Raw genomic sequence first — 56,156 nt, forward strand, 5'->3', positions numbered from 1 at the left:
ACCGCCGTGACGATCGTCGCGACGACCGCCGCGACAATCGCCGCATCAGCCAGGCCGATTACAGCCGCTTCGACTATAATCGCCCCGATCCGCGCTACGGCGACTACCAGGCCAACCGCTATTACGTCGACAACAGCCGGTACCAGCCGCGCCGTCTCGGTCCCAACGATCGCATCTATCGCGGCCAGGACAATCGCTATTATTGCCGCCGCAACGACGGCACCACCGGCCTGATCATCGGCGGCCTGGGTGGCGGTGCGCTCGGCAACGTCATCGCGCCGAACGGTTCGAAGACGCTGGGCACGCTGCTCGGCGGTGGGCTCGGCGCGCTGCTCGGCAATTCGATCAGCCGCAACAACGTCACCTGCCGATAACGCGGGTTTCGGCGCGCCGGATCGGGGTCCACCATAGGGAATGGACCTCGACATCCGGCGCGCCGACCAGATCGATCCCGCCTGGTTGACGGCGGCGCTGCGCAATTCCGGCGCGCTGCCGACCGGGCGGGTCGGCGAATTCAGTATCGAACCTGTCGGCAACGGGCTGGTGGCGGACAGTTTCCGCTTCCGCCTGACGCATGACGGCCCCGCCACCGCGCCGGCGAGCATCGTCGGCAAATTCCCCTCACACGATCCGGTCAGTCGCAGATCGGGCAGCGATCACCTGCTCTATGTCCGCGAGGTCGCCTTTTATCGCGAGATGGCGGCGACGCTCGCCATCCACACGCCGCGTGCCCATGCCGCGCTCATCGACCCCGCCACCGACGATTTCGTGCTGCTGCTCGACGACCTCGCCCCGGCGCGGCAGGGCGACCAGCTCGCCGGCTGTTCGCTCGCGGACGCCCGGGTGGCAATGGCGGAGGCCGCAGCGCTGCACGCGCCGCGCTGGGGCGACCTGCTGCTGCCGACACTCGACTGGCTGGCAATGCGACCGGCCGCGCTCGGCGCCATGGTCGACGCGATGCTGCCGGCGATCATCGCGCTGTTCCGCGAACGCTTCGCCGGGCGCCTGGTGCCCGAGCACCTCGCCATGGTCGAAAAACTCCCCGCCGCGCTGATCGCAATGCGCGCCGGCATGGATGCGCCGATCACCGTCCAGCACGCCGATTTCCGCCTCGACAACATGATGTTCGATGTGGGCGGCGGCACCCGGCCGCTGGCGACGCTCGACTGGCAGACCGTCACCGCCGGGCCTGGCCTGACCGACGTCGCCTATTTCCTGTCCGCCGGCATCTCTTCCGCCGAACGCCGGCTGCACGAAGGCGAACTCGTCCGTTTCTACCACGCCGAGCTGCTGCGCCGCGGCGTGCGCGACTATGGCTGGGAGGCCTGCTGGCGCGATTACCGCCGCTTCACCCTGCACGGCATCCTGATGGGCGTCTTCTCCGCCCTGTCGGTCGAGCGCACCGAACGCGCCGACGCGCTGTTCCTGCGGATGACGGAGGGCGCCTGCGAACAGGCGGCGGACCACGACAGTTTCGGGTTCTGGGTCTAGCGTGCCCCGTCGAGGAACGACGTGAACCCCGCCGGCGCATAGGGCCCGAACACCACCTGCTCGAGCACGCCGACCCCGGTCCGCGTGCCGTCGCTCGCCCGCACCACCTGCTGGACATGGAGATTCTCCGGCGCCAGCGGATCGACCTGGCGCGGGTCGAAACTTTCGCCGCCGATCGCCAGCTCGCCCTTCCACATCCCCTGCCCCCAGACCGGATGGCCATAGCCCAGCCCCTTCATCTGGAACTTCAGGATCGGCTCCAGCGCGATCGTCCGCGTGTTGCCGTCATGGTCCACGAGGTCGATCTCGGCGCTCGCCGCCAGCCGCGTGCCGGGCACATAGCCGACCCGATGCCGCGCCGTCGCCATGCGCTGGTCGCGGCCGTCCTCGGTGCCGGGGATCAGCGCCTCGCCGGCGTAAAGCGGCGCGACGATCCCCTCGCGCACCAGCGCCTCGCCGCGCGGCCCGTCGAAAAAGATGGCGTGGGTGATATGGTCGTCCCACACCAGCGGCGCCCACAGGAACATGATGCCGCCCGGCAGCGCCGGCGCGCCGCCGCTCTCGGGCTCGCCGACCCGCCGCACGCCCCAGCTGCGGTCCTTGGTACCGCGGCAGACGGCATCATCCACGGTGAATTCGCCATCGGGGGTGCGGACGGTGCCGCTCCAGCGCCCGAACTGGTCGAACCGCGTCGCGTCCATGACCCGCCGGCCGTTCTGCCACAGCGTCTGCCGCGCCTCCTCGATGGCGGCGGTGCGCGCCGAGAAGGTCAGGTCGCAGGCGATGCCGGTCTCGTTGTCGTCGAGGATCACGCGGGTCCGCCGCATCGGCTCGACGACCTCGATGCGGAACGGGCCGACCGCCATCTCGGTGCGCTCGACCGGCGCCCGGCGCGAGCCGTAGAAGCAATGCTGGCGCTCGCCGGGCCGCACCGTCGAAAAGGCGCAATCGAGGATGCCGCGGTGCGGATAGACCGCCATGCCGATCCCGAAATAGTAACTGCCATCGGGCGCATAGCCGTTGAACCAGGTCCGGTCATAGGCATTGCGATCGCTGGTCGCGAGCACCGCCAGCGGCTCCGGCGTCTGGTGGACGGGGTAGTCGTCGAGGCGGTTGAGCATATATTCTCCTTCTGCCTCTCCCGCCTGCGGGAGAGGCGACACGCGCGGCGTCGCGAAGCCGACATCCGTCGCGCGCGGCGGGTGAGAGTGTCCCCCAGCTTAGGCGCGAAAGAACACCCTCAGGTCCGGCTTCGCCGTCTCTCGCCTCTCCCGCAAGCGGGAGAGGGTCAAATACTCAGCACGATCTTCCCGACATGCGTCCCCGCCTCCATCCGCCGGTGCGCATCCGCCGCGTCCGCCAGCGGAAACACCCGGTCGGTCAGCGGCGCGATGCGTCCGCTCTCGAATTCCGGCCAGATCACCCCCTCCAGCGTCTCGGCGATCGCGCTCTTGAAGGCGATCGACCGCGGCCGCAGCATCGATCCGGTCAGCGTCAGCCGCTTGCGCATCACCGCGACCAGGTCGAGATCGGCCCTGGGCCCGCGCTGGAAGGCGATCGAGACATGCCGGCCGTCATCGGCGAGGCACTGGAGGTTGCGCGGCACATAATCGCCGCCGACCATGTCGAGAACCAGGTCGACGCCCCGGCCTTCGGTGATCCGCGCCACTTCGGCGACAAAATCCTGCGCCTTGTAGTCGATGGCATGCGCCGCGCCGGCCGCCAGCGCCGCGCTGCATTTGTCGCCGCTGCCAGCCGTCACGATGACCGTCAGCCCCAGCGCCGTGCCCAGCTGGATCGCCGTCACGCCGATGCCGCTGGTACCGCCATGGACGAGCATGGTCTCGCCGGGCCGGGCATGGCCGCGGTCCATCACGTTCGACCAGACGGTGAACCAGGTTTCGCACAGTCCCGCCGCATCGGCCATCGCCATGCCGGCCGGCACCGGCAGGCACTGGCCAGCGGGCGCCGCGCAATATTCGGCATAGCCGCCGCCGGCGACCAGCGCGCAGACCGCATCGCCGACCCGCCAGCGCTCGACACCATCGCCCAGCGCCACGACGGTGCCGGCGATCTCCAGCCCCGGAATGGTCGGCGTGCCCGGCGGCATCGGGTACAGCCCCATGCGCTGCAGCACATCGGGGCGATTGACCCCGGCGGCGGCGACGCGCACCAGCACCTCCCCCGGCCCCGGCTGCGGCACCGGGCGGGTGACGGCCTGCAGGACTTCGGGGCCCCCCGGCGCGGCGGGATCGATGGCGGTCATCTCGGTCGGAATAGGCATCGCCGGATATTGACAGCGACCGGCGGCGGGTCAACGCTTTCCGCCATGTTCGAAGACGACGCCCTGCCGAAACGCAAGTCCGAGCCTTTGGCCGACCTGGCCCGCGAGGACCTCGACAAGCTGTCGGTGGCCGAGCTCGACGACCGCATTGCCGGCCTGAAAGCCGAACTGGCCCGCACCGAGACAAAACGTGGGGCGGCCGCGGCCTTCAAATCCGCCGCCGACGCCCTGTTCAAGAAATAGGCCCTCCGGGAGACCCGCATGACCAAATCCGCCATCATCATCGGCGCCTCGCGCGGCATCGGCCTCGGCCTCGCGCAGGAATTCGCCGGCCGCGGCTGGCAGGTCGTCGCGACAGCGCGCGGCCCGGCGCCGGAACTGGAGGCCGCCGCCGCCGCGTCGGACGGCAAGATCACCATCCAGACCGTCGACATCGACCACAAGGACAGCGTCGCCGCGCTCGACAGCGCCCTCGGCGACAGCAAGTTCGATCTCGTCTTCGTCAACGCCGGCACCTATGGCCCGCGCCACGGCTCCACCGAGGAGGTGACGCCCGACGAGATCGCCGCGCTGATGATGACCAACGCCGTTGCACCGATCCGCGTCGCCCGGACCCTGCTGCCGCGCGTCGCCGATGGCGGCACCATCGCGCTGATGACCTCGATCCTCGGCTCGGTGGCGCTCAACACCCATGGCACCATGGACCTGTATCGCGCGTCCAAGGCGTCGCTCAACACCATCAGCCGCGGTTTCTGGGCCAATGACATCAAGGGCCGCGACATCACCCTGCTCAACCTCCACCCCGGCTGGGTGAAGACGGCGATGGGCGGCGACGGCGCCGACATCGACGTGGCGACCAGCGTCGCCGGCCTCGCCGATGTCGTCGAGACCCGGCACGGCAAGGCGCACCGCTACCTCGACTATACCGGCAAAGAACTCCCCTGGTAATAACTGCGAGGTTGAACCCGGTTGACGTTCGCGTAAGGTGCCTCCCAACCACTGGGGAGTGACCGCGTGAATTTCGACTTTTCCGACGATGCCAAGGCCTTGGGCGAACAGGCGCGCAAGCTGTTCGCCGACAAGGCCGGCACCACCGCCGCCCGCGCCGCCATGGCCAAGGACGCGCCCGCTTTCGATGCCGGCCTCTGGGCCGAAATCGCCAATCTCGGCTGGACCGCGGCGCGCGTGCCCGAGGCCCATGGCGGCCTCGGCCTGTCGGCGGAAGAAAGCTGCCAGCTCGCCGAAGCAACCGGCGCTTCTCTCGCCACCGTGCCGCTGGTCAGCGTGCTGCTCGCCACCGAGGCGCTGCTGCTGGCCGGGACCGAGGCGCAGCAGGCCAAGTGGTTCCCCGGCATCGCGGACGGCAGCGTCATCGCCGTCGTCGCCACCAACGAACCCGGCGCGGTCAACCCGGTCGCCTTGTCGGTCAAGGCGGCCGACGGCAAGCTCCATGGCGTCAAGTCGCCGGTCGCGGACCTGCCCGGCGCCCATCTCGCCATCGTTGCCGCCGCCGGCGCCGATGGCCCGTCGCTGTACCTGGTCGACATGAAGGACGCGCAGGTAGAGCCGGTCGAAACGCTCGATCTCGTCCGCCGCCACGGCAAGCTGACGCTCAACGGCGTCGCCGCCGAACCGCTCGGCGATGCCGCCGCCTACCAGGCCTGGCTCGATCGTGCCGCGGTCATCCTTGCCTATGAAGCCATCGGCACCGCATCGTCGGCGATGACCATGACGGTCGAATATGCCAAGACCCGCGTCGCCTTCGGCCAGACCATCGGGCGTTACCAGGGCGTCAAGCACAAGTGCGCCGACATGTTCATCAAGATCGAACTGGCCCGCGCCCATGCCCTGCACGGCGTGGCGATGATCGGCTCGGACGGCGGCGAACTCCGCCAGGCCGCGGCAGCGGCGCGCGTCGCCAGCCTCGATGCGGTCAGCTATTGTGCCGAGGAAGCCGTGCAGCTTCACGGCGGCATCGGCTTCACCTGGGAAAGCGACTGCCAATTCTATTACCGCCGCGCCCGCGCGCTGGCCGCGACGATCGGCGCCCGCGGCTGGTGGGCGGACCGGCTGGTCCGCGCACTCGAGCTGCGTAATCGCGCCGCAGCGTAAGCGATCGCATTTCGAAGCAAGCTTGCGCACAGCATCAAGGGGATCGCACATGGATTTCAACGATACCGACGTCGAAGCCGCCTATCGCGAGCAGGTCCGCGCCTGGCTGGCCGACAATGCCGCGGAATATCGCGAGCCGCCCGCCACCCCGTGGAAACTCGACGAGTTCATCCGCCGCTCCAAGGCCTGGCAGGCGAAGAAGCATGCCGCCGGCTATACCGGCATCACCTGGCCCCGCGCGATGGGCGGCCAGGGCCTGACGCCGATGCACTCGATCATCTATGGCCAGGAGGAAGGCCGCTACCATGCGCCGTCCGGGCTGTATTCGATCGGCCTCGGCATGTGCATCCCGACCGTGTTCACCCATGGCAACCCCGAGGTCGTCCAGCGCTATGTGCCCAAGGCGCTGCTGGGCGAGGAAGTCTGGTGCCAGCTGTTCTCCGAACCCGCCGCCGGCTCCGATCTTGCCGGCATCCGCACCCGGGCGGTCAAGGACGGCGACGAATGGGTCATAGACGGGCAAAAGGTCTGGACCAGCTTTGCCCATGCGTCGGATTTCGGCATCGTCGTCTGCCGCACCGATCCCAATGTGCCCAAGCACAAGGGCCTGACCATGTTCATCGTCGACATGAAGGCGCCGGGCATGGAAGTCCGCGGCATCAAGCAGATGTCGGGCGGCAGCGATTTCAACGAGGTGTTCTTCACCGGCGTGCGCGTCAAGGATTCGCACCGTCTCGGCGACGTCGGCAATGGCTGGAAGGTCGCGCTGACGACGCTGATGCACGAGCGCCTCGCCGTCGGCGGCAAGCCGCGCCATGCGCCGGGCTATGAAACGCTGATGAAGCTGGCGCGCGGCGTCGAGGCGCCTGCCGGCGGCCCGGCAATCGAGGCCGGCGACGTCCGCCAGCGCATCGCCCAGAGCTATATCAACGACCAGGGCATCAAGCTGACCCAGATGCGGGCGCTGTCGGCGCTGTCCAAGGGCCAGATTCCCGGCCCCGAACAGTCGATCGCCAAGGTCGTCGTCGCCAAGACGATGCAGGACATGGCGAGCTTTGCGCTCGACCTGGCGGGTGGCGACGGCTTGGTCACCGGCGCCGATGGCGACCCGGAACTCGCCAAGCTGCAGGGCAGCTATCTCGGTGCGGCGGGCCTCCGCATCGCCGGCGGCACCGACGAGATCCTGCGCAACATCATCGCCGAACGCGTCCTCGGCCTGCCGGGCGATCTGCGGCCGGACAAAGACAAGCCGTTCAACGCCAGCGCGGCGGCCTGATCCGTACGGGAACGCACTTCAAGGCACACCAAAAGGGGCGGCAGGACATCCTGCCGCCCCTTTTTTGCATCAGTGCCTAGCGCGTGCCGCGCACCAGCTTCGCCAGCAAACCGGGCAGCCCCGGATAGCTCGCCTCCCCATAGACCGAAGCCGGCGGCATGGCGGCGCTGATCCGGCGGTGCGCTTCGCCCAGCGCGTGATAGGGCAGGCCCGGCAGCAGATGGTGGAGCGCGTGATAGCGCAGGCCGACCGGCGCCCACAGCACCGGCAGCAGCGCCGGCGGCGGCACGTTGACACTGTCGAGATACTGGCCGGTCACCGTCAGCACTTCGCCGTCGTTTTCCCAGAGATGCGCCACCAGCGTGCGGACCTGGTTGAGCACGGTTACCGCCGAGGCAATGCCGATGGTGATGGCGAACGCCGGCAGCGGGAACCAGCCGAGCGCAACGCTGGCCAGCAGCGCGATCGCCCAGAGGCTCGCCGCGGTTTCCCAGATCGCCCAATGGCGGGCAAAGGCGCCTTCGGGCGCGCGCCGGCGAAAGTCGGGGTTGATCGACAGCGCCGAATAACGCGCCACCAGCATCCGCCGCAGCGACGGGATGACCAGCGACAGTGGCGCCAAAATGCCGAAGCGCAGCAGCAGCGCGATCGGCGCCAGCGCCGCAACTGCCACGAACAGCGGCAGCGTCCACGGCTTCATCAGCGCCAGCGGCAGATATTCGGGGTCCTCGGCGGTGCCATAGCGGGTGCGGGCATGATGCAGGCTGTGGACATTCTCGTACATGAACGACGGCACCAGCAGCGGCACGCCGACGAGCAGGTTCCAGCCCGTGCGGAAACCCGGCACGGCATCGGGCCGCAGATGGGTGATTTCATGGATGAAGCTGCCGGCGCGATACAGCGCCAGGATGGCGACGACGACGCCCACGGCCTGCAGCCAGCCGCCGGCGGTGATCGCCAGCGCCAGCCCGGCATAGACGATGATCGCCGAGCCAAGGAGATCCGCCCAGTAAACCGCCGGCCGCGCCGCCGCGAGGTCGCGGGTCAACTGCGCCGCAGTGCGGATCATCGCGCTATCGTCTGGCCGGCGGACCCGGGGTCCACCTTGGGCAGCGATGGGAGTGGGGGAAACTGCGTTCATACTATTCTGGGCTTACTGGCAAATTGCGACCCCGATGTGGCGACGATATCCGGAATTGCGAGCCCTGCGACAACGAACGCCGGTGTCGGCCAGCTTTACAGCGGCTGCCGGTGCAAAAATCTTAACAAATTGGAATCGTTAATTTCGATTAATCTGGCATGAAATATGCAGGGTTCATGACAGTATCGCTTCTGGAGCCAAATCGCATGACCGTCATCAAGTCGCTGATCGCTGCTGTTGCCCTCACGGTCGGGGCCGCCGTCCAGGCCGCTACCATCGTCCCCGTCAGCGCCGTCGGCTCGTCGAGCTTCCCCGGCTACGACGACTTTTACGCCATCGACCAGGGCGCCGGTGCCGACACCAGTGACTGGGCCTCGTTCGGCCAAGGCGCCGGCTCCAGCCTCAATCTCGATCTCGGCGCCGTCTATGCCCTGTCGTCGGTATCGGTCACCGATCGCGTCACCTCGGGCGGCGGCAATCTCAGCTATTCGGGCGGCACCACCGATTTCACCACCAGTTTCTCGCTGACGGTGTTCAGCGACGGCAGCTTCGCGACCGCGGTCGGCGCGCCGGTGGTGTTCACCAAGCCGGTTCCGGTCGGCCCGACCGGCGTCGCCAGCTTCCTCGACACCTTCGCCCTCGGCCTGACCGGTCGCTACATCCAGTACACCGTGCTCGCCGCCGGCGTCAGCAACAACCCCGGCCTGTCGAACATCAGCTTCGAAGGCACGGCCGTGCCGGAGCCGCAGACCTGGCTGCTCCTCGTCGCCGGCTTCGGCCTGGTCGGCGTCGCCAGCCGCCGCCGGACCGCCGCCACCGCCTGACCGGCCTCACATCGTCGCAAAAAGGGCGGCAGGGGCGACCCTGCCGCCCTTTTTCGTCAGGCGGCCGGGCAGTTCCGCGCCGCCGGCGCCCGCGCCAGCTCTGCTCGCGCCGCCGCCAGGTCGGCGCGGAACGCCGGGTCGGCCTGCAACGCCGCGAACATCGCGTCGCCCAGCTTGCGCCCGGCGACGATATCGCTCGGCCAGTGGACCCGGCAGACGACGCGGTTGTCGCCCAGCCGGTCGCCCCAGGCCGCCAGCACCGCGGCGCGCGTCGGCACCGCCGCCGCCAGCACATCGGCGACCAGCCGCCCCTGCGCGGCATGGCCACTGGGATAGGAGTAGCTCAGCACCCCGCCGGTGCTGCCGCCGACACTGCCGAGCGTGCGCGGGTCGCAGGTGCGGGTATCCGGCGCCCCGACATAGGGCCGGTTGCGCCGGAACGCCGTCTTCGCCGCCTCGACCGCGACCGACAGGTCGCTGACCGACCGCGCCACCACCCGGCCGGCGGCCGGCGACGCCGCGACATCGACGCCGGCGGCACAGGCGATCTCGGCCGTCACCGCCGGTCCCGACGGAAACACCTGGCGCGCCGCCTGCTGCCAGCGCGCGCTGCCGATTGCCGCCGCGGTTTTGGCAAAGCCGGCACGCTCGGCGACCGCCGCCGGCGAATTGGGCGCCGGCGGCCCGGCCAGCAGCTGACGATAATCGATCGTCACGCCATAGCCGCGTGGCCGCTCGATCGAGAAGCCCAGCGCCGCCACCCCGACCAGCGCCAGTGCGCCCAGCAGCATCGCCCGCCGCCGCATCACGCGGCCGGGCAGGCGAGCGGCGGCGCCTTGGCAATCTCGGCGCGGGCGCGGGCAAGGTCGGCCTGGTATTCGGGCTCGGCAGCGATGCGATCATAGACGGCGGTCGCCAGCACCCGGCCATAAACGACATCGCTCAACCAGTGGACGCGGCAGGCGAGGCGCAGGTCGCCGGTGGCCTGGCCGAGCGCGCGCAGCGGTTCGGCGCGCGCCGGCGCCACGTCGGACAGGATGATCGCCCACAGCCAGCCGATGCCCGAATGGCCGCTGGGATAGGCATAGCCGAGCCGGGCGCCGACGCCATCGTCGGAGACGGGATCGCAGGCCTTGCCCTTGTCGGTGGTGAACGGCCGGCCGCGCTTCCAGAAATCCTTGGCCACCGTCATCGGCGCGCTGAAATCGACGCCGGCGCGGGCGATCAGCGCCAATGTCGCCGGCGTCGCCTGGGGCGAGATGGCGGCGCCGAGCGCGCACGACAGCTGGGCGAAATAGCCGGCGCCAGTGGGATTCAGCTGGCTTTTCGCCCGCGCCCAGTCCGCGCCGTCAATCCCCCTGGCACTGTCGGCATAGACGGCGCGATCGGCGATATCCTGCGCCGATCCGGCGACGGGCGGCGGCGGCAGCAGTTTCAGGATCTCGACCGGCGGCTTTCCCGCCAGGTAACCCGGCGGCAGCTTCGTCGCCGGCGCCGCCGCGCCCGGCTGCCGCATCGCCTCGGCCACGCCCGCCGGCTGGGCGGTTGCTGCCGTGGCGGCGAGCATCGCCACCGCAATCATCATCGCGCGCATCATCGTTTCCCCATCATCGCGGCGACCATATGGGAAGGCCGCGGCATCGCCAATCCCGGGCGCCATGTTGCGGAATTACGACGTGCGGCCATGTCGCAGGCCGATCGCCCCTTGATGTTTCGATCATACAGGGTGACATTCCATGTGTCGGCCCGGCCTTTCCGGTCTGGGCCATAGCGGAGACAGGCATGCCCTCTTTCACCCGCGAGCTGGAAAAAACCCTGCACAACGCGCTCGCCGAAGCGGCGCGTCGCACCCATGAATATGCCACGCTCGAACATCTGTTGCTGGCGCTGACCAGCGATTCCCACGGCCTCGCCGTCCTGAAGGCGTGCAGCGTCGACGTCGAGGAACTGCAGGGCCAGCTTGCCCGCTACCTCGACACGGAACTGACCGCATTGAAGGCCGATGCCAGCGTCGACCCGTCGCCGACCGCCGGTTTCCAGCGCGTCGTGCAGCGCGCCATCCTGCACGTCCAGTCGTCGGGCCGCGAGGAAGTCACCGGCGCCAATGTGCTCGTCGCGCTGTTTTCCGAACGCGAGAGCCATGCCGTGTTCTTCCTGCAGCAGCAGGACATGACCCGGCTCGACGCCGTCAGCTACATCAGCCACGGCATCGCCAAGTCGGGCCAGTCCGAAACCCGCGCCGTCAAGGGCGCCAGCGGTGACAAGGACGAGGACGGCAAGGCCGAACGCGGCGACAAGGCCGAGCGCGGCGACAAGGGCGACAAGGCCAAGAACGGCGAAAGCGCCCTGAAACAATACACCGTCAACCTCAACGACAAGGCCAAGCTGGGCAAGGTCGATCCGCTGATCGGCCGCCATGCCGAGGTCGACCGCACCATCCAGATCCTGTGCCGCCGGTCGAAGAACAACCCGCTCTACGTCGGCGACCCCGGCGTCGGGAAGACCGCGATCGCCGAAGGCCTGGCGCGCAAGATCATCGAGGGCGCCGTGCCCGACGTGCTGCTGCCCGCCGTCATCTACAGCCTCGACATGGGCGCGCTGCTTGCGGGCACCCGCTATCGCGGCGACTTCGAGGAGCGGCTGAAGAACGTCGTCAACGAGCTTGAAAAGCTGCCGCACGCGGTGCTGTTCATCGACGAGATCCACACCGTCATCGGCGCCGGCGCCACCAGCGGCGGCGCCATGGACGCATCGAACCTGCTGAAGCCGGCGCTGAGTTCGGGCGCCATTCGCTGCATCGGCTCGACGACCTACAAGGAGTTCCGCAACCATTTCGAGAAGGATCGGGCGCTGCTGCGCCGGTTCCAGAAGATCGACGTCAACGAGCCGTCGATCGAGGACACCATCAAGATTCTGATGGGCCTGCGGCCGTCGTACGAGGAACACCACAAGCTGAAGTACACGCCCGAGGCCATCAAGGCCGCGGTCGAGCTGTCGGCGCGCTACATCAACGACCGCAAGCTGCCCGACAAGGCGATCGACGTGATCGACGAGACCGGCGCCTCGCAGATGCTGGTGCCGCTCGCCAAGCGCAAGAAGATCATCGGCGTCAAGGAAGTCGAGCAGGTGATCGCCACCATGGCGCGCATCCCGCCGAAATCGGTCAGCACCGACGACAAGAAGGCGCTGGGGACGCTCGAGGGCGACCTCAAGCGCGTCGTTTTCGGCCAGGACAAGGCGATCGAGCGCGTGGCCTCGGCCATCAAGCTCAGCCGCGCCGGCTTGCGTGAACCCAACAAGCCGATCGGCAGCTATCTGTTTTCCGGCCCCACCGGCGTCGGCAAGACCGAGGTTGCCAAGCAGCTTGCCACCATCCTCGGCATTCCGCTGACCCGCTTCGACATGTCGGAATATATGGAACGCCACAGCGTTTCCCGGCTGATCGGGGCGCCCCCGGGCTATGTCGGCTTCGACCAGGGCGGTCTCCTGACCGATGCCGTCGACCAGCAGCCGCATTCGGTACTGCTGCTCGACGAAATCGAAAAGGCCCACCCGGACCTGTTCAACATCCTGTTGCAGGTCATGGACAACGGCAAGCTGACCGACCACCACGGCAAGACGGTCGATTTCCGCAACACCATCCTCATCATGACGACCAATGCCGGCGCCGCCGACATGGCGCGTGAAGGGGTCGGCTTCGGCGCCACCCAGCGGGTCGGCGAAGACGAGGAGGCGATCAAGCGGATGTTCACCCCCGAATTCCGCAACCGCCTCGATGCGGTGGTGGCATTCGATTACCTGCCGCCCGAAGTCGTCGCCCGCGTCATCGACAAGTTCGTGCTCGAGCTCGAGCTCCAGCTGCAGGAGCGCGAGGTCCATATCGCGCTGACCGACGAGGCCAAGGGCTGGCTGACCGAGCGCGGCTATGACCGGCTGTACGGCGCGCGTCCGATGGGCCGCCTGATCCAGGAGAAGATCAAGCAGCCGCTCGCCGAGGAGCTGCTGTTCGGCAAGCTCGTCAACGGCGGCGAAGTCCGCGTCCACCTGAAGGACAACGACCTCGCCTTCGAAGTCGTGCCGGCCCCCCGGAAGCCGCCGCGCGCCAGGAAGGTCAAGGCGCTGCCGCCGCCGACGGTCGACGCCTGATCCGATGATGGCACCCGCCGGGACAGGTTCCCGGCGGGTTCAATCGGGCTTGGCGGCACGATCCTTGTTGCGCTTGTCGGCGATCATCCCCTGGCAGTCCGCGCCCTTGACAATGACGAACAGCCCGGTCGCCTCGAACAGCGCCGGGAAGTTCTTCACGCCATAGTTTCGCGGGTCTATCGGCGCCTGCCGCTTAGCGTGGCTGCCGGCGACCGACAGCAGCGCCCAACCATCGTCCCGCTGCGCCGCTTCGACGGCGCCGCGCAGGATCGCGACCAGCTTGGTATCCTGCGCCAGCTTGGGCTTGGCCGGCGCCGCGACGACGTTTGCCGGCTTGGCCGGTGGTGAGACAGGTTTTGCCGGATTGGCCAGCGTTGCCAGCGTTGCCGGCTTTGCCGGCTTTGTCGGATCGGCTGCAGGTGGTGGTACCGGCGGCACCGGCGGCGCCGGCTCGGGCGACGCCAGGCTGTCGAGAAACAGGAATGTCGTGCAGGCGTTGACGAATGGCTCGGGCGTCTTGCGCTCGCCAAAGCCATAGACCTCGTGCCCCGCCGCCTTCAGATGCATCACCAGCGGCGTGAAATCGGCGTCGCTGGAGGCGATGCAAAAAGCGTCGGGTCTCTGCGTGTACAAAAGCTCCATGGCGTCGATGACCAGCGCGATATCGGTGGCGTTCTTGCCGGTCGAATAGCTGAATTGCTGGATCGGCCGGATGGCAAAGCCGTGCAGCTTGTCCCGCCAGCCCTGCAGGCCTGGGCTGGCCCAATCGCCATAGGCGCGGCGGATGTTGGCGGTGCCATGGCGCGACAGCTCGCCCAGGATCGCGGCGATCTTGCTATGCGAGACATTATCGGCATCGATCAGCAACGCGATGCGGCGGTTGGTCGTCGGCTCTGCCCGGTTGTCGTCCATGCTGTCCCCCGGCCCGACCTCGCTGCACGCTAGGCCGATCCGGGGGCGCGATGCAAACGTTCAGCTTTCGATGAAGGCCAGCAGGTCGGCGTTGATGACATCGGCATGGACCGTCGCCATGCCGTGCGGAAAACCGGGATAGGTTTTCAGCGTGCCGTGGCGCAGCAGCTTGATGCCGATGCGGGCGCTGTCGTCGATCGGCACGATCTGGTCGTCCTCGCCGTGCATCAGCAGCACCGGGATATCGATCGCCTTGAGGTCGTCGGTGAAATCGGTCTCCGAAAACGCCTTGATGCCCTGGTAGTGCGCCAGCGCGGAGCCGATCATGCCCTGCCGCCACCAGTTGCCGCGGATGCCGTCGTCGATGGTCGCGCCGTCGCGGTTCCAGCCGTAAAAGGGGATCGGCACCGCGTTGTAGAAACCGGCGCGACTGGCGGCGAGCTGGTCGCGAAAATCGTTGAACACCTCCAGCGGCAGCCCACCCGGATTGGTATCGGTCTTCAGCATCAGCGGCGGCACCGCACCGATCAGCACCGCCTTTGCCGCCCGCGCCGTGCCGTGGCGCGCCAGATAGCGCACGACCTCGCCGCCGCCGGTCGAATGGCCGATATGGACGGCATCGTGCAGGTCGAGATGCTCGACGACCGCCGCCACGTCATCGGCATAATGGTCCATGTCATGGCCATCGGGAACCTGCGCCGACCGGCCGTGGCCGCGGCGATCATGGGCGACGACGCGATAGCCGCGGGCGTGGAAGAACAGCAGCTGGGCATCCCAGTCGTCGCTGCTCAATGGCCAGCCGTGATGGAAGACCAGCGGCCGGCCGCTGCCCCAGTCCTTGAAGAAGATCTCGACGCCGTCGCTGGTCGTGATGCTGGCCATCATATGCTCCTGTGCTCCGCCCCGTCGGCCGCAGGATGACATGAAACCGTTACCGGAAAAAGGCGGCGTCAGTCGTCGAGAAGCGCCAGCGCCGCCGCCTCGTCGGGTGCCGCCAGCACGCGGCGGGCGACATCGAAATCATGGCCGGCGCGCGCCATCGCGGCGAGCTCGCGATTGCGCCGCACGGGATCGATACCGCCATCCCGCGCGAATGGCCCGAACCGCCGCCGCCGGGCGAAGGCAATGGCCGGCGCGTGCGGATTGGCCGCCGCGTCCTCGTCATCGGCGAGCACCGCGCCGGCATCGTCGCGCGACACGCCGGCGGCGGCCAGCGCCCCCCTGACCCGCCCAAGGCCAAAGCCGCGCGCCGTCAAATCGCGCTGCTTCGATGCCGCCCAGGCGCGATCATCGACATAGCCGAGTTCGGTAATGCGCCCGACCAGCCCGGCAATGTCGGGCGGCTCCGCCGGGGTCCAGATCCGGTCCTGAAGCTTCCTGTGCAGATAGCGCTGCAGCTTGGCGGCGGTGGTCGCGTAGCGCGCGGCATAGCCGACCGCCAGCTCCTGCAGCTGCGCCGCGTCGATCGGCCGGCGGACACGCGGTTCATACACGCGCGGCTTGTTCTCGCGCTGGCCGCGCTGGCGCTGTCGACCTTCGCCCTCGCCGCTTTCTTTGCTCATGCCTTGTTTGTGCCATGTTCGGGCCGGAATTTGAACTCCCCCATGGGGCAAGGCAGAACCGCACGCGTTTAAGCGCAACGAGATATAAACGGGATTTCGCACCCGTCGGCGCCGGGGCAATCGGCGACGACAGGGGAACAGGGAGACAGGGCTTTGAACCTGCAACAGACGCCGACCCCGACGTTCGACGGCCTGGCGTATCGCCGCGCGTCGTTCACCACGCTGGGCGCCGCGCTCGATTATGCGGCGCTGGGCGACAAGGGCATGAATTTCCACGATGCCCGCGCCGACCTGGTGCGCGCCTACCCTTATCGCGAGCTCGCTGCCGATGCCCGCGCGCGGGCGATGCGGCTGGTCGCCGATGGCGTGCGCCCCGGCGACCGCATCGCGCTGATCGCCGAAACCGGCGCCGATTTCGCCGCGGCCTTCTTTGCCGCGATCTATGCCGGCGCGTTGCCGGTGCCGCTGCCGCTGCCGACCAGCTTCGGCGGCCGCGAGGCCTATGTCGAACAGATCGCCACCCAGTTGCGCAGCTGTGAACCCCGGCTGGTGCTGTCGCCCGAGGGCCTGTTTGCCATGGTCCAGCAATCGGCGGAGGGCCTGTGCGCCGCCCACGACTGGTCGCAGTATTTCGCCACCCCCGCCGTCGTCGTCGACCTGCCCGAGGCGAAATCCGATGACATCGCCTATCTCCAGTACTCGTCGGGCAGCACACGCTTCCCGCACGGCGTCGCCGTCACCCACGAGGCGCTGCTCGCCAATCTCGCCGGCCATGCCCATTGCATGGCGGCCGGCGACGGCGATCGCGTCGTGTCGTGGCTGCCCTGGTATCACGACATGGGCCTCGTCGGTTGCATGCTGGCGCCGCTCGCCAACCAGATCTCGGTCGACTACCTCGCCACGGAAGATTTCGCCCGCCGGCCCTTGAGCTGGCTGACCCTGATCAGCCGCAACCCGGACAACACGCTCAGCTATTCGCCGACCTTCGGCTACGACATCTGTGCCCGCCGCATCTCGCCGTCGATCAACGTCACGGAACGTTTCGACCTGTCGCGCTGGCGCGTCGCCGGCAATGGTGCCGACATGATCCGCCCCGAGGTCATGCAGGCCTTTGTCGACGTGTTCGCCGCCGCCGGCTTCAAGGCCAGCGCCTTTCTGCCCAGCTATGGCTTGGCCGAGGCGACCCTCGCCGTCAGCATCATGCCGTTGGGCGAAGGCATCGTTTCCGACCTCATCGACGAGCGGACGCTCTCGGGCAGCAGCGATTTCAGTGCCCATCCGGGCACGGGCGGCGTCCGCACCGCCGCCCGCCGTCCCACCCGCTATCGCGCCATCGTCAACTGCGGCAGGGCCGTCCCCGGCCTCACCATCGAGATCCGCGCCGAAACCGGCGCCATCCTGCCCGACCGCAAGATCGGTCGCGTCTTTGTCCGCGGCCTCGGCGTCATGGCCGGCTATTTCCGCGATCCCGAGGCCACCGCCGCGGCGCTGTCGGCCGATGGCTGGCTCGACACCGGCGACATGGGGTACCTGTCCGCCGGCTCGATCTTCATCGTCGGCCGCGCCAAGGACATGATCATCATCAACGGCAAGAACCATTGGCCGCAGGACATCGAATGGGCGATCGAGCAGCTGCCCGGCTTCAAGGCCGGTGACATCGCCGCCTTCTCGATCACCACACCATCGGGCGAGGAAGCCCCCGCCGTGCTCGTCCAGTGCCGCACCTCGGACGTCGGCGAACGCAACATCCTGCGCGAGGCAATCCGCAACAAGGTCCGCGCCATCACCGGCATGACCTGCGTCGTCGAACTCGTGCCGCCGCGGACGCTGCCGAAAACCTCGAGCGGCAAGCTCAGCCGGTCGAAGGCGCGCAGCCAATATCTGTCGGGCGAAATCCAGCCCTTCGATGTAGCGGCCTAGTCTCCCTTCCCTGAAAGGGTCGGGGGAGGGTGCGTGTCGAAAGCTGCCCATATGCCACGCCGGTCCGATCTTCGATGAAGACACCCTCCCCCAGCCCCTCCGTCGACGCGAAGGCGTCGCCTACGGCTGAAAGGGAGGCGAGCAGATGACCCTCGCCATCACCGGCGCCACCGGCTTCGTCGGCAGCCGCGTCGTCTTCCGCCACGACGGCCAGGCCCGTGCCCTCGCCCGCCGCCCGCAGCAACCGCGCCGCCTGGTCTGGTGGGTCGCCGGCGACCTCGCCGACCCGGCCGCCCTCGCCCGGCTTTGCGACGGTGCCAGCGCCGTCATCCATATCGCCGGCATCGTCAGCGCCCCCGATCGCGCCACCTTCGACGCCGGCAATGTCGCCGGCACCGCCGCCATGCTCGCCGCCGCCAAGGCCGCCGGCGTCGACCGTTTCGTCCATGTCTCCAGCCTGGCCGCGCGTGAACCGCAACTGTCGATGTACGGCGCCTCAAAGGCCGCCGCCGAGGACCTGGTCAGCGCCAGCGACCGCGACTGGGTGATCGTTCGCCCGCCCGGGGTCTATGGCCCCGCCGACCGCGAGATGCTCGACATCTACAGGCTGGCGGCGCGCGGCCTCTACATCGCCCCGCCCGGCCGCATCTCGCTGCTCCATGTCGACGATCTCGCCGCCGCGCTGCTGGCGCTCGCCGCCGGCGGGCCGTCGCGGCAAGTGCTGGAGGTCGACGACGGTGCGACCGATGGCCATTCCCACCCCGAATTCGCCGGCGCCATCGCCGCCGGGCTCGGCCGCCGTGTCCGCACCATCCCGCTGCCGCTGGCGATGCTGCACTTCGCCGCCCGCATCGGCCTGTCGGCCAAGCTGACCCGCGACCGCGCCGCCTATATCGCCCATCCCGATTGGGTGGCGCGCGGCGGCAACACGGCGCTGGCCGGGATCTGGGCGCCCACGTTCGACCTTGCCGCCGGCGTGGCCGATACCGTGGCGGGCTATCGCAAGCGCGGCTGGCTCTAGATTCCCCCACCCCCGGCCCCTCCCGCCGGCGGGAGGGGACCCTTCGGCCCCGCTTTGGCCATTTTGTGCTGGCAAAGCGCCGCCAACCACAGGAGTCACCATGACCGACCGCGCGCAGGTTTACGCCCGCATCATCGAACTCATCGAGCCGCTGAACCCCAAGAAGGTCGCGCTTACCGAAGACACCAGCTTTGCCGGCGACCTCGAGATGGATTCGCTGACCGTGATGGACCTCGTCGCCAGCATGGAAGACGAATGGGACATCGTCATGCCGCTGAACATGCTGCCCGATCTCGAAACCGTCGGCCAGGTCGCCGATGCCGTGACGCGGCTCGTCACCAAGTGACCGACCTGTTCTCCAAGTTCGATGCGCTGATCGCCGAGCGCGCCGCTGTGCTTGCCAAGGGCATCCGCGACCCCTTCGCCATCGTCATGCAGGAGGTGAAGTCGCCGACCGTCGCGATCATCGACGGCAAGGAGACCATCCTGCTCGGCACATACAATTACATGGGGATGACCTTCGATCCCGACGTCATCGCGGCCGGCGAAGAGGCGCTGCGCAAGTTCGGCGCAGGAACAACGGGAAGCCGCGTCCTCAACGGCACCTACCAGGGCCACAAGGAATGCGAGGACGCGCTGAAGGACTTCTACGGCATGTCGCATGCCATGGTGTTCTCGACCGGCTATCAGGCCAATCTCGGCATGGTGTCGACGCTGGCCGGAAAGGGCGACTACATCATCCTCGACGCCGACAGCCATGCCTCGATCTATGACGGCTGCTACCTCGGCAACGCCGACATCGTGCGGTTCAAGCACAACAGCGCCGAGGACCTGGAAAAGCGCCTGCGCCGCCTGCCGCCGGAAGCCGGCAAGCTGGTCATCCTCGAAGGTGTCTATTCGATGCTCGGCGACATCGCGCCGCTTCAGGAACTCGTCGCCATTGCCAAGGCGCATGGCGCCATGGTGCTCGTCGACGAGGCGCATGGCATGGGCTTTTTCGGCGAGAACGGCCGCGGCGTCTATGAGGCCGCCGGCGTCGCCGCCGATGTCGATTTCGTCGTCGGCACCTTCTCCAAATCTGTCGGCACCGTCGGCGGTTTCTGCGTGTCGAACCACCCCAAGTTCGAAATCCTGCGCCTCGTCTGCCGGCCCTATACCTTCACGGCCTCGCTACCCCCGGCCGTCGTCGCCTGCGCCGCGACCAGCATCCGCAAGCTGATGCACGCCGGCGACAAGCGCGAGCGCCTGTGGGACATGAGCCGCAAGCTGCACAGCGGCCTCATCGCCCGCGGCTTCCGCCTCGCCACCGAAACCTGCGAAAGCGCCATCGTCTCGGTGCTGATGCCCGACCAGGAAACGACCGTCCGCATGTGGCAGGCGATGCTCGAGCTCGGCGTCTATGTGAACATGTCGCGGCCCCCGGCGACGCCGGCCGGCGTGTTCCTGCTGCGCTGCTCGCTATGCGCCGAACATTCGGCCGAGCAACTGGACACGGTACTGGAGCGGTTCGCGATGGCGGGCGCGGCGGTGGGGCTCTTCGCGGACGCCTGATCCAGGGGCCTCCGGCGGCCGGGGCCTTGGCCGCGGACCCCGTTTTGCGGCTCTAGACCGAAAAGCTCGATCCGCAGCCGCAGCCGCTCGCGGCATTGGGGTTGCGCACCTCGAACGCCGCAGCGCCGATCTTTTCGACGTAATCGACCTCGGCGCCGGCGACGAACGGCAGGCTGTCGGGATCGACGAGCATGGTCACGCCATCGGTCTCCACGGCCAGATCATCGGGGGCCGCATCCGATTCCAACCCGAACTTGTACTGGAAGCCGGCGCAGCCGCCACCATCGACGGCAAGGCGCAGCTTCAACCCCGGCTTGCCCTGGCGCGCCGCGATCACGGCGACACGGGCAGCGGCGGCGGGCATCAGGCGGGGGGCGGTATCCATTGGGGCAATGTAGGCGCGTCGACGCGCCGGAACAAGCTGGCCCCGATCAGCGATAGTTGCGGATCGGGGTCATCCGGGCATTGTCGGCCGAAGCGACGACGCGATCGTCCTCGAGCATCGGGCCGAAATCGGCTGGCGCACTCGCCTGCAGCACTTGGCCCGCCTCGCCCTGCGCCGCCAGCACAAAGGCCGAAGCGTCGAGGAACGGCCGGGCATTGACGGCGCGGCCATCGATGCGGACTTCGTAATGGAGATGGGTACCGGTCGAACGGCCGGTGGAGCCCATCCGGCCGATGATCTGGCCCTGCCGGACACGCTCGCCGGGGCGAACCAGGATAGCCGACAGATGGCCATAGCGGGTGTCGATGCCCTTGCCGTGGCTCAGCTCGACAAGGTTGCCATAGCCGTTGGCACGGCCGGCCTGGAGCACGGTGCCGTTGGCCGAGGCGTAGATGGGCTCGCCCGTGGCGCCCGCCATGTCGACGCCGGCGTGCATCGCGCTGCCGCCGTTGAACGGATCGAAGCGGAAACCGAAGCCCGAGGTGTAGCGATAATCCTTGACGGGCATATAGGCCGGGATCGAGCCGACGGCAGCCTGCAGCACGCTCAGCTTTTTCCAGCTGAGGAACAGGTCCTTGAAGCGCGGCTCGGCATCGGCGCTGACCGGAATGTAGGGGCCGCCCATGGCGCCCTGGGCGCTGCCGTTCCAATCGGACGACTGTACGAACCGCGACGGATCGAGGCCGAGGCGGCGAATCAGCGCCTGGGTGTCGCGCAGCTTGGCTTCGGCGGCGCCGGTGGCCTTGTCGACAAAGGCCAGCTGCTGGCTTTCGAGGGCGCGGAACGGCTCCGTCAGCGATGCGGTCTGGACGATGGGGGCGGCGACCACACCCGCCTTGCCGCGCTTGCCACGCACGGCCGTCGGGGCAACGAGGTTCTGGACGGTGGCGAAGCGTTCGGTTTCGGCGACCTGGCGGGGCAGCATGCCGGCCAGCTTGGCCATGTCGCGCTTGCCGGTCAGCAGGGCAGCGAGGAATTTCTGGCGCGCTTCGAGCGCTTCGGCGCGGGCGGCGACATCACCCTTCAACGCGGCGGTTTCGGATTTCATCGCCTGCAGCTGGTGCTGCATGCGGGCGAGCTCGGCCTGTTTGGCGGCGAGGGCCACGTCCCCGTTGCTGGAGACCATCGCCGAGGTGGCGATGCCGAGCCAACCGGCGACCATTACTGCTGACGCGATTGCCATGACTTGCGTTCGTGTCCCCATCTCGATGGTCAGATCGTGACCATTGGCGCGATGCCAGGTGAACTCATGCGAGGGGAGGACGCGCGCCACGCCTTGCGTCAGCCGGGTCACGGCCGATGGAATTTGCAGCACTGTCCTGGAACCCCCGGGAATCTCGTTTTGAACCATGCGACCCGGTTTTCCGGTGTTACTGGGAAGCGACATCACAAACTCGGCGCTGCCCGAAACCTTGTCTGGAACCTCGGTTCCGGGTTGCAAGTTCAATCAAACAGGTGCGGTCTGCCCCCGCAACCCGTGCCGCTGCCCGGCATGGGCCAGCCGTGGCGGCGGCGCGGTGAGTTGATGCAGATCGCCGGCGAATTAACCATATCATTGCGTTTCGGTCAGGCAACGACATCGAAAACGTCGCGAATCGGCAGTCGGGATGCCGATTCCGATCCTGTCGTTAATGCTGGCTTCAGCCGAGCGCCGTTGCCGCCGCCAGAACCTCGGCGGCATGGCCGGGCACCTTCACCTTGTGCCACACCCGGGCGATGCGGCCGTCGCGATCGATCAGGAAGGTCGCACGCTCGATCCCCATGTACTTTTTCCCGTACATGCTCTTTTCCCCCCAGACGCCATAGGCCTCGGTCACCGCGCCGTCATCAGCGCCCAAACCGACGGTGAGGCCGTGCTTGGCGCGGAATTTCGCATGGGCGGCGACGCTGTCGCGCGACACGCCGACGATATCGGTATCGGCGGCGGCAAAGGCGTCGCGCTGGCCTGAAAAATCCTTGCCCTCGGTGGTGCAGCCCGGCGTGTCGTCCTTGGGATAGAAATACAGCACCAGCTTGCGGCCCTTGAAATCCGCCAGGCTGATCGGGCCGGTGTCGCCGTCGAGGGTGAAATCGGGGGCGGCATCGCCGGGCTGGGGTGCGGTCATCGCGGGTCCTTCTTCGCTTGCAACACGTCGGTGAACGCCAGCCTCACGATCGCCCGCGCCGCGGTCAAGGATTCGATGGCCTGCGGAAACGATGCCGCACCCAGCCCGCGCGCCAGCACCGCCTCCACCGCCGGGCTGAAGCTTGCCGGCGTTTCCATCCCCGGCGCGACGAGGCGCAGCAGCATCAGGAACCGGCCCAGGACATCATGCGCCACCCCCAGCCCCGGCGGCAGCGCCCCCGCCGCGGTCAGCGCAGCGATCGCCGTGCCGAGATCGGGGCCCAGCGCGGCGCGATCGCGCAACTGGACGAAATGCACGACGAATTCGAGATCGACGAGGCCGCCTGGCGCCAGCTTGACGTCGAACGGCCCCTTCGGCGGCTTGGCGGCGGCGATGTCGGCACGCATCTCGAGCACCGCCTTGCGCAAGGCTTCCGCATCGCGCGGGCGATCGAGCGCCGCCGCGATGGCATCCTCTGCGGCCGCCCGTGTTTCGGGGCTGCCGCCGATCAGCCGGGCGCGGGTCAGCGCCATATGCTCCCAGCTTTCGGCCTCGCTCGCCTGGTAGCGGCCGAAGCTGGCGATCGACAGCGCCAGCAGGCCCTTGGCGCCCCAGGGCCGCAGCCGCGTATCGACTTCGTACAGCGCGCCGGCAGCGGTCGGCACCGACAGCGCCGCCGTCAGCCGTGCCGCCAGCCGGTTGAAATACTGGCTCGCCGGCAGCGGCGTGGCGGCATCCGACAGCGCCGCGTGGCTGCCGCTGAACAGATAGACGATGTCGAGGTCCGACGCATGGGTCAGCGCCCGGCCACCATAACGCCCCAGCGCCAGCACCAGCGGCTCCGCCCCCGGCACCCGGCCATGGCGCCGCGCGAAATCATCGGTGACCGCCGGAATCACCACCGCCAGCGCCGCATCGGCGAGATCGGACAGCGACCGCCCTGCCACCAGCGGATCGGTGCGCCCCTCGATCAGTTGCGCGCCAAGCTGGAACCGCCGTTCCCCGGTCCAGCGCCGCACGCGATCGAGCACATCCTCCAGCATCGCCGCCGGGCCGACATAGGCGCTCAGTTCCGCCGTCAGCGCCGCCGCATCGGGCAGCGGATCGAAGGCATCGGGCGCCAGCATCACGTCGAACAGCGCCGGATCGCGCGCCAGCGCGTCGGCGAGTACCGGCGCCACGCCGAGCAGATGACCGAGCAGGCCGACGAGCGCCGGATTGGCCTGCAGCAGCGCAAAGAACTGCGCGCCCTGGGGAAGCGCGGCAAGGAAGCCATCGAGCCGCGCCGCCGCCACCGCCGGATCGGCCGCCGCCGCCACGCCGCCAAGCAGCGCCGGCAGCACCGCCTCGAAGGCACCCCGCGCCGGCTCGCTGCGCAGCGCCCGCATCGTCCCCGCCCGCCAGCGCAGCAGCAGCGGCGGCACGATCCGCGCCAGCCCCGGGTGATTGGCCTTCAGCCAGGCGCCGGGCTCCGCCGGCACGACATGGCTTTCGGGCGCGGCGGCCGAGATCAGCCGGTCATAGGCCAGCGCCACCGGCGTCGTCGCAGCCACCAGCCGGCGTTCCGCCGTCGCCCAGTCGCGCCAGCCCGCCAGCCGCGCCACCGCGGCGCGATCGGCGGCGAGCCGCGGCACGGCATGGGTCTGCTCGTCGCGGCGCATCTGCAGCCGGTGCTCGACCGTCCGCAACAGGCGATAGCTGTCGGCCAGCCGCGCCGCCTCCGCCGGCGCCACCCGGCCCGCGGCGGCCAGCGCCGCCAGCCCGTCGAGCGTCGCCGGCGCGCGCAGTTCCGGCGCCCGGCCGCCCCAGATCAGCTGGTGGATCTGGGCAAAGAACTCGATCTCGCGAATGCCGCCGCGCCCGCGCTTCAGGTCATAGCCCGGGCCCAGCGCCTGCCCCGCCTCGAAATGGTCGCGGATGCGCAGGGACACCGCCTGGATGTCGCGCACCGCCGTCCAGTCGAGGCTGCGCCGCCACACAAACGGGCGGATGCGGGTCAACAGCCCCTGCCCCAGCGCCAGGTCGCCGGCACAGGCCCGCGCCCGGATGAAGGCGACGCGTTCCCAGGTCAGCGCCTCCGACTGGTAATAATGTTCCGCCGCCCCGACCGCGAGGCTGATCGGCGTGATCTCGCTCGCCGGCCGCAGCCGCAGGTCGACGCGCTGGACATAGCCATCGGGCGTCAGGTCGGCGAGCAGCGCCACCGCGCGCTTGGCGATGCGCACCGCTGCCTCGTTCGGCTCCTCGTGGCTGCGCCGCGGGATGATGTCGGGATCGTGAACCAGGATCAGGTCGACGTCCGACGAATAGTTGAGCTCGTGGCTGCCGAGCTTGCCCAGCGCCAGCGCCGCCAGCCCGGCGTTCGCCGCGCCGCGCTCGGCCAGCGCTGCGGCGATCGCCACATCGATGCTGCGATCGGCAAAGTCCGACAGCGCCGCCGTCACCCGCTCCAGCGGCCACAGCCCGGCCAGGTCGGCGAGCGCCACCACCAGCGCGACATCGCCACGCGCCCGGCGCAGGCGTTCGGCGACCGGCAGGTCGGGATCGGCGGCGAGCGCCATCGCGGCGGCAAAGGTTGCATCGGGGCCCTCGGCTGCCAGCAACGCCATCGTCGCGCGGCGGCCGCGGATCAGGGCCTTCAGGAACGGCGCCTCCGCCCAGGCGGTGGCGGCGGCAGCGACCAACGGCAACGCCAGCCCCGCCGGCAACAGGCCGGCGAGTTCGGGCGACGGGTCGCGCGGCGGCAAGTCGAAATCCACCGTCGCGTGATGCCAGCCGCTGCCCCGCCTGTCACGCCTGCTATCACGCCGCCTGTCTGCCGGAACCCGCAGCCCTGCTGCTACGTTTGCAGCACGTGTGCGTCGATCCCGGCGCCAGGGAGCCCACCATGCGCAAGACCATCATCCTCACCGCTACGCTGTTTGCCGGCCTGACGCTCGCCGCCTGCAACACCGTCGAAGGCGCCGGCAAGGACGTCAGCTCGGCCGGCAAGGCGGTCACCAACACCGCACAGGACGTGAAGAACTAAAGCGCATCAGCGCTCTTTTCGCGGCGAGGCGCCCCGGCTATGTCCGGGGCGCCTGCTGCGAGGAGATGTCGATGCGCAATGTCCTGATCGGTGCAGCCCTGGCCGCGGCCACGCTGCTCGGCGCCTGCAACACCATCGAGGGCGCCGGACGGGACATGAGCTCGGTCGGCAAGGCGGTCAGCAATACCGCCCGCGACGTTAAGAACTGAACGCTATTCGGCGCTGACGGTCGTTCCTGCCTGCGCGGCCTCGCGCGCCCGGCTGCGCTCGGTCAGCCAGATGCCGATGATCGAGACTTCGTAAAGCAGCATCAGCGGGATCGCGAGGGCGAACTGCGACCAGACGTCGGGTGGCGTCAGCACCGCGGCCACCGCAAAGGCGCCGACGATGGCATAGCGGCGGCCGGCGATCAGCTGCTTCCTCGTCAAGATGCCGGCGCGTTCGAGCAGCATCAGCAGCACCGGCAGCAGGAACGCGACGCCGAAGCCGAGGATCATGTTCATCACCAGCGACAGATATTCGCCCATCGCCGGCAGCGCCTCCTGGGTCAGCCCGGTCACCGCGGCGGAGGACTGGAAGCCGAGGAAAAACCGGAATGCCACCGGCATCACGGCATAATAGGCCAGCGCCGCCCCCATGGTGAACAGCACCGGCGTCGCGATCAGGAACGGCAGGAAGGCGCGTTTCTCGCGGCGGTACAGGCCCGGCGCGACAAAGGCCCAGAGCTGGTTGGCGATGATCGGGAAGGCCAGGCAGACCGCGGCAAAGGCGGCGACCTTCACATTGACGAAGAACGCCTCGTACAGCTTGGTGTAGATCAGCTTGCCGACGACGCCGGTGCCATAGGCATGGACGAGCGGCTGGACCAGAAAGCCGAAGATCCGTTCCGACTGGGTGAACGCCAGCCCGAAGCACAGCACGAAGGCGACGACGCATTTCAGCAGCCGGCTGCGCAGCTCGATCAGATGGTCGAGCAAAGGCGCCTTGCTGGCGTCGATATCGGTGGTGTCGTCGCTCATGGTTCCGACGCCTGGGGTTCGATCGCCGGGGCGGTCGCGGGCTTCTTCGCAGCCCGGCGTCGCGGCGCGGGTGGCGTATCGGCATCGGCGACAGTCGGCTTGCGACGCCGCTTGGCCGCCGGTTCAGCCGCAGCCGCGCCCGCCGCCGCGGGCGTCTCGGCCGGCGCAATGTCGACGATCTCGGGCGCCAGCGGCGGCGGCGGCAGCATCCAGTCGTCGCTGCCCATCGCCGCTCCGAGGTCTGGCATCGGGTTCCTGATGCCGAGCTCGGGCAGCGCCGTCGCCTTCATGATGGCCTCGTTCTGCGCCGCCCAGGCCTTTTGCATTTCCTCGAGCTCGGCCTCGCGCATCATCGTGTCGAAGCCGCTGCGGACATGGCGGGTCATCGCCCGGCCCTTGGCCAGCCATTGCCCGACCTGGCGCATCACGCGCGGCAGGTCCTTGGGCCCGATGACGAGCAGCGCGACCAGCGCGATGATCGCCAGCTCCGATGAATCGATGCCGAACATGGGTGTCCGTAAAGCCCGGGGCCTTTAGCGCCGGACCTCGTCGCTGGCCGGCGCCACCGGGGTCGCGGCAGTGCTGGTGACCTGGGGCGGCGGCGGCGCCGGCGGCGTGTCGCCTTCGGCCAGGCCCTTCTTGAAGCTGGTGATGCCCTTGGCGAAATCGCCCATCAGATCCGAAATCCGGCCGCGGCCGAACAGCAGCATGACGACAATGAGCAGGATGACCCAGTGGACGAGGCTGAAGGAGCCCATGGCAGAATCCTTGTGAAAGCAATTGAAAGACGTCTGGCGGCAGCTTTACCCCGATAACCGGGGCGAGGCCAGCGGGTTGCGCCGGGCCGTGGCAACCCAGCCGCACGGCGCGTCGGCCATCGTGCGAGCCGAGACGGCGCGTCGGGCCTGTTTACGGAAGCGTAATCTTTGCGACCGCGGCGTAGAATCGTTTCAGCTATCGAATGGTGTAGGTATTTAACGATTATGCGACGGCTGGCTTTACACTATGCCGAGTCCGGCCCGGCGTTTTCCTCTCTCCTTCCTCAATCCGTAGGGTCTGGCACGATCGTTGCATGTATGATTCCAGGGGGCCTGGCGCCCGTTCACATAGGGGATCCTGGATGTTGCTTCGGCCGATCGTTGGAAAACTAGCCATTGCCGCGCTTCTCGGCTGCGGGCTCGGCGCGCCGGTGCAGGCCGTGACGGTCATCAGCAGCTCGGCGTTCGGCATCTCGGCCAACCTGACACTGCTCGGCTTCATCGGCGTCGGTCTCGGCCCGTTGGCGTCGGTCGCGGGCTCGGCCACCCCCGCCTACAGCACCACCGGCACGGTCGCCTCGGTCGACCAGACGCTATCGCTCGGCGTGCCGGTCCTCGCCGCGGTCAACGAGCGCGTGTCGACGGGCGTCATCGATACCAGCGCAAGTTCCCCCTATCCGACGACGCCGACCAGCACGGCGACGTCCACCGTCAACGATCTCGGCCTGGCGCTGACCACGAAGACCATCCTCGGCAGCCCGATCAACATCCTGACGATCGGCGCCACCACCCTGTCGTCGACGACATCGGCCAATGCCGCCAACACGCTCGGCGTCACCAGCCTCAGCAACATCACCGGGCTGACCTTCAGTGGCCTGGCGCTCGGTGCGCTGACCATCGATGGCAGCCTGTTTGCCAATGCGGCGCCGAACACCGTCATCCTCGACGTCCTCGGGCTGCGCATCATTGCCAATGAACAGATCACCAACGGCAACGGCACCGATCTGCTCGGCCGCACCACCAATGCGCTGCGGGTCAGCTTCGACAATTTCATCATCGGCGGCGGCCTGCTGAGCGGTGACGTCACCGTCGCCCATTCCCGCGCCGAGATCGTCGGGCTGCCGCTGATCGACCTCGGGCCGATCCCCGAGCCGTCGACCTGGCTGCAGATGATCGCGGGCTTCGGCCTCGTCGGCGTCGCGGCGCGGCGCCGGCGGCCGGCATACGCCTGAAAAGTTCGAAAGCGGGGGCAGTCGAGAGGGCCCGGGCCGAAAGGCCCGGGCTTTTTCGGTCCGGGGGCCGTTACGCCGCGTCGGGCGACTGCAGCACGGCGGCGGCGATCCGCGACGTCGACGCGGCCGAAACCGGCGATCGGCATCGCGGATGTCAACGCATCGGGCACCGGGCCGACGGTTAGACTGTGGGGCGGCATCGACCTCGACGACGGCACGATCTCCTGCTGCTCGCCGCCGGCCGGACGCGCTTCGTCGATGGCGCGGTCGCCACGATCGACGGCCATGGCCTGCGCTGCTTTGGCTCGATATGGCGCATGAAGGTGCCGGGCGCTTGTGACGCAGCTGGCGATCCAGGCCCGGCAACCCTCGGGTGCGGCCGATTGCATCCGATGCGGTATGTCGTTGCGTTGCCCACCCGTTCCGGCAAACTCGCTTGCCTGGCACGGACGCAGGCATGAACGTGACGCGCTGTGCCAGCCAGGACGACAACGAAGGGAAATGACGTGCACGCTCCCCAATCCCCGGCGCCGTTGCGGCCGCCGTCGTACAGCACGACGTTCGGTGACTTCATCGGCATCGGCGCCAACGGCAATCTGTGGGTCGATGGTTGCGACGTCGCCGACATCGTCGCCGCCCATGGCTCACCGCTGTTCATCATCTCGGAAAACCAGCTGCGGCAGAACTACCGCTCGTTCCGCGATGCCTTCGCCGCCGTCTACCCCGATGTCGAGATCCTGTTCGCCAACAAATCGAACAACGGCCTCGCCATCCGGCACATCATGAACCAGGAAGGCGCCGGCGGGGACTGTTTCGGCGCCCAGGAAATGTACATGGCGCTGCTTGCCGGCACCGATCCGGCGACGCTGGTGCTCAACGGCTCGAACAAGCAGGACGACGAGCTCGAAATGGCCATCGCCAACGGGCTGTGCATCAATATCGACGCCGAAGACGAGCTCGATCGCATCGCCGCGATCGCCGATCGGCTCGGCACGGTCGCCAACATCGGCATCCGTCTGAAGCTCGACCTGGAGCCGCTGCGCGACCGCATGGGCGTGGCGATGCACGGCCCGGGGTCGCTGAAGCAGCAGAGCGACAGCACCAAATGGGGCATGACGCGCGAACAGACCGCCGACATCGTGCGCCGCGCGCTGGCGATGCCGTCGGTGCGCCTGCAGGAAACCCATTTCCACTTGTCGCGCATGTCGAACGAGCCCGGCGATTTCGCCGTCATGGCGCGCGAGATGATCACCTGGTCGGGCTATCTGCGCGACGCCACCGGCTGGACGCCGCCGACGATCGACATCGGCGGCGGCTGGACCTTCGGCAAATGGTACGGCACCGGGCCGAACCGGCAGATCGACGGGCCGGATGCGCCAAAGCCCGCGGATTATGCCAATGCCGTCTGCGCCGCGATCAAGGACGAGGCCGAAAAGCTGGGCCTGCCGCTGCCGAAGCTGCGGCTCGAGCCGGGCCGCGCCCTGTCCGGGCCGGCGGGCGTCGCGGTCGGCCGTGTCGGGGCCGTCAAGCGCGGTGCCAAGACGTGGGTCAATCTCGACCTGTCGACCAATCACCTGTCCTGGGCGGCGGTGCTCGACTGGTATTATCACGCGGTGCGCGTCCATGATGCCGGGGCACCGGCCAGCGAGACCGTGGATCTGGTCGGGCCGCTATGCAATTCCGACGAGCTCGGCGCGCATCGGCCGATGCCGGCGCTGGCGCGCGGCGACCTCGTCGCCTTCCTCGATGCCGGCGGCTACACCGAAAGCGCCGCGGCGCGCTACAATGCCCAGCTGCTGCCGGCGACGGTGCTGGTCAGCGGCAATCGCCACGCGCTCATCACCGAACGCGAGCAGCTGAAGGACGTCGCCGGCCGGTTCCGCGTGCCGCCGCACCTGCTCGCCGCGTCGTTCGCCCGGCCGGTTGCCGCCTGATGCTGCGTGCCGCGGCGCTTGCCGCGCTGGCCCTGGCGACACCCGCGGCGGCGGACGACCTGCGCGTGACATTGGGCCCGGGCCAGCCGCAGCCTGCCTATGACGGCCGCGTGCTGGTCGTGCTGACCAAGGACGGCCGCAGCGAGCCGCGCTTCCAGGCCAATCGCAGCGACACCTCCGCCCAGGTCTTCGGTGTCGACGCGGTGGCGATGCAGGCCGGGCAGTCGGTGACGATCGGCGGCGAAACCACCGGCTACCCGCTCGAGACCCTGCGTGACGTGCCCAAGGGGCGCTATTTCGCGCAGGCGATCCTCCACAAATACGACACCTACAAGCTCGGCACCGGCAAGACCGTGAAGCTGCCCGCGGCCCGCGGCGCCGGCCAGAACTGGCGCAAGGAGCCGGGCAACCTCATCAGCCCGGTCGTGGAAATCGATTTCGACCCGGCGCGAAGCCAGTCGATCGACCTGATGCTGGACAAGGCGCTGCCGCCGATCGTGCCCGCGCCGGATACCGCGCTGGTGCGCAGCTTCAAGTTCCGCAGCCCGAGCCTGTCGAAGTTCTGGGGCCGCGACACGTTCCTCAACGCCTATGTGCTGGTGCCGCGCGATTTCGACAAGCATCCCGAGGCGCGCTTTCCGGTGATGGTCAATCACGGCCATTTCCCGGAAGGCTTTTCCGGGATCCGCGAGACGCCGCCCGATCCAAACCTCGTCTGCCAGCCGAGCGCCCGGTTCAACCACCCCTGCTACAACCGCGTCGAGCAGCAGGAGGCGCATGATTTCTACAAGAAATGGACGTCGGCCGACTTCCCGCGCTTTCTCGTCGTGGAGATCGACCACAGCAACCCGTATTTCGACGACAGCTATGCGGTGAATTCGGCCAATCTCGGGCCCTATGGCGACGCCATCCAGCATGAATTCCTGCCCGCGCTGGAGAAGAAATTCCGCGGCATGGGCGCCGGCTGGGCGCGCTTCACCTATGGCGGCTGCACCGGCGGCTGGGAGGCGCTGGCCGTCCAGGTCTTCTACCCCGACGAATATAACGGCGCCTTTGCCGCCTGCCCCGACACCATCGATTTCCGGCAGACCAAGGTCGTCAACATCTACGAGGACGACAACGCCTTCTGGCGCCAGGGCCCGTTCGGCAAGGTGCCGCGCTTCGTCAACCGCAACACGCTCGGCCATGTCGGCTGGACCAACGAGATGGAGAACCGCTACGAACGCGTCATCGGGTCGAAATCGCGTTCGGGCGGGCAATGGGACATCTGGGATGCGGTCTATTCGCCGATGGGTGACGACGGTTATCCCAAGCCGATCTGGGACAAGACCAGCGGCGTCATCGACAAGGCGGTGGCGGCGCACTGGCGGGAAAACTATGATCTGCGGCACATCCTGCAGCGCGATTGGGCGACGCTGGGGCCGAAACTGCAGGGCAAGATTCACATCCATGTCGGCGACATGGACAATTTCTACCTCAACAACGCGGTCTACCTGATGGAGGATTTCCTGAAAAAGGCCGATCCGCCGTACCAGGGTGAAGTCACCTATGGCGACCGTGCCGAACATTGCTGGAACGGCGACCCGACGCTGCCCAATGCGATCACCCGGCTGCGCTACAACAGCATGTACGTGCCCAAGATCCTGGCGCGCATGGCCAAGACCGCGCCGCCCGGCGCCGACCTGACGAGCTGGCGCTATCCCTGAGCCTCTGTCCATCGACTGGGACGGACGGGCCCTGCCGGCACGCCGGGGCGAAAGCCTGCTGGCCACGCTGACCGCGGCGGGCGTCGCCACCCTGCGGCACGATGCCGGCGGGGCTCCGCACGGCGCCTGGTGCGGCATGGGCGCCTGCCAGTCGTGCCTCGTCACCGTCGACGGCGTGCCGAACCGGCGCGCCTGCATGGTCAAGGTGGTCGACGGCATGACGGCAGCACCCGCCGGTGAGCGTGCCGATCTTCACGTGACGACTGCCGGCACGCCGCGCCGCGCCGCGGACCTGGCGGAACGGCGCCCCGACGTGCTGGTTATCGGTGCCGGGCCGGCGGGGCTGTCGGCGGCGCTGGTCGCCGCGCAAGCCGGTGCCGACGTGCTGCTGGCCGACGAGCGCGGCAGCGCCGGCGGCCAATATTATAAGCAGCCGGCGGTCGCGGCGGCCGGGATGGATGCGCAGGCCGCGGCCGGCGCCGCCCTGATCGCCAGGGTGCGGGCGGCCGGCGTGGACATGCTGTCCGACACGACGGTCTGGGGCGCCTTTGCCGGCGGGACATTCGCCGCCAGCCGGGGCGGCGACGCATTCCGGATCGTGCCGCGCGCGGTCGTGATCGCCACCGGCGCGCAGGAAATCGCCTGGCCGGTGCCGGGCTGGACCCTGCCCGGCGTCATGACTACCGGGGCCATCCAGGGCCTGTTGCGCACCGCCGGCCGCGTCCCGCCGGGTCGCATCGTCATCGCCGGCAACGGCCCGCTGAACCTGCAGCTCGCCGCCGAGCTGCTGGCGGCGGGCGCCGATATCGTGGCGCTCGTCGAGGCCGCGCCGTCCCCTGGCCTGGCGCTGGCGCCGGCGGTGCTGCGGATGGCGACGACCGCGCCGGCGCTGGTCCGCCAGGGCATCGGCTATCGCCTGCGGCTGCGTCGCGCCGGCGTGCGCATCCTGTGGGGCGCCCAGGTGACGGCGATCGCGCCGGGCCTGGCGATCGGGACCGACAGCGGCGACCGGCTTTCGGCCGACCTCATCTGCCTCGGCTATGGCCTGGTGCCCGAAAACGCCCTCGGACGCGCCGTGGACACGTCGCCCGGGGTCTTTTCCGCCGGCGATTGCACGACGATCGGCGGCGCGCATGTCGCCGCCGCCGCGGGTGCGCTCGCCGGGGCGGCGGCGGCGCGGCATCTCGGCCTCGACGCCGATCCCGGCGATGCCGCGGCGCGGTTGCGGCGTGCCACGCGATTTCAGGCGGCGCTTTGGCAACTCCATGCCCCCGCCCGGCCGCTGGTCGGCCATGTCACGCCGGCGACGATCATCTGCCGCTGCGAAGGCGTCACCGCAGCCGACATCACGGCAGCAGAGGCCGCCGGCGCACACAGCCATGCCGCCATCAAGCAGGCCACGCGCCTCGGCATGGGTCGCTGCCAGGGTCGCGGCTGCGCCCCGCTGCTGACGCGGCTGGCGCCGGAAAAGGCCGCCGCCGGCTTTGCGCCGCGCGCGCCGGTGCGCCCGGTGACGATCGCGGAACTGGCCGGATGACCGGCACCCCGGTGCGGCGCGCGGACGCCGTGGTGATCGGCGGCGGCGTGGTCGGCACCTGCATCGCCGGCTTCCTGGCGGAGGCCGGCATGGCGGTGACAGTGCTCGACGCCGGCCATGCCGCGGGCTCCACAAGCAATGCCGGCAGCCTCCACGTCCAGATGCAGAGCCGCTTCATGCGCCTCTACCCCGACCGGGTGGCGGGGCTGGAGGCCCAGTTGCCGCTCTATCCGCTCGCCGTGCGCTTCTGGGCCGATTTCGGCGCCCGGCTCGGCCTCGATTTCGAACTGAAGCTGACCGGCGGGCTGATGGTGGCCGAAACTCCCGATCAACTCGCCTTTCTCGAAACCAAGGCGGCGCGCGAGCGCGAACTCGGCCTCGACGTCGAAATCCTCGGGTCCGACGCCGTCCGGCAGCTGGCCCCCTATCTCGGGCCGGCGATCGTCGGCGCCGAGCTGTGCCGCAACGAGGGCAAGCTCAACCCGCTCGCCGCCAACGCCGGGCTGGCCGGCTGGACGCGCCGGCTGGGGGTGGCGTGGCAGCGCGGCGTCATGGTCACCGGCATCGCGCCGGACGGCGACGGCTATGTCGTCGACAGTTCTGCCGGGCCGCTGTCATGCCGCCATGTCGTGATCGCCGCAGGCTGGGACAGCGGCCGGCTGGCGGCCCCCTTCGGCCTCGCCATTCCCAGCGTCGCCGAACCGCTCAACATCGCGATCACCGAGCCGGCGCAGCCGCTGATCGGCCATCTGGTGCAGCACGCCGACCGCATGATCACGCTGAAGCAGCTTGCCGCCGGGCAGGTCGTCATCGGCGGCGGCTGGCCGGCGCGCCCGGGCGACGGCAGTGCCGTGCCCGGCCTCGAACTCGACAGCCTCGTCGCCAGTGCCAGCCTCGCCCAGCACGTCGTGCCGGCGCTGGGGCAGCTGCGGATCATCCGCTGCTGGGCCGGCAACAACACGGTCGTCGACGGGCGGGGCGTGCTGGGCGGCGTCGCCGGCTGGCCGGGCCTGGCGGTGGCGATCCCGGGCGACGCGGGCTATACATTGGGCCCTCTCGCCGCGCGCATGGTGGCCGACGACATTCTCGGCCGCGCGTCGATCGCCGACATTACAGGCTTCCGTCCGGAGCGCTTCAACGTTGCGTTGGTCGCACAAGCGGTGCAGCAACGCTGACGATACGCTATAACTCGCTGATAAAGTGGTTCTTTGTCGGCGTTAGCGATCGCGGGGGCATCGCGGCTTCCTGTCCGCAACGTGCCGGCCCGCCCTTGCACGCCTTGCGGTTCCGACGGCATGATGAACGGCAACCAGGGGTGGACACCAACGACGCGATGACGGGCATGCCAGACACCGGCGAGAACGGAGCGCCGATGCTGAATCGGCGGCATCTGCTTGGCGCCGCGCTGGCCCTGCCCGTGTCGGCGTGCGGGGGCAGCGATACGCGCAAGCTGCTGCGCTGGTGGTCGCCCCAGGCGGCGCCGGCGCAGGCCCGCGCCTATCGCGCCCAGATCGCCACCTTCGAGGCCGCCAACCCCGCCTATCGCGTGGTGTTCGAGCCGACCTCGGACGAAGGCTATCCGGCGCAGTTCGCCGCGGCCTTTGCCGCCGGGCAGGTGCCCAACATCGTCACCCATCTGCCGTCGTTCGCGGCGCAAAGCTATTATGCGCAGGGCTTGCTGGAGCCGATGGATGCGGTTGCCGCCGACATCGGCACGGCGCGCTTCCTGCCCGGTGCCAACGCACCCTATCGCGCCGCCGACGGCCGGCTCAGCGCCGTCGGCATCGGCGGCACCGCCGTCGACATGCTCTGGCTGCGCCGCGACCTGATGGCGACCGCCGGCATCGATGCCCCGCCCCGCGACTGGGACGCGCTGCGCGACGCCTGCCGCCGGATGCAGACGCAGCGGATCTATGGCGCACCCCTGCCCTATGGCAGCAACAGCATGACGTCGCTGGTCTTCATCTCCTTCATCCACCGCGCCGGCGGCCAGGTCTTCACGCCCGACCTGCAGCTGGCGCTCGACAGTGCGCCGACCTATGCCGCGCTGGAATTCTACCGCTCCATGCGCGAATATTGCCCGCCCAGCGCCAGCAGCTATGGCTGGTCCGACAGCCTCAACGCCTTTGTCTCGGGCGCGACCGCCACCGGCATCTATGGCGGCCGTGTCCTGATCAGCGCGGCGCGGCAGAACCCCAGGATGGCGCGCAGCCTCGTTTGCGTGCCCTATCCCAGCCAGACGGCCGCGACGCCGTCGTGGACCTTCAACGATTTCCCCTGCCTGTTCATTCCCAAGGGCGCGACCGAGATGGCCGCCACCAAGGCGCTGGCGGCATCGCTGTACGAACCCGCCGGCTATATCCGGCAGATGCTGGCGGCCCCCGGCCATGTGCTGCCCGTGATCGACGGCATCACCGACAGCCCCGCCTATCGCGGCAACCCGATCACCTCGCTGTTCGCCTCCCAGATCGCGACGATGACCAGGGCCGCTTCCGCCGGCCACAACCTCGGTTTCGAAAGCCCGGCGCACAAGCCCAACATCAAGGCCGGGGAGATCATCGCCAGCCATGCCATCGCGGAGATGGTGCAGCGCGTCGTGATCAACGGTGAACCGGCCCGGGCGGCGGTCGCCCGCGCCACCGGGCGCATCGCCGCCATCATGCGCGGCACGGGCACGGCGCGGTGACGACAGCGGCGCAGCATCGCGGCGAACGCTGGCTCGGCCCGCTGCTGATCGCGCCGGTCGTGCTCGTGCTCGGTACCGTCATCGCCTATCCACTGGTTGCTGCCTTCGGCCTGTCCGTCTTTGCCGTCGATACGCCGACGCTGCGGTCGCAGTTCGTCGGGCTGGCCAATTATGCCGAGCTGCTGGGGCCCGACGGGCGCTTCTGGCCGGCGCTCGGTGTGACGCTCGTCTGGACGGCGGCCACGCTGGCGCTGCAGATCGTGCTTGGCGTGGCGATGGCGCTGCTGCTCGATCGCGACCTGTGGCTGCGCAGCCTGGCACGCAGCCTGGTGCTGTTTCCCTACTTCGTCTCGACGGTGGTCGCCGTCCTCGTCTGGCGCTGGCTGTTCAACGACATGTTCGGGCTGGCCAACCAGATCCTGATGAAACTGGGCGTGATCGCGGCGCCGCTCGACTGGCTCGGCACCATGCCGAGCGCATTGCTCAGCGTCATCGTCGTCGGCGCCTGGAAGTTCTTTCCCTTCGTCGTCATCGCCGTGCTGGCGCGGCTGCAGACGATCCCCGAGGCGCTGTACGATGCGGCACGGCTCGACGGCGCCGGCGCCTGGGGCCGGTTCCGCGACGTGACGCTGCCCCAGATCGGCGAGGTGCTCGGCATCGTCGTGCTGCTGCGGGCGATCTGGGACTTCAAGGAATTCGATCTCGTCTACCTGCTCACCGGCGGTGGCCCGGTCGATGCGACGCGAACGCTGCCGCTGATCGTCTATCAGGAAGCCTTTGGCCTCAACCGCATGGGCATGGCCGCCGCCTATGCCGTCGCCATGATGATCACCATGCTGGGCTTTTTCCTCGTCTACCGTCTCGCCGTGCGGGGCCGGGCATGACCGCGCGCCTGTCCCGCACCGGCTGGAGCCTGCTGGCCTGGAGCCTCATCCTGCTGGTCACCGGCCCGCTGATCTGGATGGTCGCGACCTCGCTGAAGGCAGAGGACGAGGTGTTCTCGCTCGAACCGACACTGCTGCCGGTGGAACCGACGCTGGAGCATTACAAGGTGCTGCTCACCGAGACAGCGTTTCCGGGCTATTTCGCCAATTCGGTGGTGATCGCCACGGCGACCACCGCCGTCGTTGTCGTGCTCGCCGTGCTCGGCGCCTTCAGCCTGGCGCGTTTCCGCTATCGCGGGCGGGAGGCGATCGCCTCGGCGGTGCTGCTCTGCTACATGCTGCCGTCGGTGGTGCTGATCATCCCGCTATATCTGCTGATGGTGAAGCTGGGCCTCGCCAACACCATCGCCAGCCTGGTCATCGCCTATACCAGCTTTGCCCTGCCCTATGCGCTGTGGCTGCTGCGCACCTTCATGGCGGCGGTGCCGGTGGAAATCGAACAGGCGGCGCTCATCGACGGCGCCTCGCGCATGGGCGCGTTCTTCGACGTGCTGCTGCCGCAGGTGCTGCCGGGCATCATCTCGACGGCGCTGTTCACCTTCATCCTCGCCTGGAACGAATTCCTGTTCGCCCTCGTCCTCGTCAACGCCGACGATGTGCGGCCGCTGACGACCGGCGTGATGACGATGCTGGTCAGCGGCTTCAACATCGAATGGTCGCTGCTGATGGCGGCGTCGGTGATGATGAGCGTGCCGCTGATCATCATCCTCGCCTTCATGCAGGGCCATCTGGTCAGGGGCTTCGGCGCCGGGGCGGTCAAGGGCTGATGGCCGGCATCGAACTGCGCGCGCTGCACAAGCGCTTCGGCACCACCGATGTCGTGCGCGGCATCGACCTCGCCGTGCCGTCGGGGGCGTTCCTGACCCTGCTCGGGCCGTCGGGCTGCGGCAAGTCGACCCTGCTGCGCATGCTCGCCGGGCTGGAGGCGCCGAGCGCCGGGCAGATCCTGTTCGACGACGCCGTCGTCAACGATATTCCGCCGGGCCGGCGCGACATCGCCATGGTCTTCCAGTCCTATGCGCTCTACCCGCACATGACGGTGGCGCAGAACATCGCCTACCCCTTGCGCAAGCGCGGCGTGCCGCGCGCCGAACGCGATGCCGCCGTCGCCCGGGCCGCCGCGGTGCTGCAATTGACGGCGCTGCTCGACCGCCGCCCCCGCGAGCTGTCGGGTGGACAGCAGCAGCGCGTCGCGCTGGGCCGCGCGCTGGTCCGCGAGCCGCGCATCTTCCTGCTCGACGAACCGCTGTCGAACCTCGACGCCACGCTGCGCAGCCATATGCGCCGGGAACTGGTGGCGCTGCACCGCCGGATCGGGCGGACGATGGTCTATGTCACCCATGACCAGCTGGAGGCGATGACCATGTCGACGCATGTCGCCGTCATCGACGGCGGCCGGCTGCAGCAGTTCGGCACGCCCGCCGACGTCTACCGCCGCCCGGCCAACCGCATGGTCGCGGCCTTCATCGGCACGCCGGGCATGGCCTTTGCCGACGGCATGGTCGCCGGCGGGCGCCTGCTGCTGGCGGGACAGCCGCTGGCCGGCATCGATGCCCCCGACGGGCCCGTCACCGTCGGCATGCGCGCTGAAGATGTGCTGATCGGCGATACCGGCATCGCCGCGTGCGTCAGGGATATCGAGGCGGTCGGCCATGAAACCCTGCTCAGCCTGTCGGGCGAGTTCGGCACCGTGACGGCGCGGGCACCGGCGGACTGCCGCCTGGTGCCCGGAGACACCATCCGCTGGCAGGTCCGGCACGCACAACTGCATCTGTTCAACCCGGAAACCGGGGACCGGCGCGACGTCGTCCTGTCCCCGATCACGTCCAGCAACGAGACAACGGCACCATGATGGATCGAAACGACGTCGACTGGCACGGCCCGATGCCGGCCGTGACCACCCCCTTCAAGCCCGACGGCAGCGTCGACGACGACGCCCTGGCCGCCAATATCGACCGGCTGATGACGGAGGGGGCGACCGGCGTGCTGGTAGGCGGCTGCACCGGGGAATTCTGGGCGCTGACCCATGCCGAGCGCATCGCCCTGGCGCCGGTGGCACGCGAGGCGCTGGCCGGTCGCGGCACGCTGATCGTCGCGACCGGCGCGGCGACGGCCGCCGAGACGATCGTGCTGTCACAAGCAGCCGAAGCCAATGGCGCCGATGCCGCGCTGGTGCTGCCGAGCTATTTCATCGCGCTGTCGCCGGACGAGATCGTGGCGCATTTCGCCGCTGTCGGCGCCGCCTGCGGCCTGCCGCTGATGCTCTACAATATCCCCGGCAACGCCGGCAACGCGCTGAAGCCCGACATCCTCGACCGCCTCGCCGACCTGCCGACGGTGGTCGCGCTGAAGGAAAGCAGCGGCGACTGGAACAACTTCCATGCCAGCCTGCTCCGGGTCGGCGACCGCCTGCGGGTGTTCTGCGGGCCATCCTCGCTGTTCGGCGTGCCGGCGGTGCTGGCCGGTGCCGACGGCACCATCGACTGTTTCCCCAACATGTGGCGACCGGGTGGGCTGGACCTCTACCATGCCGCCCGGCGCGGCGACATCGCCGCCGCCAATGCGCTGCAGGCGACCGGGCAGCACCTGACGCAGCTGTTCACCAGCGACGGCATGTCGCTCTATCCGGCGACCAAGGCGGCGATGGACCTGCTCGGCCTCCCCGGCGGCGGCCGGCCGCGCGCGCCGCTGCAGGCGCTCGACACGACCCAGATCGCCATCCTCGAACGCGGCCTGGCGGCGCTGGGCTTCGGCGGCGCGACCCGGGCGCCGGTCGCCGCGACATCAGCCACGGGAGCCTGAACCATGGATTTGCGCATCAAGGGCCGCATGGCGCTCGTCTGCGGCGCCAGCAAGGGCCTCGGCCATGCCGCGGCGGAGGCGCTGGCGCGCGAGGGGGTCAACCTGACGCTGGTGGCGCGCGGCGCGGCGCTGCTGGAGGATGTCGCCGCCCAGTTGCGCGCCGAACACGGTGTCAGCGTCGAAACGGTCGCCGCCGACCTCGGCACCGCGGCCGGTCGCCAGGCGGTCCTCGCCATCTGTCCCGATCCCGACATCCTGGTCGCCAATCCGGGCATCCGGCAGACGCCGGAAAACTTCCGCACCCTCGATCGCGCCGGCTGGGACGGCTGGATGGAGGCGCATTTCTTCGGCACGCTCGAGCTGATCAATGCCGTGGTGCCGGGCATGTGCGAGCGCCGCTTCGGCCGCATCGTCAACATCTCGGTCAGCTTCATCAAGTTTCCGCAGGTCAATTTCGGTCCCAGCCATGCCGCCCGGCTGGCGCTGGCCGGCGCCATCGCGGCGATGGTCCGCGAGCTCGTCATGCACAATGTCGTCATCAATTCGGTGCTGCCGGGGTTCTTCGACACCGATGCGCTGCAGACCAACCTTCGCGGCCACGCCGCGCGGGGCAACACGACCTATGAAGCGATCGTCGAAAACCGGCTGCAATCGACCCCGGCGGGACGCTTTGCCGATCCGGCCGAATGCGGCGACCTTATCGCCTATCTGTGCAGCGCCCAGAACGGCTACATGACCGGCCAGAACATCGTCAACGACGGCGGCGTCTACCAGGGCCTGTTCTGATGCTGGCCACCGCCGGCCGCGTGGTGATGATCTCCGGCACCGGCCGCGGCATCGGCCGCGCCATCGCCGCGCGCCTGCACGCCGAGGGCTATATGCTGTCGCTCGGCAACCGCCGGCCCGGGCCGGACCTGCCCGATGCGCTGCACTGCCGCTTCGACGCCGAGGTGCCGGACACCGCGGCGGCCTGGGTGGCGGCGACCCTCGCCCGCTTCGGCCGCATCGATGCGCTGGTCAACAACGCCGGGATGCTGAAGCCCTCGACGCTGGCCAGCGGCAGCGAGGAAGAGCTCGATCGCCACTGGGCCGTCAACGTCAAGGCGCCGCTGCGCCTGATCCGCCTCGCCATGCCGCATCTGGAGGCCGGCGGGCACGGCCGCATCGTCACCATTGCGTCGACCGACGGCAAGCGCGTGCGCCAGGGCAGCGCGCTGGCCTATGCGATGACCAAGCACGCCGTCGTCGCGCTGACCCATGCGGCGCGGCTGGAAGGCTGGGCGAGGGGTGTCCGCGCCACCGCCCTGTGCCCCGGCGCCGTCGACACGGCGCTGATCGCCGACCTGCCCGGCGTCACCCCCAAGGCGGAGCGCATGCAGCCGGAAACGGTCGCCGAGGCGGTGGCTTTCCTGCTGTCGCTGCCCAACACCGCGTCGGTCGCCGAACTGGTGATGAACACGCGGCTGGAGCCCAGTATCTAGGGTCTGTCGGGGAAAGTCGGTGCCGGCCCGCTCCCCCGCCCGCACTTCGATCAACCAGACCCTAGGCGGCCTTCACCGCCGCCGGCACATCGACTTCGAACAGTCCGCGGAAGCCCGACTGCAGCGTCGCCAGCATGCGCGCCGGCACCGCCTCCAGCTGGCGGCCGATGCGGTGGACGAGCGCGATCCGCTCCTCTTCCTCCTCGACATCGAACAGCGGCAGCGCCACCAGAGCACCGGCCCGCAAGTCGTCGATGATCGCGATGTGCGGCAACACGGTGATCGCCTCCCCGCGCATCGCGATCGAGCGCAGCGTGTAGATCGAATCGGTGGTCAGCGACGGCTGCAGCCGCAGATGCTGGCGGTTCTCGGCGGCCGTCAGGATCTGCCGGATCCGGAACCCCTGCGACGGCAGGCACAGCGAATGGCCGGCAAGTTCGGCCAGCGTCAGCCCGGCCTTGCGCGCGGCGGGATGGCCGGGGGCGCACACGGCGCGCAGCGGCTGCGCCATCGACACCCGGGTGCGCAGCCGCGGTTCGCCCGCCATGGTGAAGATGACCGCCATGTGCGCTTCGTCGTTGACGACGAGGCGGGCGGCCTCCGGCGTGGTGGCGGTGCGGATGTTCACCGACACGCCGGGGTGGCGGCGCTGGAAATCGGCGATCAGCTGCATGAAGGCGCGGCACAGGAAGCCCTCCCCGACCGCGACCTCGACATGGCCGAGCCTGGCCTCGCGCAGCCGCCGGATCTGTTCGAACAATTGTTCGCGGCCGGCGATCTGCGCCTTGTAATGTTCATAAGTCAGCCGGCCGGCCTCGGTCAGCCGGATGGTGCGGCGGCCACGCTCGAACAGCGGGATGCCGAGGTCCTTTTCCAGCGTGGCGATCTGCCGGCTGATCGACGACACCGCCAGACCCATGCGATCGCTGGCCAGCCGCATCGATCCCAGTGTCGCGGTTTCATAGAAATACTGCAGGGCCGCGTCGGTAATCATGCCAACCTTTACTCTGTCGGACGCACGTGCCCGATAATCATGCACCGGGCACCTGTCTTTTACAATTGACCGCGAAGCGTCAGGGCGCCGCCGCGTCGATCAGGTGAAAACGGGTCTGCCGCCCATCGATATAGGTGACGCGCCGGCCGTCGAAAAAGGCGTCTTCCTCGCTCTTGAAATCGACCATCTGGCCGTCCCATTCGGGCACCGGCCGTGTCGCCTTCAGCTCGATCGACCAGGCGATGTCGGGCCGCAGCCGGTATTCGCCGTGCGGCACGAACTCCTGGTTCTCCGACTGGCCGATGGCGCTGCCCGCGGCATGGCCGTGATAGCCGATCGGGTGCGAATAGATGGTCGGCTGCAGCCCCTGCGCGATCGCTCGCGCCCGGGCCCGGGCGAGCACGGCATTTCCCGTCAGCCCGACCTTCATCTCGCTGGTCACGGCGTCCTGAACCGCATTGTTGGCGCGCAGCCCGGCCCTGAGGCCGGCGGGTGCATCGGTTTCGCCGGGGCGCAGCACATAGGCGACATGCTGGGTATCGGTGTTGAGCCCCAGGTAGCTGATGCCGAAATCGACCCGCAGCATGTCGCCCGACCGGATCGGCTCCGCCGTTTCGCGGATCACGCCGGGCACGCCGCGACGCGTGATCTCCACCGATGGGTGAAACCAGCTGCCGAGACCGAGATCGCTGACCCGCTGCCGGTACCACCAGACCAGGTCCTGGTTGGTGGTGACCCCGCGCTTGATGACGGCGCTGCTGAAGCCTTCGCCGATGATGGCATGGGCGACACGCACGATCTCGCCATAGCGCGCCATCTCGGCGGGCGTCCGCGTTTCCAGCCAGCCGATCGCCAGCGGAAAGGCCGGCACGATCGCCGCCCGCTGCGCCGGGGTCAGCACGGCGGTCAGGTCCTGGTACTGGCTGTGCGTCAGCCCATCGGCAAAGGCGCTGTCGGACGAGACATTCAGCGCGATGCGGCGCGGCGACCGTTCCGCGATGATCGCCGCGATGCGCCGCCACTGGTCGGGCTCCTTCGCCATGTCCCAGGCCGGCGCGAACAGGTCGCCCATGCCGTGCTTGTTGACGACGAGCCGCTCGACGGGCTTGCCGGCGCCGGGATCGAAAAAGATCAGCACCGTGCGCCGCCGCGCATGCAGCGACGTCGCATTGAGCATCGTCGCCATGACCGGGTCTTCGAGATATTCCCGCGCCACCAGCACCCACATGTCGATGCCGTGTTCGCGCATCAGCTTCGGCACGAGCGTATCGAGGCGTTCCTTCAGCCACTTGTCCTCGAGCGCGGCACGCTCGCGCAGCGGCAGGATGGCGGGCAGCGCCGGCCGCATCGACGCCTCGGCCTGGTCCGCCGGCGGCAACGTTGCTGCGGGCGGCAGCGGCGCCGCAACCACCAGCCACGCCAGCGCCGCAACGCCTCTCATGAAAACGGCTCGTCGAGGCTCTTCGGTGGCTGCGAGAACCAGCGCGGCCCCGCTGCCGTCATGTAGAAACAATCCTCGATGCGCACGCCATAACTGCCCGGCACATACAGCCCGGGCTCGTTGGAAAAGCACATGCCCGGCGCCAGCGGCGTCGCCTCGCCATGGACGAGGTTGACCGGTTCATGCACGTCGAGGCCGATGCCATGGCCGGTACGGTGGGACAGGCCCGGCAGCTTGTAGCCGGGGCCATAGCCCAGCGGCATGTAGGTGGCGCGGACGGCATCGTCGACCTGCCCCGCCGGCACGCCGACCCGGGCCGCGGCCATCGCCGTGTCCTGGCCCAGCCGCACCTGTTCGAACAACTTGCGCTGCCGGGCATCGGGGCTGCCGAACACCAGCGTGCGCGAGATATCGGCGTGATAGCCATCGACGGTGCAGCCGCAATCCATCAGCACGACGGAGCCCTCGCGCACCGTCTGGCGCTGGCGGGAGCCGTGCGGCAAGGCGCTGCCCTCGTTGAGCTGGACACCGCCCGACGGCGTCTGGCCACCCAGCCGCGCCGTCTCGGCCGCCATCAGCGCATAGATCTGGTCCCCGTCCATGCCCAACGCGATTTTCGGCGCCGTCGCCCGATAGGCGGCCACGGTGATGTCCGATGCGCGCTGCATCAGAGCGATCTCGGCCGGCGACTTGATCAGCCGGCAGGCGTTGACCAGCGCCGCGCCCGATTGCACGGCGACGCCGGGCAGTGCCTTGCGCAGCCCGTCGACGATGAAATAGCGCACCGTCTCCTCGACGGCGACCGGGCGCCCGGCGAGCTTGCGATCCTTCAGCCAGCCGGCGACCAGCGCGTGCGGATTCTCGTCTTCCTGCCACACCCGAACGTCGCCGGGCACCGCCAGCATCTCGCGGATCGACGGCTCCTCGAAAAACGGCGTGACGACGCACAGCGGCCCTTCGGCGGGGATCAGCGCCGCGGTCATGCGCTCGCTGCGCCACCAGTTGATGCCGGTGAAATAACGCAGCGACGACCCGGCCTCGACCAGCAGCGCGCCGACGCCGGCAGCGCGCATCAGCCCCTGCACCTTGGCCATGCGGGCGACCCGCTCGGCGGTGCCGATCGGGCTGGCCGCGGCGATCGGCGAGGTTGCCGGAATGGTGCCGATGCCGGCCCTTGCCGCCGTTGCCGCCGTTGCCGCGGCAACCGCACCGGCAGCCCCCATCACCAGCATGTCACGGCGGGCCAGAAGCGTCATCGGCGGATATCCTTTGCGATCACGACCCGAGGTCGCGCAGCAACGTGTCCCAGAACACCAGCTCCTTGTCGAACGACTTGAGCAGCAGCCGTTCGTTGGCGCCATGGGCCCGCGAATCGATCACCCGCACCATGGCCAGGCTGCCGGCGCCATAGGTCGGAATGCCCTGGCTGCGGAATTCCCGCCCGTCGGTGCCGCCCGACGACATCGCCGGTTCGACCGGCGCCCCCGGGTAGTTGGCGTGGACGGCGCGGCGGATGGCGGCGAACAGTTCCGGCCGCACCGGGGACACCGGGCTGGCGGTGCCGGCGGTATCGAGCCCGACCTTGGGCTTGGCGTCGCCGGAAACCCCGTTGTCGACGGCTGCTTGCAGGGTCTTCTGCACCGATTCGATGCTCGTGCCCGGCAGGATGCGGCAGTTGACGGTGACCTCGGCGGTCTGCGGCAGCGCGTTGGGAGCGTTGCCGCCCGCCAGCATCGTCGGCACGCATGTCGTCCACATCAGCGCGCTTTCGGGATTGCGCTCGGCAACGGCACGGGCGGCTTCATCCTGCGGGTCGGCGAGCAGTGTCTTCAGCGCGCTGCCGAACGCGCCGGGGCTGCGCGCCGCCAGGCTTTCGACCATCGGCCGGGTGATCTCGTTGAACGCGGCCGGAAAGCGCAGGGTGCGCACCGCCTGGATCGCATCGGCGGCGTCGAAGATCGCATTGTCGGGGCGCGGCGCGGAGCTGTGGCCGCCCTTGTTGCTGGCGACGATGCGGAAGGTGGCAAAAGTCTTTTCGGCGGACTGGATGGCGAACACCGGGTTGGAACCGTCGGCCTCCATCGACCCGCCGCCGGCATCGGAATTCAGTGCATATTCGGCGGTGGCGACCAGCGGGTGCTTCACCAGCGCCTTGGTCGTCTGCATGCCGGTTTCCTCGTCGCCCGAAAAGACGAGGAGCAGGTCACGGCTCGGCATCCAGTTGGCGCGCTTCAGCCGGATGAAGGTCGTGACCAGCGCCGACACCCCGGCCTTGTTGTCCGAAGCGCCGCGCGCATAGAGGTAACCGTCCTTTTCCACCGGCTTGAACGGGTCGGTGTCCCAGCTGCCCGGCACCGCGCCGACGACATCCATGTGCCCCAGCAGCGCGATCGGCTTGGCCTTGCCGCGGCCGGCCAGGCGGACCACCAGCCCGGCCGTCGCCTCGCCGTCCACCGTGACGGGCACGCGCATGATGTCGGCATCGACGAAGCCCGCCGCCTTCAGCCGCTTTTCGATGGCGGCGATCAGCGTCGGGACCTGGCCGTTGCCCTTGACCGTCGGGATCGCCACCAGCTCGGTGACGACCGCGCGGCCCAGTGCGCGATCGGCATCGGTGACCGGCGCCGCCAGCGCCGAAGTTGCCAGCATCGCCGCGGCGATCGCCGCTGCTCGTGTCGTGCGTCCGGCACCGGTCATCATGGTCTCCAATTATGCTCTAGAAGTCGACCGAGGCGTTGAGGAACAGGTAACGCCCGGTGGCATCGTAGAACTGCGGATAGGTGTTGCCGTTGCCGCCGTCCTCGATCGCGGCGCTGGTCGTCAGCGGCGGCGCCTTGTCGAACAGGTTGTTGACGCCGAGGCGGAAGACGAAGCCGTCACGCACGCGATAGGCCGCCGACAGGTCGAAATAGTTGCGCGAGCCCAGCTCGCGGATGATCTCTGGCGAGCTGCCCGCGAGCACCGGCTGGCTGCTGGTCGACGAGATCGCCACCGCGGAGACATGGCGCCAGACCACCGACAGGTCGAAATTGAAGTTCGACTGCCAGGTCGTCATGAACCGGTGGCGCCATTCCGGCCGCGGACGACCGCAGAGACCGCCGTAAAGGCCCTTGCACTCATAGATGTCGGATTCGGGCGAGTTCGGCAGCGGCGTCGTCTTGAAGCTGTCGAGGTAGGTGCCCTGCAGGTTGAACGCCAGGCTGCCGGCATTCGGACCGAGCAGGTCCTGCAGGCTGGTGCGATAATCGACGTTCAGGTCGATGCCCTTGGTGCGCAGCGAGCCGGTGTTGACGTTGAAGCGCCGGAAGAAGCCAGCCTCGCCCTGGAACAGCGAGCCCGACTGCGGATTGCGCTGGATCAGGCTGCAAAAGAACGGGTCGCCCGAATTGATGCAGTTGGCCAGCGACAGGTTGGGATTCACGCTGCCGACCAGGTCCTTGACGTCGATGTCGAAGTAATCGACCGACACCGTCAGCGCCGGCAGGAACGACGGCCGCAGCACCGCACCGAACGACAGCGTGTCGGCGGTTTCCGGGCCGAGGTCGGGGTTGCCGCCGATCAGCGAGTTGAACTGCCCGGCCGGGTTGTCGACGATGTTGCCGTACTGCGCCGCGGTGACGCCGGTGAAGGCGCACTGGGCGGCGGTGGCGAACGGCACGTCGCCCGAGCAGGGATCGAACGAGCCATTGGCGTTCTCCGTCAGTTCGACCTCGAACAGCGACTGGCCGGAGAACAGCTCGATGACGTTCGGAGCCCGCACGGCGCGCTGGAAGCTGCCGCGCAACCGGATATCGGAGATCGGCGACCAGGTGCCGCCCAGCTTCCAGGCGCTGGTGGTGAAGCCCGTGTCATAGTCGGAATAGCGATAGGCGCCCTCGACGCTGAGCAGTTCCATGAACGGCCGGTTTTCGACGAGCGGCACGTTCAATTCGACAAAGGCTTCCTTGGCGACCGTCTGTCCCGAGATCGGCAGTTCCGGGCTGGCCGAGGCGCGATAGATCTCGTCGGGCACGTAATCGACGGTGTTCTTGCGATATTCGGCACCGAAGGCGATGCCGACGCCCGTCGTGGCGAACGGCGAGACGATGCCGTATTCGCCCAGGTTGCCATCGATCGACAGGACGATGTTGGTCAGGCTGGTATCGCCGGTGATGCTCTTGAACTCGGCGATATAGTCGACCGATTCCGGGCTCGCCGACGCGCCGAAATAATCCAGCGGCGCGCAATTGGCATCGTTGTTGTCGGGGTTGTTGTCGGCGTTGATCTTGCAGACCGCCTGGCCGAACGTCGCCGAGCCGGGCCGGCCGTCGCGGATCGCGTAAAAGGCGTTGGCGGTGCGCGGCCGGTTGGCATCGCCCGAGAAGCGGCTGCGATAGCCGACGTTCGAATATTGCCCGTACAGGTCATAGCGGAACGGGCCGGCGAGTTCACCGCGGATGCCGCCGACAATGCGATAGGTGGTGTGGCGGATATCGTCCTGCCGGTTGCCGCCCTCGACGTTGCGGCGGGCGACGAGCACACCCTGGGCGATGCCCTGCGGCGACACATAGTTGCCGCTGGCGTCATAGTTGCTGCCCAGCGACAGGCCGTTGGACGTGCACAGGAACTGCGCCTGCTGCGCCGACAGGAACGGATTGTCGCAATTGATGCCGCTGATGCCGGTCGAATTGACGGTGATGCCGCCGTTGTTGTTGCCCGGCGCAATCTGGGCGATCGAGCGATCGTCCATGAAATGCCCTTCCATGTACAGGGTCAGCCGGTCGCTGAACTTGTAGTTGGCGGTGGCACCGAGCATGTAGCGCTGGTCGGGGCGCTGGTAATAGTTGAACGGCGCGAAATTGTAGCTGGCGCTGCCCGGCACGAACTGGCCTTCGGAGACGCGGAACGACGTCGGCACGCCGGGCAGGCGGCCGGCATTGGTCAGGTTCGCCGGCGCGTTGTTGGCCGAACCCGAGCAGGTGAAGGCGTTGCCGCCCGGCCCCGTCGCACCGAGCGCGCAGGCCGAATAGTCATAGTCCTTCTGCAGGATCGGATTGACCTTGCGATAGGAGGCATAGGCGGTGACGTTGCCGCGCCCTTCGGCGAAGTTCGTGCCGAGCACGACCGAATAATCCTGGGCAAAGCCGTTCCAGACATTCTTGTCGGCCAGCGGATACTGGCCGGGGAAGCGCGTCTCGAACGAGCTGACCAGGTCGCGCAGGCCCTCGTTGCCGTTGTTGTGCTGGAAGGCGGAGACGTTGGCCGTCAGCCGGACGCCCTCGAAATTCTGCATCAGGCGGAAGTTGACGACACCGGCGATGGCGTCGGACCCATAGGTCGCCGACGCGCCGCCGGTCAGCACATCGACCGATTCGATCAGCGCCGCGGGTACCTGGTTGACGTCGGACGGGATGTTCTTGGGGCTGCCATAGGCGAGCCGCTTGCCGTTGACGAGGACGAGGGTGCGCGACGGCGACAGGCCGCGAAGGTCGACCTGTGCCGTGCCGGTCGCCTCGTTCGAATTGTTGGCGCCCTGGGCGGCGAACACGTTGGGCAGCTGGTTGAGCAGATCCTCGGTACGCACCGTGCCGCGCTGGGCGAATTCGGCGGCGGTCACCTGCAGGATCGGGCTGACGCTCTGCAGATTGGGGGTGCGGATACGGCTGCCGGTGATGACGATCTCGTCACCGTCGGCGGGCGCGGCCGCGGCGCTGGTATCGGCGCCGGCGGCCTGTGGCGCCGGCACGTCCTGCGCCCGGGCGATGCCGTGCACGGTCAGTGCCGCGAGGATGGTCGTCGTCAGTAGTGCCGTCTGGAACCTGGCCATGATGTTTCCCCTCTTGTCTCGAAATGTCTCGGTTGGCTGCCGGAGCTCCGGCGGATCAGTATTTCCAGCTCGTCAGATCGGCCTTCGGCGGCGCGGTCTTGGCGATGCGATCCAGGATCTTGGGAATGTACATGCTGTTGTACCGCAGCCGGGTGATGGCATTCGGCTGGGTCGGGTCGCCGTTCCAGCAATGCTCGGCGCGATCGCCGTACTTGATCTCGCCCTGGTACGGGGGATCCGCCTTCTTCAGGAAATCCTCCATCAGATAGACGGCGTTGTTCAGGTAGAAATTGTCCATGTCGCCGACATAGATGTTGAGCTTGCCCTGCAGGTCGGGGCCGATCTTCTTCCAGTCGCGCTCCAGGATGTGGCGCAGGTCGTAATTGTCGCGCCAATGCGCCGCCACGGCAGGATCGATGACGCCGGTGCGCTTGTCGTAGATGCGCTTGGGGTAACCATCCTCGCCCATCGGCGAATAGACCGCTTCCCAGATATCCCATTGGCCGCCGGACCGTGTCTTGTCGCCCAGCACCAGCTCCAGCCGGTTCTCGTGCTCCGCGAGATAGGGCACATGGCCGAGGTAGTTGCGCTTGCCCGGTTTCGGCACGCGGCCGAACGGCCCTTCGCGCCAATAGGCGTTCTTGTCCTCATAGATGTTGGTGATCATGTTCTGCCGGAAATCGATCGGATCCGGGCAGGCGATGAAGGCGCCGTTATATTCCTTGGGATAGAAGATCTGCACCGCCGCCGCTTCCCAGCCGCCGGTCGAGCCGCCGTAGAGGAACCGGGCCCAGCCCTGTCCGAGCCCGCGGAACTTCTTCTCCAGCGCCGGAATGAATTCGCGGGTGATGGCATCGCCATAGGGGCCGAGATTGGCCGAGTTCACCGCATAGCTGTCGTCGTAATAGGGGTTCGAATGGTCGATCTCGACGATCAGCATCCGCGGGAAATCGGGCGACACCCATTTCTTGTAGAAATCATGGGCTTCCTGCTGCTCGATGCGGTTGTAGCAGGGCTCGCCGAAGCGCGGGTTGGGCACGCATTTCAGGTTCGGATCGGGCGGCGTCGTCCTGAAGCCGCTGAAATCGTCCGGGAAATGCCCGTGGAAGATCGCCAGCGGATATTTGGCCTCGGGGTGCTTGTCGAAATCCTTGGGCACCAGGACATGGCCGGTGATGAACGTGTCGCGCCCCCAGAACTTGCTCAGGCTCGGGCTCTTGAACTTGAAATGCCGGATGAATTCACTGTCGGTGGCCGGCGCGATAGGCGGCAGCACGGTATCGAGCGCGACATCGAGCGTCCCTGCCCGCGCCGGATCGAAGCTCAGCTTCACCGGCTTGCTGACGAGGTTGCCCGGCTCCTTGCGCCAGTTCTGCCCGGCGCCCCGCGCCGCCGGCAGCTTCACGGTCTTGCCGTTCGACAGCTTGTAGGTGTCGTATTTGTGAAGGACGGCCTGGACGAAATATTCGCCCTTGGGCACGCCCGTCAGGCTTTCGGCCGGGAAACCCAGCACCTTTGAATCGATCGTCACCGTCTCGCCGCGCTTCAACCCGTCGACGTTGACGCCGAGCACCTGGGCGGCGTCGAAATCCGCCGCCACCTGGAACCGCGGCTCGGTTTCGCCCTTGGGCGTCAGGATCAGCAGCACCCGGCCGTCGTACTGCGCATCGGGCGCGCTGGCCGGCAGCGTGATGCGGAAATCCTCCGCCGGCGCCGCGGTCGCGAGCAGCGCGGCGGCGAGGCCGAGGCCCGACAGGGCAAGTCGCCTTGCAGTCATCATCGTCATTTCCCCTTTGCCCCGATCAGCCACAGCGCCGTCCGTCGCTTGTCGATGTATTCGACCTTGCGGCCGTCGAAATAAGCGTCCTGCTCGGTCTTGAAGGCGACGCGCTGGCCGCCCCATTCCGGCACCGCATGGGTGGCGCTCAATTCGATCGACCAGGCCGTGTTCGGAAAGACGCGATATTCGCCGCGCGGATCGGGCTTCTGATTGTCCCAGAAGCCGATCGCGGTGCCGGCGCCATGGCCGTGATAGCCGATCGGGTGCGAATAGATGCTGGGCTCCAGCCCTTCCGCGATCGCCCGCGCCCGGGCCCGCGCCAGCACGGCATTGCCGCTGTCACCGGCCCGGAAACTGGCGGTCAGCGCATCCTGCACACGGTTGTTGGCGGCGAGGCCGGCACTGAGCCCCGCCGGCGCCGCGGTCTCCCCGTCGCGCAGCACATAGGCGTTCTGCTGGGTGTCGGTGTTGAGCCTCAGATAGGTAATACCGAAATCGGTCCAGATCAGGTCGCCCTTCTGGATAAGGGCATCGCCGTCGAGCGTGCCCGTGCTGCCCTGGCGGCTGACCGAAACCGACGGCTGGAACCAGGCCGTCATGCCCAGGTCGGCGATCTTCTGCCGGTACCACCAGACGACATCGCGGGTCGTCGTCGTGCCCGGCGTGATGACCTTGTCCGACAGCCCCTCCGCCAGGATCGCATGGGCCAGCCGCATGACGTCGGGATAGATCGCCATCTCGGCCGGCGTGCGCGTTTCCAGCCAGCGGATGGCAAGTTCCTCGTCGCGCACCACGCGGCTGCGCTGTTCGGGTGACAGCGCCGCCATCATCTGCTCATGGGCGCTCAGCGTCATGCCGTCGGCAAAGGCGGTCAGCGGCGACGAATTGATCGCGATACGCCGTGGATTGCGCTCGGCGATGATCTCGGCGAGCCGCGCCCATTGGTCGGGCTGTTTTTCAGGCACCCAGGCCGATGCGAACAGGTCGCCCATGCCATAGCGGCTGACCGTGAAGCGCTCGACCGGCTTGCCGTTGCCCGGATCGAAGAACACCAGGATCGTGCGGCGCCGGGCCAGCAGGCTCTCGGCGTTGAGCATGGTCGCGACGACCGGCTCCTCGAAATTCTCGCGGGCGACGAGCACCCACATGTCGACGCCGCGCTCGCGCATGATCGCCGGCACCACGGTATCGAGCCGATCCTTCAGCAGTCGATTGATGACCGCAGCGCGCTCGCGCATCGGCAGCACCTGCGGATAGGCCGGACGGTCGGTCGCGGCCGCCGCCGCCGCCGGTCCTGCCGCCGATCCTGCCGTCGCCGCCAGCACCAGCATTGCGGCGACGGCATGCAGCAGCCCCGGCACCTGTTTCGTTTCTGCTGCGGCAGGCCTCATCAACATTCCCCGGAGCTGCAAAGCGACTCCGGTGTAACAATTCCGCAGCAAGCGAAGAACACCGCCGCCTGCACTGCATCGTTGCGCTGGTTGCGTTGCAAACGGTAACTGCGCACGCGGCAAGCACGGTCCGGCGCGATTTTCGCAAAAGTCGGGGCCGGCCGCTGGCGGCCGACCCCGGACATCGAATGCTGCGTCTGCGGGTCTTTAGGGGCCTACCGCCCCAGTTCGGCCGCCACCTGGTCGCTGGCATCGCGGAACGCCGCGACGGCGGTGTCGATCTCCGCCTCGGTGATGACGAAGGGCGGCGAAAAGGCCACGGCATCCGCCGACGGCAGCGCGCGGCCGATGACGCCGCGCTCCAGCGCCGCCTTGACGATGCGCGGCGCCACCTTCAGCGCCGGATCGAACGCCACCGGGCCCTGGTCGGTCATCCGGTCGACGAATTCGACCGCACCGATCAGCGCCTGGCCGCGCACGTCGCCGACCAGCGGATGCCCGTCGAAGGCGTCGTGCAGCCGCTGCTGGAGATAGACGCCCATCGTCGCGGCGCGGGCCACGAGCTTCTCGTTCTCCAGGATGTCGAGGTTGGCGAGCGCCACGGCGGCGCCGATCGGGTGGCTGGAATAGGTATAGCCATGGCCGAAGGCGCCGAACTGCTTGCCGCCGGCGACCAAGGTGCCCCAGACCCGGTCGGACACGATGCACGCCGACAGCGGGAAATAGGCCGAGGTCAGCCCCTTGGCGACGGTCATCAGGTCGGGCTCGATGCCGAACGCCTCGCAGCCGAACATCGTGCCGAGCCGGCCGAAACCGCAGATCACCTCGTCGGCGATCAGCAGGATGTCGTGGCGCCGCAGCACTGCCTGGATCGCCGGATAATAGCCCGCCGGCGGAGCATGGACGCCACCCGCACCCATCAACGGCTCGACGATCATCGCGGCGATGGTGTCGGCCCCCTCGGTGGCGATCAGCTGCTCGAGATCGTCGACCAGCCGCTGGGTGAACGCCGCATCGTCGAGGCCATGCCCCTCCCAGATCCGCCGCGGCGCGGTGGTGTGGCGCACCATCGGCAGCGGCAGGTCGAACCCGGCATGCAGGCCGGGCAGGCCGGTCAGCCCCGCCGTCATGATCGTCACGCCATGATAGCCGCGCTGCCGGGCGATGATCTTCTTCTTGGCGGGCCGGCCCAGCGCATTGTTGTAATACCAGGCGATCTTGACCTGGGTGTCGTTGGCGTCCGACCCGCTGTTGCCATAGAAAATCTTGGACATGCCCGGCGGTGCGAGGCCGATCAGCCGCTCCGACAGCAATGCCGGCTTGTCGCTCGCCATCGACGAGAACGCGTGGCAATAGCTCAGCGTCTCGGCCTGGTCGCGCATCGCGGCGCCGATTTCGGGCCGGCCATAGCCGATGTTGACGCACCACAGCCCGGCCATGACATCGACATATTCGCGCCCGGCGCTGTCGGTCAGCCGCGAGCCCCGGCCGTGGGTCACGACGAACGCCGGCCCATTCGCTTCATGGTCGCCGAGCGCGGTGAACGGGTGAAAGACATGCTGCCGGTCGAGCTCGGCGAGCGCAGCGAAACTGTTGCGGATGTTCATGAAACAGGCTCCGATGCCGGCTGCGGAGCGGCGTCCGCCCGCGCGCATTTATGACGCTGGCGAGAGCCAAGGCAAGACATAAGTGTTCGCATGACGTCCATGTGTGCGCTAATGGGATGGCATGAGCATGACCCTGACCGATCCCACGCTGCTGCGCGCCGACCTTCATATCGACGGCCAGTGGCTCGCCCCCGCCGGCCGGCCGCGCTTTGCCGTCACCGATCCCGCCACCGGCGCCGTGGTGGCCGATGTCGTCAAGGGCAACGCCGATGACGCCCGCGCCGCCATCGCCGCAGCCGACGCCGCGCTGCCGGCGTGGCGCGCCCGCCCGGCCAAGGAACGATCGCAGATCCTGCGGCGCTGGCACGACCTCATCATGGCCAATCTCGAGGACCTGGCGCAGCTGCTGACCGCCGAACAGGGCAAGCCGATCGCCGAGGCGCGCGGGGAAATCGCCTATGGCGCCGCCTTTTACGACTGGTTCGCCGACGAGGCGCGCCGCATCTATGGCGACGTCATCCCCAGCTATGCCGCCGACCGGCGCCTGTTCGCCATCCGCCAGCCGATCGGCGTCTGCGCCGCGATCACGCCGTGGAATTTCCCGATGGCGATGATCCCGCGCAAGGCCGCACCGGCGCTCGCCGCCGGCTGCACGATGGTGCTGAAGCCGGCGAGCGCAACGCCATTGTCGGCGCTGGCCCTGGCCGAGCTCGGCGCCCGCGCCGGGCTGCCCGCCGGCGTCTTCAATGTCGTCCCGGGCGGCGCCGCCGAGGTCGGCGACGTGCTCGCGACGCACCCGACGGTGCGCAAGCTGACCTTCACCGGCTCGACCGAGGTCGGCCGCACGCTGATGGCGCGCGCGTCGGCGACGATCAAGAAGGTCAGCCTGGAGCTCGGCGGCAACGCCCCGGTCATCGTCTTCGACGATGCCGACCTCGACGCCGCCATCGCCGGCACCATCGCCACCAAGTTCCGCAACATGGGCCAGACCTGCGTCTGCGCCAATCGCATCTATGTCCAGGCCGGCATCCACGACCGCTTCGTCGCGGCGCTCGCCGCGGCGGTCGCCGCGATGAAAGTCGGCAACGGCGTCGACGACGGCGTCAACCAGGGCCCGTTGATCGACATGGCCGCGGTCGAAAAATGCGAGGCGCATGTGTCCGATGCGCTGGCCAAGGGCGCCCGCATCGTCACCGGCGGTGCCCGCCACGCGCTCGGCG

General features: G+C 68.5%; 50 protein-coding genes, 1 tRNA gene and 1 pseudogene (2 of these 52 running past the window's edge). 27 read left to right on the forward strand and 25 right to left on the reverse strand.

From position 1 onward, the window contains the following. Together ACP7AI_RS15725 and ACP7AI_RS15730 are read left to right on the forward strand one after the other, a co-directional pair. Positions 1-374 carry the 3' portion of a glycine zipper 2TM domain-containing protein gene (locus ACP7AI_RS15725; RefSeq protein ID WP_426169342.1) on the forward strand. It extends 163 nt beyond the left edge of the window, so the window shows 374 of its 537 coding nt (coding positions 164-537); the start codon falls outside the window, past its left edge; its stop codon occupies positions 372-374. 40 nt (positions 375-414) lie between these two features. Continuing rightward, a complete protein-coding gene (locus ACP7AI_RS15730; protein ID WP_426169345.1) occupies positions 415-1,491 on the forward strand; it encodes a phosphotransferase family protein in 1,077 nt (358 codons plus the stop codon). On the opposite strand, the gene ACP7AI_RS15735 is transcribed toward ACP7AI_RS15730, so the two are convergent. Together ACP7AI_RS15735 and ACP7AI_RS15740 are read right to left on the reverse strand one after the other, a co-directional pair. After that, on the reverse strand, positions 1,488-2,612 hold the full coding sequence (locus ACP7AI_RS15735) for a hypothetical protein (protein WP_426169348.1): 1,125 nt from the start codon (positions 2,610-2,612) through the stop codon (positions 1,488-1,490). The genes ACP7AI_RS15730 and ACP7AI_RS15735 overlap by 4 nt on opposite strands. A gap of 167 nt (positions 2,613-2,779) precedes the next feature. Next, on the reverse strand, positions 2,780-3,775 hold the full coding sequence (locus ACP7AI_RS15740) for an NAD(P)H-quinone oxidoreductase (protein ID WP_426169351.1): 996 nt from the start codon (positions 3,773-3,775) through the stop codon (positions 2,780-2,782). A 45-nt stretch (positions 3,776-3,820) separates the two neighbouring features. On the opposite strand from ACP7AI_RS15740, the gene ACP7AI_RS15745 reads away from it, so the two are divergent. The 4 genes from ACP7AI_RS15745 (at position 3,821) to ACP7AI_RS15760 (ending at position 7,163) form a co-directional block, all read left to right on the forward strand. Next, positions 3,821-4,018 (forward strand): DUF1192 family protein, encoded by a 198-nt coding sequence (locus ACP7AI_RS15745; protein WP_426169353.1) that lies wholly within the window; start codon positions 3,821-3,823, stop codon positions 4,016-4,018. Positions 4,019-4,036: 18 nt separating this feature from the next. Next, positions 4,037-4,723, forward strand: coding sequence for an SDR family oxidoreductase (locus tag ACP7AI_RS15750; protein WP_426169355.1), 687 nt, complete (start codon positions 4,037-4,039; stop codon positions 4,721-4,723). 66 nt (positions 4,724-4,789) lie between these two features. Then, on the forward strand, positions 4,790-5,887 hold the full coding sequence (locus tag ACP7AI_RS15755) for an acyl-CoA dehydrogenase family protein (RefSeq protein WP_426169357.1): 1,098 nt from the start codon (positions 4,790-4,792) through the stop codon (positions 5,885-5,887). Between the two features lie 49 nt (positions 5,888-5,936). Further along, positions 5,937-7,163 carry an acyl-CoA dehydrogenase family protein gene (locus ACP7AI_RS15760; RefSeq protein WP_426169360.1) on the forward strand — a complete coding sequence of 409 codons (1,227 nt, stop codon included), beginning with the start codon at positions 5,937-5,939 and terminating at the stop codon, positions 7,161-7,163. Between the two features lie 76 nt (positions 7,164-7,239). Here ACP7AI_RS15760 and ACP7AI_RS15765 read toward each other — a convergent pair whose 3' ends face one another. Further along, positions 7,240-8,232, reverse strand: a complete 993-nt coding sequence (locus ACP7AI_RS15765; RefSeq protein WP_426169362.1) for a fatty acid desaturase family protein — start codon at positions 8,230-8,232, stop codon at positions 7,240-7,242. A 248-nt stretch (positions 8,233-8,480) separates the two neighbouring features. On the opposite strand from ACP7AI_RS15765, the gene ACP7AI_RS15770 reads away from it, so the two are divergent. Next, entirely contained in the window at positions 8,481-9,128 is a 648-nt protein-coding gene (locus ACP7AI_RS15770; RefSeq protein WP_426169364.1) for a PEPxxWA-CTERM sorting domain-containing protein, read from the forward strand. 56 nt (positions 9,129-9,184) lie between these two features. Here the strand turns inward: ACP7AI_RS15770 and ACP7AI_RS15775 are convergent, their stop codons facing one another. Then, the gene (locus tag ACP7AI_RS15775; RefSeq protein ID WP_426170158.1) at positions 9,185-9,934 is read right to left on the reverse strand and encodes a phosphatase PAP2 family protein; all 750 of its coding nucleotides are present in this window, start codon (positions 9,932-9,934) and stop codon (positions 9,185-9,187) included. Beyond that, complete coding sequence (locus tag ACP7AI_RS15780; RefSeq protein ID WP_426169367.1) at positions 9,934-10,788, reverse strand: phosphatase PAP2 family protein; 855 nt, start codon at positions 10,786-10,788, stop codon at positions 9,934-9,936. Before ACP7AI_RS15780 ends, ACP7AI_RS15775 begins: the two co-directional genes overlap by 1 nt. Before the next feature lie 122 nt (positions 10,789-10,910). Here ACP7AI_RS15780 and clpA point away from each other — a divergent pair, with 122 nt between their 5' ends. Beyond that, positions 10,911-13,274 carry an ATP-dependent Clp protease ATP-binding subunit ClpA gene (gene clpA, locus ACP7AI_RS15785; RefSeq protein ID WP_426169369.1) on the forward strand — a complete coding sequence of 788 codons (2,364 nt, stop codon included), beginning with the start codon at positions 10,911-10,913 and terminating at the stop codon, positions 13,272-13,274. A gap of 39 nt (positions 13,275-13,313) precedes the next feature. Here clpA and ACP7AI_RS15790 read toward each other — a convergent pair whose 3' ends face one another. From ACP7AI_RS15790 to ACP7AI_RS15800, 3 genes are all read right to left on the reverse strand, one after another. Further along, positions 13,314-14,186 (reverse strand): NYN domain-containing protein, encoded by an 873-nt coding sequence (locus ACP7AI_RS15790; protein WP_426169372.1) that lies wholly within the window; start codon positions 14,184-14,186, stop codon positions 13,314-13,316. Positions 14,187-14,246: 60 nt separating this feature from the next. Next, positions 14,247-15,068, reverse strand: a complete 822-nt coding sequence (locus tag ACP7AI_RS15795) for an alpha/beta fold hydrolase (RefSeq protein ID WP_426169374.1) — start codon at positions 15,066-15,068, stop codon at positions 14,247-14,249. 68 nt (positions 15,069-15,136) lie between these two features. Continuing rightward, positions 15,137-15,748 carry a hypothetical protein gene (locus tag ACP7AI_RS15800; protein ID WP_426169376.1) on the reverse strand — a complete coding sequence of 204 codons (612 nt, stop codon included), beginning with the start codon at positions 15,746-15,748 and terminating at the stop codon, positions 15,137-15,139. A gap of 153 nt (positions 15,749-15,901) precedes the next feature. Here ACP7AI_RS15800 and ACP7AI_RS15805 point away from each other — a divergent pair, with 153 nt between their 5' ends. The 4 genes from ACP7AI_RS15805 (at position 15,902) to spt (ending at position 20,240) form a co-directional block, all read left to right on the forward strand. Continuing rightward, positions 15,902-17,668, forward strand: a complete 1,767-nt coding sequence (locus ACP7AI_RS15805; RefSeq protein WP_426169379.1) for a fatty acyl-AMP ligase — start codon at positions 15,902-15,904, stop codon at positions 17,666-17,668. Positions 17,669-17,813: 145 nt separating this feature from the next. Beyond that, complete coding sequence (locus tag ACP7AI_RS15810) at positions 17,814-18,689, forward strand: NAD-dependent epimerase/dehydratase family protein (RefSeq protein WP_426169382.1); 876 nt, start codon at positions 17,814-17,816, stop codon at positions 18,687-18,689. A gap of 100 nt (positions 18,690-18,789) precedes the next feature. After that, positions 18,790-19,035 (forward strand): acyl carrier protein, encoded by a 246-nt coding sequence (locus ACP7AI_RS15815; protein WP_426169384.1) that lies wholly within the window; start codon positions 18,790-18,792, stop codon positions 19,033-19,035. Then, on the forward strand, positions 19,032-20,240 hold the full coding sequence (gene spt / locus ACP7AI_RS15820) for a serine palmitoyltransferase (protein WP_426169386.1): 1,209 nt from the start codon (positions 19,032-19,034) through the stop codon (positions 20,238-20,240). The genes ACP7AI_RS15815 and spt overlap by 4 nt, the downstream gene beginning before the upstream one ends. Positions 20,241-20,292: 52 nt before the next feature. Here spt and erpA read toward each other — a convergent pair whose 3' ends face one another. The 4 genes from erpA to glnE all read right to left on the reverse strand — a co-directional run bounded on the left by erpA (position 20,293) and on the right by glnE (position 25,549). Continuing rightward, positions 20,293-20,625: an iron-sulfur cluster insertion protein ErpA gene (gene erpA / locus ACP7AI_RS15825; protein WP_426169389.1), complete on the reverse strand. Its 333-nt coding sequence runs from the start codon at positions 20,623-20,625 to the stop codon at positions 20,293-20,295. 46 nt (positions 20,626-20,671) lie between these two features. Beyond that, positions 20,672-21,847: a M23 family metallopeptidase gene (locus ACP7AI_RS15830; RefSeq protein ID WP_426169392.1), complete on the reverse strand. Its 1,176-nt coding sequence runs from the start codon at positions 21,845-21,847 to the stop codon at positions 20,672-20,674. 478 nt (positions 21,848-22,325) lie between these two features. After that, the gene (locus ACP7AI_RS15835; RefSeq protein ID WP_426169394.1) at positions 22,326-22,790 is read right to left on the reverse strand and encodes a peroxiredoxin; all 465 of its coding nucleotides are present in this window, start codon (positions 22,788-22,790) and stop codon (positions 22,326-22,328) included. After that, entirely contained in the window at positions 22,787-25,549 is a 2,763-nt protein-coding gene (glnE, locus tag ACP7AI_RS15840) for a bifunctional [glutamate--ammonia ligase]-adenylyl-L-tyrosine phosphorylase/[glutamate--ammonia-ligase] adenylyltransferase (RefSeq protein ID WP_426169397.1), read from the reverse strand. The genes ACP7AI_RS15835 and glnE overlap by 4 nt, the downstream gene beginning before the upstream one ends. A 128-nt stretch (positions 25,550-25,677) precedes the next feature. On the opposite strand from glnE, the gene ACP7AI_RS15845 reads away from it, so the two are divergent. Then, positions 25,678-25,818 carry an entericidin A/B family lipoprotein gene (locus ACP7AI_RS15845; RefSeq protein ID WP_426169400.1) on the forward strand — a complete coding sequence of 47 codons (141 nt, stop codon included), beginning with the start codon at positions 25,678-25,680 and terminating at the stop codon, positions 25,816-25,818. A 71-nt stretch (positions 25,819-25,889) separates the two neighbouring features. Beyond that, positions 25,890-26,027, forward strand: coding sequence for an entericidin A/B family lipoprotein (locus tag ACP7AI_RS15850; RefSeq protein ID WP_426169403.1), 138 nt, complete (start codon positions 25,890-25,892; stop codon positions 26,025-26,027). Between the two features lie 3 nt (positions 26,028-26,030). Here the strand turns inward: ACP7AI_RS15850 and tatC are convergent, their stop codons facing one another. The 3 genes from tatC to ACP7AI_RS15865 are packed head-to-tail and all read right to left on the reverse strand — an operon-like array spanning position 26,031 to position 27,595. Further along, a complete protein-coding gene (gene tatC / locus ACP7AI_RS15855; RefSeq protein WP_426169405.1) occupies positions 26,031-26,837 on the reverse strand; it encodes a twin-arginine translocase subunit TatC in 807 nt (268 codons plus the stop codon). Continuing rightward, complete coding sequence (gene tatB, locus ACP7AI_RS15860; protein ID WP_426169407.1) at positions 26,834-27,346, reverse strand: Sec-independent protein translocase protein TatB; 513 nt, start codon at positions 27,344-27,346, stop codon at positions 26,834-26,836. The genes tatC and tatB overlap by 4 nt, the downstream gene beginning before the upstream one ends. Positions 27,347-27,370: 24 nt before the next feature. Further along, positions 27,371-27,595 carry a twin-arginine translocase TatA/TatE family subunit gene (locus tag ACP7AI_RS15865; RefSeq protein ID WP_426169410.1) on the reverse strand — a complete coding sequence of 75 codons (225 nt, stop codon included), beginning with the start codon at positions 27,593-27,595 and terminating at the stop codon, positions 27,371-27,373. A gap of 362 nt (positions 27,596-27,957) precedes the next feature. On the opposite strand from ACP7AI_RS15865, the gene ACP7AI_RS15870 reads away from it, so the two are divergent. From ACP7AI_RS15870 to ACP7AI_RS15925, 12 genes are all read left to right on the forward strand, one after another. Then, a complete protein-coding gene (locus ACP7AI_RS15870; protein ID WP_426169412.1) occupies positions 27,958-28,827 on the forward strand; it encodes a PEPxxWA-CTERM sorting domain-containing protein in 870 nt (289 codons plus the stop codon). A 506-nt stretch (positions 28,828-29,333) separates the two neighbouring features. Further along, positions 29,334-30,761, forward strand: coding sequence for a diaminopimelate decarboxylase family protein (locus tag ACP7AI_RS15875; RefSeq protein WP_426169415.1), 1,428 nt, complete (start codon positions 29,334-29,336; stop codon positions 30,759-30,761). Next, complete coding sequence (locus tag ACP7AI_RS15880; protein WP_426169417.1) at positions 30,761-32,467, forward strand: hypothetical protein; 1,707 nt, start codon at positions 30,761-30,763, stop codon at positions 32,465-32,467. The genes ACP7AI_RS15875 and ACP7AI_RS15880 overlap by 1 nt, the downstream gene beginning before the upstream one ends. A gap of 10 nt (positions 32,468-32,477) precedes the next feature. Then, on the forward strand, positions 32,478-34,004 hold the full coding sequence (locus tag ACP7AI_RS15885; protein WP_426170161.1) for an FAD-dependent oxidoreductase: 1,527 nt from the start codon (positions 32,478-32,480) through the stop codon (positions 34,002-34,004). Beyond that, positions 34,001-35,179: an NAD(P)/FAD-dependent oxidoreductase gene (locus tag ACP7AI_RS15890; protein ID WP_426169420.1), complete on the forward strand. Its 1,179-nt coding sequence runs from the start codon at positions 34,001-34,003 to the stop codon at positions 35,177-35,179. Before ACP7AI_RS15885 ends, ACP7AI_RS15890 begins: the two co-directional genes overlap by 4 nt. Before the next feature lie 197 nt (positions 35,180-35,376). Further along, complete coding sequence (locus tag ACP7AI_RS15895) at positions 35,377-36,690, forward strand: ABC transporter substrate-binding protein (RefSeq protein WP_426169422.1); 1,314 nt, start codon at positions 35,377-35,379, stop codon at positions 36,688-36,690. Next, positions 36,687-37,574: a carbohydrate ABC transporter permease gene (locus ACP7AI_RS15900; RefSeq protein ID WP_426169425.1), complete on the forward strand. Its 888-nt coding sequence runs from the start codon at positions 36,687-36,689 to the stop codon at positions 37,572-37,574. Before ACP7AI_RS15895 ends, ACP7AI_RS15900 begins: the two co-directional genes overlap by 4 nt. Continuing rightward, on the forward strand, positions 37,571-38,401 hold the full coding sequence (locus tag ACP7AI_RS15905; protein ID WP_426169428.1) for a carbohydrate ABC transporter permease: 831 nt from the start codon (positions 37,571-37,573) through the stop codon (positions 38,399-38,401). The genes ACP7AI_RS15900 and ACP7AI_RS15905 overlap by 4 nt, the downstream gene beginning before the upstream one ends. Continuing rightward, positions 38,401-39,486: an ABC transporter ATP-binding protein gene (locus ACP7AI_RS15910; RefSeq protein WP_426169431.1), complete on the forward strand. Its 1,086-nt coding sequence runs from the start codon at positions 38,401-38,403 to the stop codon at positions 39,484-39,486. The genes ACP7AI_RS15905 and ACP7AI_RS15910 overlap by 1 nt, the downstream gene beginning before the upstream one ends. Continuing rightward, complete coding sequence (locus ACP7AI_RS15915; protein ID WP_426169433.1) at positions 39,483-40,436, forward strand: dihydrodipicolinate synthase family protein; 954 nt, start codon at positions 39,483-39,485, stop codon at positions 40,434-40,436. The genes ACP7AI_RS15910 and ACP7AI_RS15915 overlap by 4 nt, the downstream gene beginning before the upstream one ends. Positions 40,437-40,439: 3 nt before the next feature. Continuing rightward, the gene (locus tag ACP7AI_RS15920) at positions 40,440-41,222 is read left to right on the forward strand and encodes an SDR family oxidoreductase (RefSeq protein ID WP_426169435.1); all 783 of its coding nucleotides are present in this window, start codon (positions 40,440-40,442) and stop codon (positions 41,220-41,222) included. After that, complete coding sequence (locus ACP7AI_RS15925; protein ID WP_426169437.1) at positions 41,222-41,917, forward strand: SDR family NAD(P)-dependent oxidoreductase; 696 nt, start codon at positions 41,222-41,224, stop codon at positions 41,915-41,917. Before ACP7AI_RS15920 ends, ACP7AI_RS15925 begins: the two co-directional genes overlap by 1 nt. A 61-nt stretch (positions 41,918-41,978) precedes the next feature. Here the strand turns inward: ACP7AI_RS15925 and ACP7AI_RS15930 are convergent, their stop codons facing one another. The 10 genes and pseudogenes from ACP7AI_RS15930 to ACP7AI_RS15975 form a co-directional block, all read right to left on the reverse strand. Continuing rightward, entirely contained in the window at positions 41,979-42,677 is a 699-nt protein-coding gene (locus ACP7AI_RS15930; RefSeq protein ID WP_426170163.1) for a LysR substrate-binding domain-containing protein, read from the reverse strand. Between the two features lie 68 nt (positions 42,678-42,745). Next, positions 42,746-42,827 (reverse strand) — tRNA-OTHER (locus ACP7AI_RS15935). Continuing rightward, a pseudogene (locus tag ACP7AI_RS15940) lies at positions 42,783-42,911 on the reverse strand (helix-turn-helix domain-containing protein); the annotation flags it as partial. The gene ACP7AI_RS15935 and the pseudogene ACP7AI_RS15940, both read right to left, overlap by 45 nt. A gap of 79 nt (positions 42,912-42,990) precedes the next feature. After that, complete coding sequence (locus tag ACP7AI_RS15945; RefSeq protein WP_426169439.1) at positions 42,991-44,352, reverse strand: M24 family metallopeptidase; 1,362 nt, start codon at positions 44,350-44,352, stop codon at positions 42,991-42,993. Beyond that, positions 44,349-45,608, reverse strand: a complete 1,260-nt coding sequence (locus ACP7AI_RS15950; protein ID WP_426169441.1) for a M24 family metallopeptidase — start codon at positions 45,606-45,608, stop codon at positions 44,349-44,351. Before ACP7AI_RS15950 ends, ACP7AI_RS15945 begins: the two co-directional genes overlap by 4 nt. A 19-nt stretch (positions 45,609-45,627) precedes the next feature. After that, entirely contained in the window at positions 45,628-47,052 is a 1,425-nt protein-coding gene (locus tag ACP7AI_RS15955; protein ID WP_426169444.1) for a M20/M25/M40 family metallo-hydrolase, read from the reverse strand. 16 nt (positions 47,053-47,068) lie between these two features. Next, positions 47,069-50,158, reverse strand: coding sequence for a TonB-dependent receptor domain-containing protein (locus ACP7AI_RS15960; protein ID WP_426169447.1), 3,090 nt, complete (start codon positions 50,156-50,158; stop codon positions 47,069-47,071). Between the two features lie 55 nt (positions 50,159-50,213). Continuing rightward, positions 50,214-51,938, reverse strand: coding sequence for a hypothetical protein (locus ACP7AI_RS15965; RefSeq protein WP_426169449.1), 1,725 nt, complete (start codon positions 51,936-51,938; stop codon positions 50,214-50,216). A 2-nt stretch (positions 51,939-51,940) separates the two neighbouring features. Further along, entirely contained in the window at positions 51,941-53,329 is a 1,389-nt protein-coding gene (locus ACP7AI_RS15970; RefSeq protein ID WP_426169452.1) for a M24 family metallopeptidase, read from the reverse strand. Between the two features lie 215 nt (positions 53,330-53,544). Further along, positions 53,545-54,936 carry an aminotransferase gene (locus tag ACP7AI_RS15975; protein WP_426169455.1) on the reverse strand — a complete coding sequence of 464 codons (1,392 nt, stop codon included), beginning with the start codon at positions 54,934-54,936 and terminating at the stop codon, positions 53,545-53,547. 121 nt (positions 54,937-55,057) lie between these two features. Between ACP7AI_RS15975 and ACP7AI_RS15980 the strand changes: the two genes are divergently transcribed. Continuing rightward, positions 55,058-56,156: the 5' portion of an NAD-dependent succinate-semialdehyde dehydrogenase gene (locus ACP7AI_RS15980; protein ID WP_426169458.1), read on the forward strand. It continues 371 nt past the right edge of the window; only the first 1,099 of its 1,470 coding nucleotides appear in the window; the start codon lies at positions 55,058-55,060; the stop codon falls past the right edge of the window.

Source organism: Sandarakinorhabdus sp. DWP1-3-1 (assembly GCF_049896705.1).
GTDB lineage: Bacteria > Pseudomonadota > Alphaproteobacteria > Sphingomonadales > Sphingomonadaceae > Sandarakinorhabdus.

Excerpts from the sequence above, each read along its gene's own strand:
- ACP7AI_RS15730 (WP_426169345.1), top strand. The coding sequence starts at position 415 with ATGGACCTCGACATCCGGCGCGCCGACCAGATCGATCCCGCCTGGTTG.
- ACP7AI_RS15735 (WP_426169348.1), bottom strand. The coding sequence starts at position 2,612 with ATGCTCAACCGCCTCGACGACTACCCCGTCCACCAGACGCCGGAGCCG.
- ACP7AI_RS15740 (WP_426169351.1), bottom strand. The coding sequence starts at position 3,775 with ATGCCTATTCCGACCGAGATGACCGCCATCGATCCCGCCGCGCCGGGG.
- ACP7AI_RS15745 (WP_426169353.1), top strand. The coding sequence starts at position 3,821 with ATGTTCGAAGACGACGCCCTGCCGAAACGCAAGTCCGAGCCTTTGGCC.
- ACP7AI_RS15750 (WP_426169355.1), top strand. The coding sequence starts at position 4,037 with ATGACCAAATCCGCCATCATCATCGGCGCCTCGCGCGGCATCGGCCTC.
- ACP7AI_RS15760 (WP_426169360.1), top strand. The coding sequence starts at position 5,937 with ATGGATTTCAACGATACCGACGTCGAAGCCGCCTATCGCGAGCAGGTC.
- ACP7AI_RS15765 (WP_426169362.1), bottom strand. The coding sequence starts at position 8,232 with ATGATCCGCACTGCGGCGCAGTTGACCCGCGACCTCGCGGCGGCGCGG.
- ACP7AI_RS15770 (WP_426169364.1), top strand. The coding sequence starts at position 8,481 with ATGACAGTATCGCTTCTGGAGCCAAATCGCATGACCGTCATCAAGTCG.
- ACP7AI_RS15775 (WP_426170158.1), bottom strand. The coding sequence starts at position 9,934 with ATGCGGCGGCGGGCGATGCTGCTGGGCGCACTGGCGCTGGTCGGGGTG.
- ACP7AI_RS15780 (WP_426169367.1), bottom strand. The coding sequence starts at position 10,788 with ATGGCGCCCGGGATTGGCGATGCCGCGGCCTTCCCATATGGTCGCCGC.
- clpA (WP_426169369.1), top strand. The coding sequence starts at position 10,911 with ATGCCCTCTTTCACCCGCGAGCTGGAAAAAACCCTGCACAACGCGCTC.
- ACP7AI_RS15790 (WP_426169372.1), bottom strand. The coding sequence starts at position 14,186 with ATGGACGACAACCGGGCAGAGCCGACGACCAACCGCCGCATCGCGTTG.
- ACP7AI_RS15795 (WP_426169374.1), bottom strand. The coding sequence starts at position 15,068 with ATGGCCAGCATCACGACCAGCGACGGCGTCGAGATCTTCTTCAAGGAC.
- ACP7AI_RS15800 (WP_426169376.1), bottom strand. The coding sequence starts at position 15,748 with ATGAGCAAAGAAAGCGGCGAGGGCGAAGGTCGACAGCGCCAGCGCGGC.
- ACP7AI_RS15810 (WP_426169382.1), top strand. The coding sequence starts at position 17,814 with ATGACCCTCGCCATCACCGGCGCCACCGGCTTCGTCGGCAGCCGCGTC.
- ACP7AI_RS15815 (WP_426169384.1), top strand. The coding sequence starts at position 18,790 with ATGACCGACCGCGCGCAGGTTTACGCCCGCATCATCGAACTCATCGAG.
- erpA (WP_426169389.1), bottom strand. The coding sequence starts at position 20,625 with ATGGATACCGCCCCCCGCCTGATGCCCGCCGCCGCTGCCCGTGTCGCC.
- ACP7AI_RS15830 (WP_426169392.1), bottom strand. The coding sequence starts at position 21,847 with ATGGTCGCCGGTTGGCTCGGCATCGCCACCTCGGCGATGGTCTCCAGC.
- ACP7AI_RS15835 (WP_426169394.1), bottom strand. The coding sequence starts at position 22,790 with ATGACCGCACCCCAGCCCGGCGATGCCGCCCCCGATTTCACCCTCGAC.
- ACP7AI_RS15845 (WP_426169400.1), top strand. The coding sequence starts at position 25,678 with ATGCGCAAGACCATCATCCTCACCGCTACGCTGTTTGCCGGCCTGACG.
- ACP7AI_RS15850 (WP_426169403.1), top strand. The coding sequence starts at position 25,890 with ATGCGCAATGTCCTGATCGGTGCAGCCCTGGCCGCGGCCACGCTGCTC.
- tatC (WP_426169405.1), bottom strand. The coding sequence starts at position 26,837 with ATGAGCGACGACACCACCGATATCGACGCCAGCAAGGCGCCTTTGCTC.
- tatB (WP_426169407.1), bottom strand. The coding sequence starts at position 27,346 with ATGTTCGGCATCGATTCATCGGAGCTGGCGATCATCGCGCTGGTCGCG.
- ACP7AI_RS15865 (WP_426169410.1), bottom strand. The coding sequence starts at position 27,595 with ATGGGCTCCTTCAGCCTCGTCCACTGGGTCATCCTGCTCATTGTCGTC.
- ACP7AI_RS15870 (WP_426169412.1), top strand. The coding sequence starts at position 27,958 with ATGTTGCTTCGGCCGATCGTTGGAAAACTAGCCATTGCCGCGCTTCTC.
- ACP7AI_RS15880 (WP_426169417.1), top strand. The coding sequence starts at position 30,761 with ATGCTGCGTGCCGCGGCGCTTGCCGCGCTGGCCCTGGCGACACCCGCG.
- ACP7AI_RS15890 (WP_426169420.1), top strand. The coding sequence starts at position 34,001 with ATGACCGGCACCCCGGTGCGGCGCGCGGACGCCGTGGTGATCGGCGGC.
- ACP7AI_RS15895 (WP_426169422.1), top strand. The coding sequence starts at position 35,377 with ATGCTGAATCGGCGGCATCTGCTTGGCGCCGCGCTGGCCCTGCCCGTG.
- ACP7AI_RS15905 (WP_426169428.1), top strand. The coding sequence starts at position 37,571 with ATGACCGCGCGCCTGTCCCGCACCGGCTGGAGCCTGCTGGCCTGGAGC.
- ACP7AI_RS15910 (WP_426169431.1), top strand. The coding sequence starts at position 38,401 with ATGGCCGGCATCGAACTGCGCGCGCTGCACAAGCGCTTCGGCACCACC.
- ACP7AI_RS15915 (WP_426169433.1), top strand. The coding sequence starts at position 39,483 with ATGATGGATCGAAACGACGTCGACTGGCACGGCCCGATGCCGGCCGTG.
- ACP7AI_RS15920 (WP_426169435.1), top strand. The coding sequence starts at position 40,440 with ATGGATTTGCGCATCAAGGGCCGCATGGCGCTCGTCTGCGGCGCCAGC.
- ACP7AI_RS15925 (WP_426169437.1), top strand. The coding sequence starts at position 41,222 with ATGCTGGCCACCGCCGGCCGCGTGGTGATGATCTCCGGCACCGGCCGC.
- ACP7AI_RS15945 (WP_426169439.1), bottom strand. The coding sequence starts at position 44,352 with ATGAGAGGCGTTGCGGCGCTGGCGTGGCTGGTGGTTGCGGCGCCGCTG.
- ACP7AI_RS15950 (WP_426169441.1), bottom strand. The coding sequence starts at position 45,608 with ATGACGCTTCTGGCCCGCCGTGACATGCTGGTGATGGGGGCTGCCGGT.
- ACP7AI_RS15955 (WP_426169444.1), bottom strand. The coding sequence starts at position 47,052 with ATGATGACCGGTGCCGGACGCACGACACGAGCAGCGGCGATCGCCGCG.
- ACP7AI_RS15960 (WP_426169447.1), bottom strand. The coding sequence starts at position 50,158 with ATGGCCAGGTTCCAGACGGCACTACTGACGACGACCATCCTCGCGGCA.
- ACP7AI_RS15965 (WP_426169449.1), bottom strand. The coding sequence starts at position 51,938 with ATGATGACTGCAAGGCGACTTGCCCTGTCGGGCCTCGGCCTCGCCGCC.
- ACP7AI_RS15970 (WP_426169452.1), bottom strand. The coding sequence starts at position 53,329 with ATGAGGCCTGCCGCAGCAGAAACGAAACAGGTGCCGGGGCTGCTGCAT.
- ACP7AI_RS15975 (WP_426169455.1), bottom strand. The coding sequence starts at position 54,936 with ATGAACATCCGCAACAGTTTCGCTGCGCTCGCCGAGCTCGACCGGCAG.